At 71.4% G+C, this 57,671-nt stretch carries 34 protein-coding genes, 1 tRNA gene and 1 pseudogene (2 of these 36 cut by a window edge); 21 read left to right on the top strand and 15 right to left on the bottom strand.

From position 1 onward, the window contains the following. The 3 genes from OG734_RS05350 to OG734_RS05340 form a co-directional block, all read right to left on the bottom strand. Nucleotides 1–213: the start of an ABC transporter ATP-binding protein gene (locus OG734_RS05350; RefSeq protein WP_330293572.1), read on the bottom strand. Its footprint begins 642 nt before the window's first position; only the first 213 of its 855 coding nucleotides appear in the window; its start codon is at nucleotides 211–213; the stop codon falls past the left edge of the window. A gap of 103 nt (nucleotides 214–316) precedes the next feature. Next, entirely contained in the window at nucleotides 317–1,408 is a 1,092-nt protein-coding gene (locus tag OG734_RS05345) for a FecCD family ABC transporter permease (RefSeq protein WP_330286295.1), read from the bottom strand. Nucleotides 1,409–1,410: 2 nt separating this feature from the next. Further along, the gene (locus OG734_RS05340) at nucleotides 1,411–2,436 is read right to left on the bottom strand and encodes a FecCD family ABC transporter permease (RefSeq protein WP_330286294.1); all 1,026 of its coding nucleotides are present in this window, start codon (nucleotides 2,434–2,436) and stop codon (nucleotides 1,411–1,413) included. 166 nt (nucleotides 2,437–2,602) lie between these two features. On the opposite strand from OG734_RS05340, the gene OG734_RS05335 reads away from it, so the two are divergent. From OG734_RS05335 to OG734_RS05320, 4 genes are all read left to right on the top strand, one after another. Next, the gene (locus OG734_RS05335) at nucleotides 2,603–21,349 is read left to right on the top strand and encodes an amino acid adenylation domain-containing protein (RefSeq protein ID WP_330286293.1); all 18,747 of its coding nucleotides are present in this window, start codon (nucleotides 2,603–2,605) and stop codon (nucleotides 21,347–21,349) included. 39 nt (nucleotides 21,350–21,388) lie between these two features. Then, nucleotides 21,389–21,616 (top strand): MbtH family protein, encoded by a 228-nt coding sequence (locus OG734_RS05330; RefSeq protein ID WP_330286292.1) that lies wholly within the window; start codon nucleotides 21,389–21,391, stop codon nucleotides 21,614–21,616. A gap of 63 nt (nucleotides 21,617–21,679) precedes the next feature. After that, nucleotides 21,680–23,254 carry an amidohydrolase gene (locus tag OG734_RS05325; RefSeq protein WP_330286291.1) on the top strand — a complete coding sequence of 525 codons (1,575 nt, stop codon included), beginning with the start codon at nucleotides 21,680–21,682 and terminating at the stop codon, nucleotides 23,252–23,254. Further along, nucleotides 23,251–23,487: a hypothetical protein gene (locus OG734_RS05320; RefSeq protein ID WP_164313452.1), complete on the top strand. Its 237-nt coding sequence runs from the start codon at nucleotides 23,251–23,253 to the stop codon at nucleotides 23,485–23,487. The genes OG734_RS05325 and OG734_RS05320 overlap by 4 nt, the downstream gene beginning before the upstream one ends. Nucleotides 23,488–23,515: 28 nt before the next feature. Here the strand turns inward: OG734_RS05320 and OG734_RS05315 are convergent, their stop codons facing one another. The 5 genes from OG734_RS05315 to iolC all read right to left on the bottom strand — a co-directional run bounded on the left by OG734_RS05315 (nucleotide 23,516) and on the right by iolC (nucleotide 29,193). Continuing rightward, on the bottom strand, nucleotides 23,516–24,301 hold the full coding sequence (locus OG734_RS05315) for a GntR family transcriptional regulator (RefSeq protein WP_330286290.1): 786 nt from the start codon (nucleotides 24,299–24,301) through the stop codon (nucleotides 23,516–23,518). Nucleotides 24,302–24,381: 80 nt separating this feature from the next. Further along, on the bottom strand, nucleotides 24,382–26,262 hold the full coding sequence (iolD, locus tag OG734_RS05310; protein WP_330286289.1) for a 3D-(3,5/4)-trihydroxycyclohexane-1,2-dione acylhydrolase (decyclizing): 1,881 nt from the start codon (nucleotides 26,260–26,262) through the stop codon (nucleotides 24,382–24,384). Beyond that, on the bottom strand, nucleotides 26,262–27,158 hold the full coding sequence (gene iolB, locus OG734_RS05305; protein WP_330286288.1) for a 5-deoxy-glucuronate isomerase: 897 nt from the start codon (nucleotides 27,156–27,158) through the stop codon (nucleotides 26,262–26,264). The genes iolD and iolB overlap by 1 nt, the downstream gene beginning before the upstream one ends. A 96-nt stretch (nucleotides 27,159–27,254) precedes the next feature. After that, the gene (locus OG734_RS05300; RefSeq protein WP_330286287.1) at nucleotides 27,255–28,142 is read right to left on the bottom strand and encodes a Cgl0159 family (beta/alpha)8-fold protein; all 888 of its coding nucleotides are present in this window, start codon (nucleotides 28,140–28,142) and stop codon (nucleotides 27,255–27,257) included. A gap of 70 nt (nucleotides 28,143–28,212) precedes the next feature. After that, nucleotides 28,213–29,193: a 5-dehydro-2-deoxygluconokinase gene (gene iolC / locus OG734_RS05295; RefSeq protein WP_330286286.1), complete on the bottom strand. Its 981-nt coding sequence runs from the start codon at nucleotides 29,191–29,193 to the stop codon at nucleotides 28,213–28,215. A gap of 284 nt (nucleotides 29,194–29,477) precedes the next feature. On the opposite strand from iolC, the gene OG734_RS05290 reads away from it, so the two are divergent. The 5 genes from OG734_RS05290 to OG734_RS05270 all read left to right on the top strand — a co-directional run bounded on the left by OG734_RS05290 (nucleotide 29,478) and on the right by OG734_RS05270 (nucleotide 34,570). Then, nucleotides 29,478–30,491: a substrate-binding domain-containing protein gene (locus OG734_RS05290; protein WP_330286285.1), complete on the top strand. Its 1,014-nt coding sequence runs from the start codon at nucleotides 29,478–29,480 to the stop codon at nucleotides 30,489–30,491. Nucleotides 30,492–30,496: 5 nt separating this feature from the next. Further along, a complete protein-coding gene (locus OG734_RS05285; protein WP_330286284.1) occupies nucleotides 30,497–31,570 on the top strand; it encodes an ABC transporter permease in 1,074 nt (357 codons plus the stop codon). A gap of 4 nt (nucleotides 31,571–31,574) precedes the next feature. After that, nucleotides 31,575–32,504 (top strand): ATP-binding cassette domain-containing protein, encoded by a 930-nt coding sequence (locus tag OG734_RS05280; protein ID WP_330286283.1) that lies wholly within the window; start codon nucleotides 31,575–31,577, stop codon nucleotides 32,502–32,504. Beyond that, complete coding sequence (locus OG734_RS05275) at nucleotides 32,501–33,403, top strand: sugar phosphate isomerase/epimerase family protein (RefSeq protein ID WP_330286282.1); 903 nt, start codon at nucleotides 32,501–32,503, stop codon at nucleotides 33,401–33,403. Before OG734_RS05280 ends, OG734_RS05275 begins: the two co-directional genes overlap by 4 nt. Nucleotides 33,404–33,541: 138 nt before the next feature. After that, nucleotides 33,542–34,570 carry a Gfo/Idh/MocA family protein gene (locus OG734_RS05270; RefSeq protein WP_330286281.1) on the top strand — a complete coding sequence of 343 codons (1,029 nt, stop codon included), beginning with the start codon at nucleotides 33,542–33,544 and terminating at the stop codon, nucleotides 34,568–34,570. Nucleotides 34,571–34,598: 28 nt separating this feature from the next. Here OG734_RS05270 and OG734_RS05265 read toward each other — a convergent pair. Continuing rightward, nucleotides 34,599–35,583, bottom strand: a pseudogene (locus OG734_RS05265) (IS30 family transposase); the annotation flags it as partial. A gap of 28 nt (nucleotides 35,584–35,611) precedes the next feature. Here OG734_RS05265 and OG734_RS05260 point away from each other — a divergent pair. Next, nucleotides 35,612–35,740 (top strand): hypothetical protein, encoded by a 129-nt coding sequence (locus tag OG734_RS05260; RefSeq protein WP_330294037.1) that lies wholly within the window; start codon nucleotides 35,612–35,614, stop codon nucleotides 35,738–35,740. Nucleotides 35,741–35,900: 160 nt separating this feature from the next. Here OG734_RS05260 and OG734_RS05255 read toward each other — a convergent pair whose 3' ends face one another. The 3 genes from OG734_RS05255 to OG734_RS05245 all read right to left on the bottom strand — a co-directional run bounded on the left by OG734_RS05255 (nucleotide 35,901) and on the right by OG734_RS05245 (nucleotide 38,954). After that, the gene (locus tag OG734_RS05255) at nucleotides 35,901–36,905 is read right to left on the bottom strand and encodes a Gfo/Idh/MocA family protein (protein ID WP_330286280.1); all 1,005 of its coding nucleotides are present in this window, start codon (nucleotides 36,903–36,905) and stop codon (nucleotides 35,901–35,903) included. An 80-nt stretch (nucleotides 36,906–36,985) separates the two neighbouring features. After that, nucleotides 36,986–37,762 (bottom strand): SDR family oxidoreductase, encoded by a 777-nt coding sequence (locus tag OG734_RS05250; RefSeq protein WP_330286279.1) that lies wholly within the window; start codon nucleotides 37,760–37,762, stop codon nucleotides 36,986–36,988. A 13-nt stretch (nucleotides 37,763–37,775) separates the two neighbouring features. Further along, nucleotides 37,776–38,954 (bottom strand): phytanoyl-CoA dioxygenase family protein, encoded by a 1,179-nt coding sequence (locus OG734_RS05245; protein ID WP_330293571.1) that lies wholly within the window; start codon nucleotides 38,952–38,954, stop codon nucleotides 37,776–37,778. A 162-nt stretch (nucleotides 38,955–39,116) separates the two neighbouring features. Here OG734_RS05245 and OG734_RS05240 point away from each other — a divergent pair, with 162 nt between their 5' ends. Further along, entirely contained in the window at nucleotides 39,117–40,139 is a 1,023-nt protein-coding gene (locus OG734_RS05240) for a LacI family DNA-binding transcriptional regulator (RefSeq protein ID WP_330286278.1), read from the top strand. A gap of 109 nt (nucleotides 40,140–40,248) precedes the next feature. Here OG734_RS05240 and OG734_RS05235 read toward each other — a convergent pair whose 3' ends face one another. After that, nucleotides 40,249–41,406 carry a Gfo/Idh/MocA family protein gene (locus OG734_RS05235; protein ID WP_330286277.1) on the bottom strand — a complete coding sequence of 386 codons (1,158 nt, stop codon included), beginning with the start codon at nucleotides 41,404–41,406 and terminating at the stop codon, nucleotides 40,249–40,251. 132 nt (nucleotides 41,407–41,538) lie between these two features. On the opposite strand from OG734_RS05235, the gene OG734_RS05230 reads away from it, so the two are divergent. Next, nucleotides 41,539–42,549 (top strand): LacI family DNA-binding transcriptional regulator, encoded by a 1,011-nt coding sequence (locus OG734_RS05230; RefSeq protein ID WP_330286276.1) that lies wholly within the window; start codon nucleotides 41,539–41,541, stop codon nucleotides 42,547–42,549. A gap of 7 nt (nucleotides 42,550–42,556) precedes the next feature. Here the strand turns inward: OG734_RS05230 and OG734_RS05225 are convergent, their stop codons facing one another. After that, nucleotides 42,557–44,302, bottom strand: coding sequence for a helix-turn-helix domain-containing protein (locus OG734_RS05225; protein WP_330286275.1), 1,746 nt, complete (start codon nucleotides 44,300–44,302; stop codon nucleotides 42,557–42,559). A 166-nt stretch (nucleotides 44,303–44,468) separates the two neighbouring features. On the opposite strand from OG734_RS05225, the gene OG734_RS05220 reads away from it, so the two are divergent. The 5 genes from OG734_RS05220 to OG734_RS05200 all read left to right on the top strand — a co-directional run bounded on the left by OG734_RS05220 (nucleotide 44,469) and on the right by OG734_RS05200 (nucleotide 50,288). Continuing rightward, nucleotides 44,469–46,208, top strand: a complete 1,740-nt coding sequence (locus OG734_RS05220; protein ID WP_330286274.1) for an FAD-dependent oxidoreductase — start codon at nucleotides 44,469–44,471, stop codon at nucleotides 46,206–46,208. A gap of 30 nt (nucleotides 46,209–46,238) precedes the next feature. Further along, nucleotides 46,239–47,147 (top strand): intradiol ring-cleavage dioxygenase, encoded by a 909-nt coding sequence (locus tag OG734_RS05215; protein ID WP_330286273.1) that lies wholly within the window; start codon nucleotides 46,239–46,241, stop codon nucleotides 47,145–47,147. A gap of 35 nt (nucleotides 47,148–47,182) precedes the next feature. Then, nucleotides 47,183–48,226 (top strand): maleylacetate reductase, encoded by a 1,044-nt coding sequence (locus tag OG734_RS05210; RefSeq protein WP_443065065.1) that lies wholly within the window; start codon nucleotides 47,183–47,185, stop codon nucleotides 48,224–48,226. 241 nt (nucleotides 48,227–48,467) lie between these two features. Then, nucleotides 48,468–49,379, top strand: coding sequence for a YceI family protein (locus tag OG734_RS05205; protein ID WP_330286271.1), 912 nt, complete (start codon nucleotides 48,468–48,470; stop codon nucleotides 49,377–49,379). 141 nt (nucleotides 49,380–49,520) lie between these two features. Next, nucleotides 49,521–50,288, top strand: a complete 768-nt coding sequence (locus OG734_RS05200; RefSeq protein WP_330286270.1) for an NPP1 family protein — start codon at nucleotides 49,521–49,523, stop codon at nucleotides 50,286–50,288. 11 nt (nucleotides 50,289–50,299) lie between these two features. Here the strand turns inward: OG734_RS05200 and OG734_RS05195 are convergent, their stop codons facing one another. Further along, a complete protein-coding gene (locus OG734_RS05195; RefSeq protein ID WP_330286269.1) occupies nucleotides 50,300–50,812 on the bottom strand; it encodes an excalibur calcium-binding domain-containing protein in 513 nt (170 codons plus the stop codon). Between the two features lie 167 nt (nucleotides 50,813–50,979). Here OG734_RS05195 and OG734_RS05190 point away from each other — a divergent pair. From OG734_RS05190 to OG734_RS05175, 4 genes are all read left to right on the top strand, one after another. Then, nucleotides 50,980–51,053 (top strand) — tRNA-Pro (locus OG734_RS05190). Between the two features lie 110 nt (nucleotides 51,054–51,163). Continuing rightward, nucleotides 51,164–54,091, top strand: coding sequence for a helix-turn-helix transcriptional regulator (locus tag OG734_RS05185; RefSeq protein WP_330286268.1), 2,928 nt, complete (start codon nucleotides 51,164–51,166; stop codon nucleotides 54,089–54,091). Between the two features lie 120 nt (nucleotides 54,092–54,211). Further along, complete coding sequence (locus tag OG734_RS05180; protein WP_330286267.1) at nucleotides 54,212–55,840, top strand: S53 family peptidase; 1,629 nt, start codon at nucleotides 54,212–54,214, stop codon at nucleotides 55,838–55,840. A 258-nt stretch (nucleotides 55,841–56,098) separates the two neighbouring features. Continuing rightward, nucleotides 56,099–57,671: the 5' portion of a xanthine dehydrogenase family protein molybdopterin-binding subunit gene (locus tag OG734_RS05175; protein WP_330293570.1), read on the top strand. The gene runs 542 nt beyond the window's last position; 1,573 of the gene's 2,115 nt are visible here — the first part of the coding sequence; it begins with the start codon at nucleotides 56,099–56,101; the stop codon falls past the right edge of the window.

Below are 57,671 nucleotides of genomic sequence, written 5' to 3'. Positions count from 1 at the left end.
CTCGCGGGGCGCGAGCAGCCGGGCCAGGGCGCGCAACAGCGTCGACTTTCCGCAGGCGTTGGCGCCGACGATGGCCGTGATGCGGCCGGGCGGTATCGCCAGGTCGAGGCCGTCCACGACCACCCGGTTGTCGTACGAGAGCCGCAGCCCCTTCGCCCTCAGGTCCGGGTCGGCGGCCGGCTCCGGGGTGCTGGGCAGGGGATCGGCCGGCATGACGTCCTCGGTGGTCGTGGTCGTGGTCGTGGTCGTGGTCGTGGCGGGGGCCTCGGCCGTCGACAGGGCGTCAGCAGGCATCGTGGGGTCCGTCGACATGGGATCAGCCTCCTGAACCCGCGCGGTTGGCGCGGACGAGCAGCCAGAGCAGGACGGGCGCGCCGAGCACGCCGGTGACGATTCCGACCGGCAGTTCCGTGCCGGAGATGAGCGTACGGGCGATCAGGTCGCTGCCCAGGACCATCAGCGCCCCGGTCAGTCCCGAGGCGAGCGTGGGCGGCCAGGCGGTGCGCGCGAGGCGCTGGGCGATCTGCGGGGCGGCCAGCGCCACGAACGCGACCGGTCCGGCGGCGGCGGTCGCGAAGGCGATCAGTCCGACGCCGGAGAGCAGGATGGCGAGGCGCACGGGCTGTACGCGGGTGCCGAGGCCGGTGGCGACATCGTCGCCCAGTTGGAGCGTGCGCAGCAGTCGGCCGAGCAGCAGCGCCGTCGGCAGCAGGACGGCCAGGGCGATCGCGAGCGGCCCGACCTGCGACCACGTACGGCCGTTGAGGTTGCCGACCAGCCAGCCCAGCGCGGCCTGTGCCTGGAAGCGGCCGCCCTTGGCGACCAGGTAGTCGGTGGCGCTCGTACAGATCCAGGCGACGCCGATGCCGATCAGGATGATCCGGTAGCCGGTGGTGCCGCGCCGCCAGGCCAGCGCGTACACGAGGAGGGCCGTGGACAGCGCGCCGAGCAGACCGAGCGTCTGGGTACCGAGGCCGCCGTCCCAGCCCAGGACGATGCCCGCGACGACGAACGTGCCCGCGCCCTGGGTGAGGCCGATCATGTCGGGGCTGGCCAGCGGATTACGGGTCATCGTCTGGAACAGCCCGCCGGACACCCCGAACGCGATCCCGGCCAGCAGCCCCACCAGGGAGCGAGGCAGCCGCAGTTCCTGGACGACGAGCACGGTACCGGGGTCGCCGGAGCCGACCAGGGCGCGTACGACGTCGGTGAAGGCGATCGGGTAGTCGCCGATCGTCAGACTCCAGCAGAAGAGCAGGAACGTGCCCACGGCGAGCAGGGCGGCGACCGCCACCAGACGGGGCCGGAGGATCCCGGAGACCGGGGGGACGGCCAGGCGGTAGGTGCGGACGGGCGCGGAAAACGGCCTGGCCGAGGGGGGCGTGGCGGGAGACTTCGAGGTGGTCATCGTCACGCCTCCGCGAGTTTGCGCCGTCGGACCAGAGCGATGAAGAACGGCCCGCCGATGAAGGCGACGACGATCCCGGCCTGGACCTCGACAGGACGGGCGATCATCCGGCCGACGATGTCCGCCGCGAGCAGCAGACATGGTGCGAGCGCCGCCGACAGCGGCAGCAGCCAGCGTTGGTCCGGGCCGATCCCCGCCATCTGGGCCAGCACGCGGGCGACATGGGGCACCACGAGCCCGATGAAGACCACCGGGCCGATGACCGCTACCGCCGCCCCGGTGAGCAGGGTGATCGCGGTGACCCCGCTGAGCCGGACCAGGCCCAGTCGCCGCCCCAGTGAGGCCGCCACGTCCTCGCCGAGAGCCAGACTGTTGAGGGCGGGCGCGCAGCCCAGAGCCAGTACGGCTCCCACGGCGAGGAAGGGCAGGATCCGCAGCACGGTCGCCCCGTCCTGATCGGCCATCGAGCCGGCGGTGAAGAACCGGTAGCGGTCGAGCGCGTCAGGGTCGGTCAGTGCGATCGCGCTGGTCAGGGAGTTGAGCAGAGCGCTCACGGCGATTCCGGCGAGCGCCAGTTTGACCGGCGTGAGTCCGGACCTGCCGAGCCTGCCCAGCAGATAGACCAGAACGCTCGTCACGAGCGCGCCCGCGAACGCGAACCAGACGTAGCCGTAGAACGAGCCGAGCCCGAACACCCCTACGGCCAGCACGATGGCGAACGAGGCACCGGCGGTGACCCCCAGGATTCCCGGGTCCGCGAGCGGATTGCGCGTCAGCGCCTGCATCAGCGCGCCCGACAGTCCGAGTGCCGCCCCGGCCGCCAGCCCGAGCGCCGTACGAGGTACCCGCGCCGACCAGATGACGTTGTCCACGAACCGGCTGGGCGCGTCACCGAACAGCGCCCGCACCACCTGATCGGGCGGAATGCTGGCCGCGCCGAGGGCGAGTGACAGAAGGCACAGTCCGAGCAGGACGGCGCCCAGCACCGCCACCAGAAGAAGGGGGCGAACCCTTCTGCCCCGCGTCACCGTGCGGTCTCCAACGGATAACTCCCTTAGGTTAGGCAGGCCTTAATAGTAGTGGTGAGAAGAGGGCCCGCCGAGACTGGGTCTTTTGGTTAGGTAATGCTTACCTTAGTATGGCCTGCGGTCCTCCGGCTGAGCCGGTCCGTACACCCTGGAGGCACGGTCGCCTGTGTCCGGTTTCGAAGTACGTGTGCCCGGTGTCGACGACGCGGAAGGCGCGCTCGCAGCCTTCTGGCGGCGGCGCCTCGAACCGCTCCCGCAGGAGACCGCTCTCCCGGTCGACTTCCCGTACCCACTGCGCCCCACCGGTGAACGGCAGACTCTTCGCCGTCCGTTGACGACTTCGGCCGACGAATCGACTCTCCTGGCCGCGTACGCGGTGCTGCTGCACCGTTACAGCGGCGCCCACGACATCACCCTCGGGTACGACGGTCTGCCGCTCCGGATCGCTGTCGACGGCGGCGCGGCCTTCACGGACCTCGTACGACAGGTGACCGAGGCACGCGAAGAGGTCCGGGTCCACCAGGTCGAACACGCCACGCTGGTCGGCTGGTTGAGCCCGCAACCCACCCGGGGTGGTGGACTGCTGTTCAACACCGCGTTCGGTGACGTGCCGGGTGACGGAAACCGGCTGGACCTCGCCCTCGAAGTCCGCGCCGAAGACGTGTACGTGACCTACCGCCAGGACCTCTTCGAGACCGCCACCGTCGAGCGAGTCGCCGACCACTACACGACCCTGCTCGCCGACGCTCTCGCCCACCCCCACACCCCCGTCGGCGAGTTGGAGCTGCTGGGCGCCGAAGAGCGCCACCGCGTTCTGCTCGAGTGGAACGACACCGACCACGACATCCCGCTGCGCACCTGGCCCGAGATGTTCGCCGACCAGGTACGACAGCGCCCGGACGACATCGCGCTGGTCTTCGAGGACACCTCGCTCACCTACGCCGAACTGGACGACCGCGCGGGCCGGTTGGCAGCCACCCTGATCGCACGGGGTGCCGGACCCGAGCGCGTGGTGGCCCTCGCGGTGCCCCGGTCGGCGGAGCTGATCGTCGCGGAGGTCGCGGTACTGAAGTCCGGCGCCGCCTACCTTCCGGTGGACACCGACTACCCGGCCGACCGCATCTCCTACATGCTCGCCGACGCCCACCCCGTCTGCCTGGTCACCACCGCCGAGGTCGCCGCGGACATCCCGGCGAACGACGGCACGGCTGTCGTCGTCCTCGACTCGCCCGACGCCATACGGGAGTTGGCGGAACAGCAGCCGACGAGTGCGGCGCCGAGCGCGCTGACCGTCACCAACGCCGCCTACGTCATCTACACCTCCGGCTCCACCGGCCGGCCCAAGGGCGTCGTCCTCACCCACGCGGGCGTGGCCAAGCTGGTCGCCACGCAGACCGAGCGGTTCGGGATCGGCCCGCACAGCCGGGTGCTCCAGTTCGCCTCGCCCAGCTTCGACGTGGCGTTCTGGGACCTGTGCCTCGGCCTGCTGTCCGGCGGCCGGCTCGTCGTCGTACCGTCCGAGCGCAGGGTGCCCGGACCGGCGTTGGCCGACTACGCCCACGCGCACGGCATCACGTTCATGATCCTGCCGCCCGCGCTGCTCGCCGCGATGCCCGAGGACGTCGAACTCCCGCCCGCCACCCTGCTCGCGGGCACCGAACGTGTCTCGCCGGAGCTGGTCGGACGGTATGCGCGCGGCAGGATGATGTTCAACGCGTACGGGCCCACCGAGGCGACCACCAACTCCACCCTCGGTTTGTGCGACCCCGACATCCCGTCAGGCTCCGTCGTCCCCATCGGCATCCCGGACCCGGGCACCCGCGCCTACGTCCTCGACGCCCGCCTGAAGCCCGTCCCGGCCGGTATTCCGGGGGAGCTGTACCTCGGCGGCGCCGGCCTCGCCCGCGGCTACCTCGGGCGGCCCGACCTGACCGCTGAGCGGTTCGTCGCCGACCCGTTCGGCGCTCCCGGCGAACGGCTCTACCGCGCGGGCGACCTGGTGCGTTGGCAGGCTGACGGCAGGCTGGTGTTCCTGGGCCGGGCCGACTCGCAGGTGAAGATCCGCGGCTTCCGTATCGAGCCGGGCGAGATCGAGTCCGTACTGCGCGGCCACCCGGCCGTGGAGCAGGCGGCGGTCGTCGTGCGCGAGGACCGGCCCGGGGACCGGCGGCTCGCCGCCTACCTCGTCCCGGCCCTGGACGGCGAGACGGTCCCGGACGCCACCGAGCAGGTCCGCGAGTGGAAGGACCTCCACGAACTCCTCTACTCGGCAGCCGGATCAGAGGGCAGCCAGGAGCAACTGGCGGGCTTCCGCGAGAACTTCGCGGGCTGGAACAGCATGTACGACGGGCTGCCCATTCCCGTCGAGGAGATGCGCGAGTGGCGCGCGGCGACCGTCACCCGCATCGAGGAACTCGCGCCCCGCCGGGTGCTGGAGATCGGCGTCGGCAGCGGGCTGATCCTCTCCCGTATCGCCCCCGACCGCGCGGAGTACTGGGGCACCGACCTCTCCGAGGAGGCCGTACGCGCCCTGCGCACCCAGGTCGACGCGGTACCGGAACTCGCCGACCGGGTCCGGCTGTCCGCCCAACCCGCCCACGACACCACGGGGTTGCCGAGCGGCCACTTCGACACCGTCGTCATCAACTCCGTCGCCCAGTACTTCCCGAGCGCCGACTATCTGACCGAGGTCGTCCGGGCGGTCGGCACGCTCCTCGCCCCCGGGGGCCGGCTGTTCATCGGCGACGTGCGCAACGCCCGGCTGCTGCGCTGCCTGCGCGCGGCCGTCGAGAGCCGCCGCACCGGCGATGCGGAGGACAAGCAGGCCCTGCGGGCCGCCGTCGACCGGTCGGTCGCCTGGGAGGGCGAACTCCTCCTGGACCCCGACTACTTTGCTGCCCTGGACGGCTTCGACGCCGAGATCCACGTCAAGCGCGGCGCCCACCACAACGAACTGACGCGCTACCGGTACGACGTGGTGCTCAGCAAGCAAGCTGTTGCCCAGGAGCCTGTCAACGGTGAGGAGATCGTCTGGAGCGGGCCGGAGGAACTCGAAGCCCGTCTGGCCGAACGACCCGCACTGCTCCGGGTCACCGGTGTGCCCAACGCCCGTCTCGCCGAGGACCTGGCCGCGCTGTCCGCCCTGGACGACAGCAGCCGTACGGCGGACGCCCCGGACCCCGAGGTCTTCCACGCGCTCGGCGCCCGGTACGGCCACCGGACCGCCGTCACCTGGAACGGCACCGCCGACGACGGCAGCCTCGACGTCCTCTTCGCCCTCGGCGACACACCCCTCACCGGCCTCTACCGGCCGTCCGGGACCGCCCCGCTCGCCAACCGCCCGGCACCCTTCCGGGACGTCAACGCCCTGATGCGGGTGCTGCGTTCGTACGCGGCCGACCAACTGCCCGAGTACATGGTCCCCGCGGCCGTCGTCCCCCTCGACCGCCTCCCCGTCACCCCCAGCGGCAAGCTCGACTCCGCCGCACTGCCGACGCCCGACTACGGCGCCCTCAGCGCCGGCCGCGCGCCCCGCGACGCCCGCGAGGAACTGCTGTGTGCGGCCTACGCCGACGTCCTCGGCCTGCGCTCGGCGACCATCGACGACGACTTCTTCGCTCTCGGCGGCGACAGCATCACCGCCATCCAACTCCTCGTCCACGCCCGCCGCGCCGGCCTGCGCCTCAGCTCCCGGGACGTCTTCAAGCACCGCACGGTCGCCGCGCTCGCGGCAGCGGCAGCTGAAGTGGTCAGGGAGGACGCGGAGCCGGCCGCCCCGCTGGTCGTTCTCACCGAGGCCGAACTCGCCGAGATCCAGGGCGAGTTCCCGGTCACCATCGAGGAGTCGCTGCCGCTGAGCCCCCTCCAGGAGGGCTTCTGCTTCCACTCCCTCGTCGACGGTGCGGACCTCGACGCGTACGTCGTGCAGCAGGCCCTCGACCTGACCGGACCGGTCGACGGCGAAGCCCTGCGCCGGGCCGCCCAGCGTGTCCTGGACCGGCACGCCCCGCTGCGCGCCTGCTTCCGTCGCCGACCGGACGGGCAGCCCGTGCAACTCGTCGCCGCAGGCCTGGAACTGCCCTGGCGCGAAGTCGACCTGACCGTCCACGACGGCCCCGCCCGCGCCCCGCTGGCCGACGCGGTGGCCGCCGCCGAACGCGCCCGCCGCTTCGACCTCGCCAACCCGCCCCTCATGCGCTGCGCGCTGATCCGCCTCGACGAGCACCGCAGCCGCCTGCTCCTGACGTTCCATCACATCATCGCCGACGGCTGGTCGTTGCCCGTCCTGCACCGCGAGTTGATGGCCTCCTACGGGGACACCCCGGCCGCACTGCCGCAGCCGGCGCCCTACAGCGCCTACCTGCGCCGTCTGGCGACCGCCGACCGGGAGGCGGCGCGCACGGCCTGGCGTACGGCCCTCGCCGGGGTCGAGGAGCCCACCCGGCTCGTCGAGACGCCCGCCGACGGTACGCCCGTCGAGCCCGCGCAGATCCGCCTCGAACTGTCCGAGCAGGTGACCGCCCGGCTTGCCGCGCGGGCGCGTGAACACGGAGTGACCCTGGGCACGGTCGTCCAGGGCGCCTGGGGACTGCTCATCGGCAGGCTCACGGCACGTCAGGACGTGGTGTTCGGCACGACCGTCTCGGGGCGTGACGCCGAGGTCGAGGGCATCGAGTCCATGATCGGCCTGTTCATCAACACCCTCCCGACACGGTTCCGTTGGGCACCCTCCGACACCCTCGCCGCCCTCCTCGGCCGCCTCCAGGACGAACAGGCCCAGCTGCTCGACCACCAGCGCCTCGGCCTCGCCGAACTCCAGCGCGTCGCGGGACTGGCGGGCGCGGGTGAACTCTTCGACACCCTCGTCGTCTTCGAGAACTACCCGGCCGCGACCGACCTCGCCGACCCGACCGGCACGCTCCGGCTGACGGGCCACGAGTTCCACGACGCCGTCCACTATCCGCTCGCCCTGATCGTCAAGCCCGGCCGACGTCTGGACCTGCGGCTCAAACACCACGCCCAGCGGCTCGACGCCGAGGCCGTACGCCGGATCGCGGAGCGTCTCTCCCGCATCCTGCACGCCCTGGCCGCCGACCCGGCCCAGTCCGTCGCCGACGTGGACCTGCTGTCGGCCGAGGAACTCCTCGCCGCCCACCCGACCGGTGAACATCGTGACATCCCCGGCACGACCCTCGCCGCGGCCTTCGAGGCGCAGGTGGCCCGCAGCCCGAAGGCAACGGCGGTCGTGTACGAGGGGGATACCCTCACCTACTCCGAACTCGACGCCAGAGCAGGGAAGTTGGCGGATCGACTGACCGCCCGGGGCGCGGGCCCCGGCACGGTCGTCGCCGTCGCCGTACCGCGCTCCGCCGAGCTGATGGTCGCGCTGCTCGGCGTACTGAAGTCGGGCGCCGCCTACCTCCCGGTCGACGTGGACTATCCCGCCGACCGGGTGGCCCACATGCTCGCCGACTCCGGTGCCGCCACCGTGGTGACCACCTCGGCGACCGCCCCTCAACTGCCCCCGGGGCACGCCCTCCTGCTGCTCGACACCCCGTCCGAGGAGGGCCCGGAGCAGCGCCCTGCCCACCTCGCGCACCCCGACGACCCGGCCTACCTGATCTACACCTCCGGCTCCACCGGCCGTCCCAAGGGTGTCGTCGTCACCCACCGGGCCATCCTCAACCGGCTGGCCTGGATGCAGGGTGAGTACCGACTGACCGCCGACGACCGGGTCCTGCAGAAGACCCCGGCCAGCTTCGACGTCAGCGTCTGGGAGTTCTTCTGGGCGCTGTGCGAGGGCGCCGCCGTGGTCCTCGCCCGCCCGGACGGCCACCGCGATCCCGCCTACCTCGCCGGGCTGATCCGCGAACAGGGCGTCACCGCACTGCACTTCGTGCCGTCGATGCTGGAGGCCTTCCTCCAGACCGACGAGATCACCGCCGACCCGACCTGGGCCGCGTCCCTGCGCAACGTCTTCAGCAGCGGCGAGGCGCTGCCAGGCGCCGCCGCCGCACACTGGCGCGAGCTGACCGGCGTAGCGCTGCACAACTTGTACGGCCCCACCGAGGCGGCCGTCGACGTGACGTACCACCCCTACGACGGCGCGCCCGGCACCACCGTGCCCATCGGGCGGCCGGTGTGGAACACGGGCCTGCGCGTCCTGGACTCCTGCCTGCGCCCCGCGCCCGAAGGGACCCCTGGCGAGCTGTACTTGACGGGTGTTCAGCTGGCGCGCGGCTATCACGCCCGGCCGGACCTGACCGCCGAGCGGTTCGTCGCCGACCCGTACGGGGAGCCCGGCGCGCGCATGTACCGCACCGGTGACCTCGTGCGCCGCCGCGCCGACGGTGTGATCGAGTATCTCGGCCGCACCGACCGACAGGTGAAGGTCCGGGGCAACCGCATCGAACTCGGCGAGATCGAGGCCGCGTTGAGCCGTCAGTCGGCGGTCGCTCTGGCCGCCGTCACCGTGAACGGCGGCCAGTTGGTCGCGTACGTCGTGCCGGCCCGCGACGCGGATGTTCCGCCGCCCGCCGAACTCCAGGCCGCGCTCGCCCAGGAACTGCCCGCCGCCGTCATCCCGGCCGCCTACGTCGTCCTCGACGCCCTCCCGCTCACCCCGAGCGGCAAGCTGGACCGGGGCGCGCTGCCCGCCGCGCAGGCGGTACGAGCGGAGACGCGCGCCCCGCGCAACGAGCGGGAACACGCCCTCACCGGGATCTTCGCCGCCGTACTGAAGCTCGAAGACGTCGGCATCGACGACGACTTCTTCATGCTCGGCGGCGACAGCATCACCTCCATCGGTGTCTCCAGCCGCGCCCGCCGGGCCGGCCTCGACCTCAACCCGCGTGACGTCTTCGAACACCGCACCCCGGCCGCCCTCTCCGCGGCGGCGGCACCAGTCGCCGAAGTGGCCGCCCTGCGCTCCTCGTTCGCCCTCACCGCCGAGGAGACCGATCGCGTCCACCGGCTCAGTCCCGCCCCCGTCGAGGACATCTGGCCGCTGGCCCCGCTCCAGGAAGGCCTGTTCTTCCACTCCACCTACGACGACAGCGCTCTGGACGTCTACACCGTCCACGAGTCCTTCGACCTCGCCGAACCCCTCGACACCGAGCGACTCCGCACCGCCGTAAGGGTGTTGCTCGCACGCAACCCAAGCCTGCGCGCCGGGTTCACCAGCGAAGGTCTGCGCCAGCCGGTGCAGTTCATCGTGCGCGACCCCGAGATCCCGCTCGAAGAGGTCGACCTCTCCGGGCTGTCGGCAGCCGAACAGGACATCAGGCTGCGGGAGTTGACGGACGCCGAGCGCTCCCGGCGCTTCGACCTCACCCGGCCGCTGCTCTTCCGCATGCTCCTCGTCCGCCTCGGCGCGGACCGGGGCGACCGGCTGATCGTGGGGCGCCATCTGCTCCTCTGGGACGGCTGGTCCGCCTGGATCTTCCTCGACCAGCTCTTCGCCCTGTACGCGAACGGCGGCGACGCGAGCACCCTGCCCGCCCCCGGCAACTACCGCGACTACCTGACCTGGCTGGAGGTCCAGGACACGGCCGTCGCAACCGGCGCCTGGCGCCGCGCCCTCGCCGGACTCGACGAACCCACCCTGCTCGCCGCCGCCGACCAGGGCCTGGAACCGGACATCCCGGAGAGCCTCGACGTCCTCGTCCCGGACGAGGTGGGAGAGCGACTGCGTGCCATCGGGCGGCTTCACGGGCTGACCCTCAACACGGTGCTCAACGCGGCCTGGGGGCTCACCCTGGCGAGCGCGACCGGCCGCACCGACGTCGTCTTCGGCACGACCGTCGCCGGCCGGCCGAGCGAGGTGCCGGACATCGAGAACGTCATCGGCATGTTCCTCAACACCGTCCCCGCCCGCATCGCCTACGACCCGGCCGAGCCGGTGCTCGGACTGCTGCGCCGCGTCCAGGACGAGCGGCTCGCCGTGATGCCGTACGAGTACCTCGGTCTGGGCGTGCTGCAGGCCGAGACCGGGCACCGACGGCTGTTCGACACGCTGTTCGTGCTGCGCAACAACGACACCGAGGAGCGCCTCGCCGAACTGAGCGACCGGCACGGCGCGACCGCCGTCGCCAACGTCGACGCGACCCACTACCCGGTCAACCTCGTCGTCACCCCGGGCCGCTCCATCCAGGTCACCCTGACCCACCGGGCCGACGTCGTCGCCCGCCCCCAGGCACAGGACCTGCTCGACCGCTTCACCCTCCTCCTGGACCGCCTCACCCACGACCTCGACGCCCCGGTGGGCGGCCTCGACCCACTACTCCCGTCCGAACAGGCAGAGTTGGCGCACGAGCGGGCCGCCGGACGGGTCCCCGACCCCACGGACACGATCGCCGACCTACTGGCCGCCCAGGCCGCCGCCACCCCCGACGCCACGGCCGTCGTCTTCGGCGACCGCACCCTGACCTATGCCGAACTCGACCTCCGCATCAACCAGATGGCCCGGCTGCTGATCGCGCGGGGCGCCGCCCCCGAGCGGGTCGTCGCCCTCGGACTGCCCCGCTCCCTCGACATGGTCGTCGCCCTGTTCGCCGTACTGCGCACGGGCGCCGCCTATCTGCCGCTGGAGCTGGACTACCCGGACGACCGGCTCGCCGCGATGCTCGACGACGCCCGGCCGACGATGCTGCTCTCCACCGCCGCGGTGTCGGCGCGGCTCGTCGGCGAGACGCCCCGCGTGCTGCTCGACGACCCGGAAATCGCCGCCGAACTCACCGCGCTACCAGGTGACTTGGTCTCCGTCGCCTTCAGCCTGGAACACCCGGCGTACGTCATCTACACCTCCGGTTCCACCGGCCGACCCAAGGGCGTCGTCACGCCGTACCGGGGTCTGACCAACATGCAGCTCAACCACCAGAAGGAGATCTTCGAACCGGCGATCGCGTCGGCGGGCGGACGACGGCTGCGCATCGCGCACACCGTGTCCTTCGCCTTCGACATGTCGTGGGAGGAGCTGCTGTGGCTGGTCGAGGGGCATGAAGTCCACATCTGCGACGAGGAGTTGAGGCGCGACGCCGAAGCCCTGGTCGCGTACTGCGAGCGCCATCGCGTCGACGTCGTCAACGTGACCCCCACCTACGCCCATCTCCTCATCGAGGAGGGTCTGTTGGAGGGCCACCGCCCGCCGCTGGTACTGCTCGGCGGCGAGGCCGTGTCGGAGACGGTGTGGAACCGGCTGCGCGACACCGAGGGTACGTACGGCTACAACCTCTACGGGCCGACCGAGTACACCATCAACACCCTGGGCGGCGGCACGCTCGACAGCGCGACGCCGACCGTCGGCCGTCCGATCCGTGGCACCCGCGCCCACATCCTGGACGCCTGGCTGCGTCCGGTCCCCGAGGGCGTGCCGGGGGAGCTGTACATCGCCGGTATCGGTCTGGCCCGTGGCTACCTGAACCGGCCGTCTCTCAGCGCCGAACGGTTCGTCGCCGACCCGTTCGGCGAATCCGGCGAGCGCATGTACCGCACCGGTGACCTGGTCCGCCGCAACCCCGACGGCAACCTCGACTTCCTCGGCCGCACCGACGACCAGGTGAAGATCCGCGGCTACCGCGTCGAGCTGGGCGAGATCGAGACCGCCCTCGCCCAGCACGACCGGGTCGCCCACGCCGCCGTGATCGTCCGCGACGAACGCCTCGTCGGATACGTCGTCCCCGCTCAACTCACCGATGCCGACCGGGACTTCGCCGAACGCGACCAGGTCGGCGAGTGGCAGGAGATCTACTCCGACGAGTACGAGGAGATCAGCACCGCCGTCTTCACCGAGGACTACGCCGGCTGGGACTCCTCCTACGACGGACAGCCCATCCCCTTCGACCACATGCGGGAGTGGCGCGAGGCCACTGTGGAACGCGTCCGATCACTGGGACCGCGCCGGATTCTTGAGATCGGGGTCGGCTCGGGCCTGCTCCTGTCCAAGCTCGCCCCCGACGCCGAGGCCTACTGGGCCACCGACTTCGCCGCCCCCGTCATCCGCAAGATCGGACAGGAGCTGCTCCAGGAACCGGAGCTGGCCGCCAGGGTCACCCTCCGCGCCCAGCCCGCCGACGACCTCACCGGCCTGCCCGGCGACGGCTACTTCGACACCGTCGTCATCAACTCCGTCATCCAGTACTTCCCCAGCATCGACTACCTGACCTCGGTGATCCGGGGCGCGATGAAGCTGCTGGCCCCCGGCGGCGCGCTGTTCGTGGGCGACGTCCGCAACCTGCGCCTCGCCCGCGCCTTCCAGACCGAGATCCAGGAGGCGAAGGGCGCCAGTGGCGACGCGCCGGCCCGGGCCGTCGAACGCGGCCTGCGCCTGGAGAAGGAACTCCTCGTCGACCCCGACTACTTCACCACCCTCGGCTACGGAGTCGACCTGCGCACCAAGCGGGCCCGCCACCACAACGAACTCACCCGCTACCGCTACGACGCCGTGCTGTACGCCGACGAGCCCGGCCTGCGGTTGGCGGATGCTCCTGCCGTTCCCTTCGATGCCCAGCAGTTCGGCACCGACGGCGGTGACCTGGCGGACCTGCTGACCGCGGCCCCGGTACGCCTCACCGGCATCCCCGACGCCCGTATCGGCACCGCCGGGGGAGTCGACCCGGAGACGCTGCGCGACCGTGCCGCCGAACTCGGGCACCGCGTCCTGACCACCTGGTCCGGCCGACCCGGCACCTACGACGCCGTGTTCGTCACCGGCGAGGTACCTCCACTGACCGCCGGGCTCTACCTCCCCGGCGGCGGGTCGGCCCCGTACGCCAACTCCCCGACGGCCGCCCGCGACGCCAACAGCCTGATCCGGCAGCTCCGCGACGACCTCAAGCAGCGGCTGCCCGACTACATGGTCCCGGCCGCGTTCGTCACCCTCGACCGGCTGCCCATGAACGACAACGGCAAGCTGGATGTGCGCGCCCTGCCCGACGCCGAACCGGCCGTCGCCCTCGGCACCGGCCGGGGGCCGCGCACCCCGCAGGAAGAGGTGCTCTGCCGGCTCTTCGCCGAGGTGCTCGGCCTGCCCGAAGTCGGCGCCGAGGACGGCTTCTTCGACCTCGGCGGCCACTCCCTGCTCGCCACCCGCCTGATCAGCCGGGCCCGCACCGAACTGGGCGCCGAACTGGCGATCCGCGACCTGTTCGAGGCGCCCACGCCCGAGCAGCTCGCGGCCCGCGCCGACACCTCACGCCCGGCCCGCCCGGCCGTCACCCCCGCCGCCCGGCCCGAGCGCATCCCGCTCTCGGCCGCCCAGCGCCGCCTGTGGCTGGTCGAACGGATCACCGGCAGCGGGGTCGCCTACAACTTCCCGCTGGTCTTCCGCCTCCGCGGTGACCTGGACCTCGACGCACTCCGGGCGGCCCTTCGGGACGTGGCGGGACGCCATGAATCGCTGCGGACCTTGTTCCCCGAGCAGGACGGGGAGCCGTACCAGCTGATCGTTCCGGCGGCCGAGGCCGACCCCGAGTTCACCGTGACGGACTGCGGGGAAGGGGAGTTGGCCGACCGCATCGAGTCGGCACAGCGCCGTCCCTTCGACCTCACCGGCGAACTCCCGTTGCGATGTGAGGTGTTGCGGGTCGGCCCGGCCGACCATGTCGTGGCCGTCGTGCTCCACCACATCACCACCGACGAGTGGTCCGACCGCCCGTTCCTGGCCGACCTCACCACCGCCTACCGGACGCGGCGCGCGGGCCGCGCCCCCGAGTGGGCGCCGCTGCCGGTCCAGTACGCCGACTACACCCTCTGGCAGGACGAGCTGCTCGGTCAGGTCGGTGCGAGCCAACTCGCGCACTGGGCCGAGACTCTGCGCGACCTCCCGGAGGAGCTGCAGCTGCCCCTGGACAGGCCCCGCCCGGTCGAGCCCACCGGGCGAGGTGGCAAGGTCCGGCTGGAACTGCCGGCCGACACCGGTCTTGCCCTGCGCGGCCTGTCCGGCACCACCGGCACCAGCATGTTCATGCTGTTCCAGGCCGCCACGGCCGCGCTGCTGCACCGCCTCGGCGCCGGGGACGACATCCCCCTCGGCGCCCCCATCGCGGGGCGCACGGACGACGCCCTCGACGACCTCGTCGGCTTCTTCGTCAACACGCTCGTACTGCGGACCGACGTGTCGGGCGGTGACCTGACCTTCCGTCAACTGATGGCACGGGTGCGGGAATCGTCCCTGGCCGCGTTCGAGCACCAGGACCTGCCCTTCGACCAGGTCGTCGAGGCCCTCAACCCGGCCCGCGTGCCCGGCCGCAACCCGCTCTTCCAGGTCATGCTGGGCTACCACTACCGCCCGGACGGTGACTCCGACGTGCTCGGCATGCCGACCGAGTGGTTCGACATGGACACCGGCATGGCCAAGTTCGACCTCCACTTCACCTTCGTGGACGAGTCGGACCGTCTGACCCTTCTCCTGGAGTACGCGACCGACCTCTGCGACGAACCGACGGCCACCCGGACGGCGGGGCGGCTGGTGCGGCTGCTGGAGCAGGTGGCCGGCCGACCTGATGTGCTGGTGCGGGACTTGGAGGTGCTGGAGGAGTCGGAGCGGCGGGCCGTTCTGGGTGACTGGAACGACACCGCCCGTGCCGTGCCGTCCACGAGCCTGCCCGAGTTGTTCCGGGCCCAGGTGGCCCGTACGCCGGACGCCCTGGCGCTGGTGTTCGGCGAACAACGGCTGACCTACGCCGAGTTGGACGAGCGCGTCGAGCGGACGGCCCGCGTGCTGGCCGGCATGGGCGTGGGACCGGAGCGGACTGTCGCCGTCGCGCTGCCCCGGTCGGTGGAGCTGGTGGTCGCGCTGCTGGCGGTGCATCGGGCGGGCGGAGCGTATCTGCCGCTGGACGCCGACTATCCGGAGGATCGGCTGGCGTTCATGCTGGCGGACGCCCGTCCGGTGGCCGTGATCCGGGATGCGCTTCCGGAGGGGACGGCGGAGAGTGAACTCCCGGAGTCCTACGACCCGTTGAGTCCCGCGTACGTCATCTACACCTCCGGTTCGACCGGCACCCCCAAGGGCGTTGTCGTGCCGCACGAGGGCATCGTGAACCGTCTGCTGTGGATGCAGGGGGAGTACGGGCTGGGCGCGGACGATCGTGTTCTGCAGAAGACGCCGTCCAGTTTCGACGTGTCGGTGTGGGAGTTCTTCTGGCCCCTCATCACCGGCGCGGCCCTCGTGGTCGCCGAGCCGGAGGGGCACAAGGACCCCGTCTACCTGGCCGGGCTGATCCAGGAGCAGGGCATCACGACCGTGCACTTCGTGCCGTCGATGCTCCAGTTGTTCCTGGAGGAACCCTCGGCGGCGGGCTGCCTGGGGCTGCGGCGGGTGATGTGCAGTGGGGAGGCGCTGCCCGACGAGCTGGCCCAGCGGTTCCGTGCCGTACTGCCGGCCGAGTTGCACAACCTGTACGGACCGACGGAGGCCTCGGTCGACGTCACCGCTGCTCAGGTGACGGAGACGACCGGCCGGGTGTCGATCGGTCGGCCGGTGTGGAACACACGTGCGTATGTTCTGGATGGCGCGCTGCGGCCCGTTCCGCCGGGTTTGGCAGGGGAGCTGTATCTGGCCGGGGTGCAACTGGCCCGTGGCTATCTCGGCCGCCCGGGGCTGACGGCCGAGCGGTTCACAGCCGACCCCTTTGGTGAACTCGGTTCACGCATGTACCGCACCGGTGACCTGGCACGCTGGACAACAGAGGGAACACTCGAATACCTGGGCCGGACCGACGGCCAGGTGAAGATCCGCGGCTTCCGTATCGAGCTGGGCGAGATCGAGTCCGTCCTCGCTCGCCACGACAGCGTCGCCCACGTCAGCGTGGTCGCCCGCGACCAGCGGCTCGTCGCCTACGTCGTACCGGCCGCCCCCGCATCCGCCCCCGCCTCCATCGACACCTCCGCACTCCGCCGGCACACGGCCGCCGCGCTCCCCGAGCACATGGTTCCCGCGGCCTTCGTCGTCCTCGACGCGCTGCCCCTCACCCCCAACGGCAAGCTCGACCGCAGGGCCCTCCCCGCCCCCGACTTCACGGCGGCGACCGGGACGGGCGAGGGCCTGCCGCGCACCCCGCGCGAGGAGATCCTCTGCGGCCTGTTCGCGGACGTCCTGGGCGTCGAACGCGTCGGCGTCCACGACGACTTCTTCGCCCTCGGCGGACACTCCCTCGTCGCGATGCGCCTCGCCGCCCGCATCCGGGCCACGCTCGCCGCCGAGGTCTCGCTGCGTACGGTGTTCGAGGCGCCCACGGTCGCCCGGCTCGGCGAGCACCTCCGGGAGGGCAACGAAGGGACCGGTGCCCGCCTGCCCGTTCTCGCCCCGGTCGAGCGGCCGGAGCGGCTGCCGCTCTCCTTCGCCCAGCAGCGTCTGTGGGTGCTGTACCGGGTGGAGGGCGCCAGCCCCACGTACAACATCCCGCTCGCTTTGAGGCTCACCGGACGGCTCGACACCGACGCGCTGCGACTGGCCGTCAACGACCTGGTGGCCCGGCACGAGCCGCTGCGCACTGTCTTCCCCGAGGAGGACGGGCGGGCCTACCAGTTGATCCTGGAGCCGCGACAGGCCGGCGTCGAGGTGGCGCCCGAGGCCGTCCGTAACGAGGAGGAACTCGCCGAACGGCTCGCCGAGGCCGCCGGTCACGGATTCGAGCTGGACCGGGAGGCTCCGCTGCGCGTGCACCTCTTCCGCACCGCCGAGGACGAGCACGTACTGCTGCTTCTGCTCCACCACATCGCGGGCGACGAGTGGTCCGACGCACCGCTCACCCGCGACCTGGCCGCCGCCTACGAGGCGCGTGCGGCGGGCCGGGCGCCGGAAAGGGCGCCGCTGCCGGTGCAGTACGCCGACTACAGCCTGTGGCAGCGGGCGATGCTCGGCGACGAGAAGGACCCGGAGAGCCTGGCCTTCCGTCAACTCTCCTTCTGGCAGCGGACCTTGGGCGGTCTCCCCGAGGAACTCGCGCTGCCCACCGACCGGCCGCGCCCGCTGGAGGCCACCTACCGCGGTGGCGTGGCGGACATCGCCCTGGACGCGGAACTGACAGCCGGGCTGCGTGAGTTGGCCCGGTCGAGCAACGTCAGTATGTTCATGATCGTCCAGGCGGCGGTGGCGGCACTGCTGACCCGGCTGGGCGCCGGTACCGACATCCCGCTCGGCAGCCCGATCGCCGGACGCACCGAAGAGGCGCTGGAGGATCTGGTCGGGTTCTTCCTCAACACGCTGGTGCTGCGCACCGACACCTCAGGCGACCCCGCGTTCCGCGAACTGCTCGCCCGGGTACGGGAGACCGACCTGGCCGCTTTCGACCACCAGGACGTGCCGTTCGAGCGAGTGGTGGACGCCCTCAACCCCGCCCGCTCGCTGTCCCGGCATCCGCTCTTCCAGGTCATGGTCGTGTACCTGGCCGCGGGCGTGGACGGCGGAGGCTTCGCGGGGCTTCAGGCGCGGCGGGAGGAACTCGGTGCGACCGGCGCCAAGTTCGACCTCTCCTTCGACTTCGTGGAACGTGCCGGCGGAGACGGCGTCGACGGTGTGCTGGAGTACAGCGCCGACCTCTTCGACCCCGCGACCGCGGAGGCGATAGGCGAGCGCCTGGTCCGCCTCCTGCGGGCGGTGGTCGTTGCCCCCGACGCCCCGATCGGCCGGATCGACATCCTCGGCACCGCCGAACGCCACCGGATCCTGACCGAGTGGAACGCCCGGCCGCTGCTCGCCGACCCGACAACAGTGCCGGCCCTCTTCGAGCGGCAGACCGCACTCTCCCCGGACGCTCCTGCCGTGGCCTCCGACGGCATCGAGCTGACGTACGCGCAGCTCAACGCCGAGGCCAACCGGCTCGCCCGACTGCTGGTCGCGCGGGGCGCAGGACCGGAGCGGCTCGTGGCGCTCGCCCTGCCCCGAACCGCCCGCACACTGCTGGCCATCCTCGCCGTACAGAAGGCCGGCGCCGCCTATCTCCCGCTCGACCCGGACGCACCGGCCGGCCACCTCCGCGACACGCTCGACGACGCCCGCCCGGTACTGACGCTCACCACGCGGAACATCGCACGGCTGCTGCCCGCTGACGGCCCACCGATGCTGGAGCTGGACGCCCCGGCGGCCGCCGACCTGCTGGCCGCCCAGGACGCGACCGACCTCCTCGACGGCGACCGCCTCGCACCCCTCACCCCGCGCCACCCGGCGTACGTCATCTACACCTCCGGCTCCACCGGCCGTCCCAAGGGCGTGGTCATCACCCACGAGACCGTCGGCAACCTCTTCCACAGCCACCGCGAGACGCTGTACGCACCGGCGAAGGCCGCCACCGGCCGCCGTCACCTGCGGGCCGGACATGCCTGGGCGTTCTCCTTCGACGCCTCCTGGCAGCCGCAGCTGTGGCTGCTGGACGGGCACTGCGTGCACGTGGTGTCGGACGAGACCCGCCGTGACCCGGAGCTGCTCGCGGCGGCCGTCGTCGAGCACGGCTTCGACTTCCTGGAGGTCACACCGTCGTTCTTCGGGCAGATGGCCGAGACGGGCCTCGTCCGTGACGACGGGAGCTGTCCGCTCGCCGTCGTCGGCGTCGGCGGCGAGGCCGTACCGGTCGCGCTGTGGGAGCGGCTCGGGCGGCTGACCGGCACCGAGGCGTTCAACCTGTACGGCCCCACCGAATCCACCGTCGACGCCCTCGTGGCACGGGTGCGCGACAGCGACCGGCCGCTCGTCGGCAGCCCCGTGGCCGGCACCCGGGCGTACGTCCTCGACGACCTGCTGCAACCCGTACCGCCCGGCGTGACGGGCGAGCTCTACCTGTCCGGCGGCGGTCTCGCCCGCGGCTATCTGGGCCGCCCGGCGCTGACCGCCGAGCGGTTCGTCGCCGACCCGTTCGGGGAGCCGGGCTCCCGGCTCTACCGGACCGGTGACCTGGCCCGCTGGACCGCCGACGGACACCTCGACTACCTCGGCCGGGCCGACGACCAGGTCAAGATCCGCGGGTTCCGTATCGAACCCGGCGAGATCGAGTCCGCACTCGCCGCCGAACCGGACGTCGCCCAGGCTGTAGTGACGGTACGTCAGGAAGGTGCGCGGAAGCTGCTGGTGGCGTACGTGGTCCCCGTCCCGGGTCAACTGCCCGACCCGGGACGGCTGCGCGGCCACGTCGGCCGGCAACTGCCCGACCACATGGTGCCGGCGGCCGTCGTCCTCCTGGACCGGCTGCCCCAACTCGCCAACGGCAAGCTGGACCGATCCGCCCTGCCCGCCCCGGACTTCGCCGCCCTTTCCACGGGCCGGGCTCCCGGCTCCGAGCTGGAGAAAGCCCTGTGCGGTGTCTTCGCCGAGGTGCTCGGCCTGGACGAGATCGGCGTCGACGACGACTTCTTCGCTCTCGGCGGAGACAGCATCATGGCGATGCAACTGGTCAGCAGGGCACGGGCCGTGGGCGTGCGGATCACCCCGCGACTCGTGCTGCGCCACCGTACGGTGGCCGCTCTCGCCGAAGTGGCGACCACCACCGGCTCCGCCGCCGCCCGCCCCGCGGACGACGGGACCGGCAGTGTGCCGCTCACGCCGGTCATGCACTGGCTGCGCGAACTGGGCGGCCCGTTCAAGGGCTACCACCAGTCGGCCCTCGTCCAGACGCCCGCCGCCTTGGACCGGCCGAAGCTCGCCGCCGTGCTCCGGGCGCTCGCCGACCGGCACGCCATGCTGCGAGGCACCCTCGTCCGTACGGAAGCCGGTCAGTGGAGCCTGGAGGTGCCGGCGGCCGGATCGGTGGACACCGGGACGTGGATCGAGCGGGTCGACGTCGCCGGACTGGACGGCGAGGAGCTGCGGACGGTGGTCGGGGACCGTGCCCACGCCGCCCGTGCGGCACTGGACCCGGACACGGGCGCCATGGTGCGGGCCGTGTGGTTCGACGCGGGCACGGAACCCGGCAGGCTCCTCCTGATGGCCCACCACCTCGTCACCGACGGCGTGTCCTGGCGCATCCTGCTGCCCGACCTGGCCGCCGCCTGGACCGACGTCGAGGCCGGACGCCCGGCGGAACTCGCGCCCGTCGACACGTCCTTCCGCACCTGGTCCCGCAGGCTCGAAGAGCTGGCCCAGGACCCGGCCCGCGAGGCGGAACTGCCGTTCTGGACCGGCGTACTCGAAGGAGCCGCGCCCCTGCCGCTCGACAGGCCCTTCGACCCGGTCCGCGACACGACCGGCACGGTACGGCGACTGGAACTGCGGCTGCCCGCCCGGATCACCGGCCCGCTGCTGTCCGCCGTGCCGTCCGCCTTCACCGCGAACGTCAACGACGTGCTCCTCACCGGCCTCGGCCTCGCCGTCGCCGACTGGCGCCGGCGCCACGGGGACGGCGAGGGCGGCCCGGCCCTGGTCGACCTCGAAAGCCACGGCCGCGACGAGGAGTTGGCGGGCGACGCCGATCTGTCCCGTACGGTCGGCTGGTTCACCAGCGTCTTCCCGGTCCTGATCGATCCCGGTCCCGTCGACCTGGACGCGGCCCTGGCGGGCGGGCCGGAGATCGAGGAGGCGCTCACCCGGGTGCGCGCCCACCTCGGCTCGCTGCCCGCGAACGGCGCCGGGTACGGCATGCTCCGCCACCTCAACCCCCGCACCGCGCCCGTCCTGGCCGGCTTCGCGGCACCGCCGATCGAGTTCAACTACCTCGGCCGTTTCGGCATCCCCGAGGCGACGGACTGGTCGTACGCCCCGGAGGAGGACGTCTCGGACATCGGCGCCGAGCCGGAGATGCGGGAGGGCCACGCCCTCGGCATCAACGTCGTGACCGAGGACCGCGCCGACGGCCCCGTCCTGGCCGCCCACTGGTCCTGGCCCGCCGCCGTCCTGTCCGAGGAGGCGGTCCGGGACCTGGCGGAGACCTGGTTCCGGGCCCTCAGGGCCCTGGTCGCCCGCGCCGAAACCCTTGACCAGCACTGACCCGACCCCACTCGTCCACCCCAACCCAGGAGGACCCGCATGAGCGGCAGCAACACCAACCCCTTCGAGAACCCCGACGGCGTCTACTGCGTGCTCGTCAACGACGAGGGCCAGCACAGCCTGTGGCCCGACTTCGTCGACGTACCGGCCGGCTGGACCGCCGTCCACGGCCCGGCGCCCCGGCAGGAGTGCCTGGACCACATCGAGACCAACTGGACGGACATGCGGCCCAGGAGCCTGGCGGAACGCATGGAACGGACCGCCTGAGCCACGATCGGACGAGATCCGACCAGATCGGCTTCGGCCCCGGAACGAGGAACTGCTCCCGCCATGCTCACCACGCGACTGACCAATGCCCGCGTCCTCACCATGGACCCCGACCACCCCGTCGCCCACGACGTGGGCATCTGGCGGGGCCGGATCGTGGGCCTGGACGAGGCGGTGACCGGGCTGCCCGCGCAGCGGGTGGTCGACCTCCAGGGGGCGACCGTGCTGCCCGGGTTCATCGACAGCCATGTGCACCTGGCCTGGACGGGGTTCAAGGCGACCACGCCCACGGTGGCGCCCTGCGTCCGGGTCGAGGACGTGCTCGCGGTCGTGGCGGAGGCCGCGGCGCAGGTGCCGCCGGGCGGCTGGGTGGACGTCGCGGGGTACGACCAGCGGGGGCTCGGTCGGCATCTGACCCTCCCCGAATTGGACAAGGCCGCCGACGGCCGCAAGGTGCTCCTGATGCACGACTCCGGACACGGCTGCGCGGTCAGCAGCCCGGTGCTGGAACTGCTGCCCGGCGTGGTCCCGCACGAGGGTGCCTTCCTCGCCGAAGGAGCGATGGGCGCGGCCCGCGCGCTTCGACTGCCGCACTCCCAGGAGGAGTTGGCCCAGGCGATCGGACGCGCCGCCCGCGCCTGTCTGGCCGAGGGAGTCACCGCGTGCGCCGAGGCGGGCATCGGCGGCGCCCTGCTCGGCAACAGCTCGGTCGAGCTGGGCGCCTACCAACTCGCCCGGGAACTCGGCCTGTTGCCACTGCGGGTCCAGCTGATGGTGGCCGCCGACCGGCTGCACTCCGTCACCGCCCACGAGGCTGACGGCATCCCCCGCGCCCTCGACCTCGGGCTGCGTACCGGCTTCGGTGACGACTGGCTGTCCGTCGGCGCGCTGAAGGTGTACACCGACGGCGGCATGATGGCCCGTACCGCTGCCCTCAGCAGCCCCTATCAAGGGCTCGACACCGCAGGGCAGTTGCAGGAGGACCCCGAACTCCTCAAGCGGACCATCGTGGACGGGCATCTCGCGGGCTGGCAGCTCGCCGTGCACGCCATCGGCGACCGCGCCGCCGATGTCGCGCTGGACGCGCTGGAGGAGGCGCAGCGGCTGCGGCCCCGGCCGGACGCCCGGCACCGGATCGAGCACGCCGGGCTGATCCGGCCCGATCAGCTGCCCCGGCTGGGACGACTCGGTGCGACGGCCGTCGTACAGCCCAACTTCCTGCGGTACTTCGGTGACGACTACGCGTCGATCATGGGGGAGCAGCGGGCGCCCTGGCTGTACCGAGGGCGGGCGTTCCTGGCGCACGGCATCCGGCTGGTGGGGAGTTCCGATCGGCCGGTGGCGGACGGATCGCCGCTGCGGGCCGTCCAGTTCATGGTCGAACGGGCTTCGCTGTCAGGGCAGTTGATCGGGCCGGACGAGGGCATCACCGTCGACGAGGCGCTGCGCGCGTACACCGTCGACGGGGCCTACGCCTGTCACTGGGAGGACAGCGCGGGCAGCGTCACGCCCGGCAAGCGGGCCGATCTGGTCGTGCTGGGAGACGACCCCCGAAGCGTCGACAGTTCGCGCATCGGGGACATCGAGGTCGTGGCGACACTCGTCGACGGCCAGGAGAACGAGGAGGGAACACTGTGAGCGCTCCGACGACGGACGTCATCGGCGAGTACACCCAGCTGTGGCAGGACTCGCCCCACGCACCCCGCTGGGTGCTCTGGGACACCGCCGGGGACGTTTTGGTGTTCGACCGGGACGTCAACTGCCCCCTCTACATCGACGACGAGGCGATCCGGGGCGAGGTGCTGCGCCGGATGCGTGCGGCGGGCGTACCGGAGAGCGCGGAGTACCCGGGACGGCCCTGTTCCCGATAGCCGTACGGATGACGGGAACAGGGGCGGCTCACGGGCGCATCAGCAACTGGAAGTCGAAGGCGTAGCGCGACGCCCGGTAGATGTGCGTGCCGAACTCCACGGCCCGTCCGGTGTCGTCGTACGCCGTGCGCTGCATGGTGAGCAGGGCGGCGCCCTCCGGCTCCTGCAGGCGCTTGGCCTCCGCCGCCGTGGCCGAGCGGGCGCCGACGGTCTGGCGGGCGCTGTGCAGGGTGATGCCCGCGGCGCGCAGCATCCGGTACAGGCCCGTCGACTCCAGCCGGGCGGCGTCGAGTTCGAGGAGTCCCGAGGGCAGGTAGTTGCAGAGGAACGCCACCGGCTCGCCGTGCGTGCAGCGCAGCCGCTCCAGCACGATGACCTCGCTGCCCTCCTTCACCCCGAGGGCGGCGGCGACCTCGGCGGACGCCGGCTGCCCCTCGTTGCGCAGGACCTGGGTGGTGGGCCCCTGTCCGGCCGTCTCCAGGTCGTCGTACAGGCTGCTCAGTTCGAGCGGGCGCTTGACCTGGCTGTGCACCACCTGCGTACCGACGCCTCGCCGGCGTACCAGCAGGCCCTTGTCCACCAGGGACTGGATCGCCTGGCGGACCGTGGGTCTGGACAGGCCCAGACGGACCGACAGGTCGATCTCGTTGCCCAGGAGATTGCCCGGCGCCAGGACGCCGTGCTCGATCGCCGCCTCCAGCTGCTGGGCCAACTGGTAGTAGAGCGGGACCGGGCTGGAGCGGTCCAGTGTGAAGTCCAGGGTGCCGAGCGGGGAGCCGGACACCGCACGGGCACGATCACCGGGTGTCGCCACGGGGGCACCTCCCTTCAGATAATGACGATGCGTCAGAAGTGGCTGGGGGAACCGAGGTTGATACGGCCTCCATAGGGGAGTCAGAGGTGCCGACGGCGGTCGGCCACCTGGCGGTCGTACTCCTCGCGGGCCTGTACGGCGGACTCGCGAGTGGCGGTCTCGGCGACCGGTACGTCCCACCAGGCCTCCGCCGGGGGAGCGGTCGGCGTCGGGTCGGTCTCGACGTACACACAGGTCGGCCGGTCCGAGGCGCGGGCCGTCGCCAGAGCCGTACGCAGCTCGCCCACGGTCTTGGCGCGCAGGACGTCCATGCCGAGGCTGGCCGCGTTGGCCGCGAGGTCGACCGGCAGCGGGTCGCCGGTGAAGGTGCCGTCGGCGGCCCGGTAGCGATAGGGGGTGCCGAAACGCTCGCCGCCGACCGACTCGGAGAGGCCGCCGATCGAGGCGTACCCGTGGTTCTGGATGAGGAGCAGGTTGACCGGCAGACCTTCCTGGACGGCGGTGACGATCTCGGTCGGCATCATCAGATAGGTGCCGTCGCCGACCAGCGACCAGACCGGGGTGTCCGGGGCGGCCTGCTGGACGCCGATCCCCGCCGGGATCTCGTAGCCCATGCAGGAGTAGCCGTACTCCAGGTGGTACTGGCGGGGGCTGCGGGCCCGCCACAGCTTGTGCAGGTCACCGGGGAGCGAACCGGCCGCGTTGATGATCACGTCGTCGTCGCCGACGACCGAGTCCAGGGCGCCGAGCACCTGCGTCTGGGTGGGCACGGCCGAGTCGTCGCCCCGGAAGGCGGCCTCGACGACCGCGTCCCAGCGCTCCCGGCCCGCCCGGTACTCGCCCTCGTACACCTGTCCGACCCGGTGCCCGGTCTCCGCCAGCGCATCGGTGAGCGCTGTGAGGCCCGCACGGGCGTCGCAGACGAGGGTCCGCGCCGCCAGCTTGTGGGCGTCGAAGGCGGCGATGTTGAGGTTCAGGAACCGCACACCGGGGTTCTGGAACAGCGTGTTCGAGGCGGTCGTGAAGTCGGTGTAGCGCGTCCCGACGCCGATGATCAGGTCGGCGGTGCGGGCCAGGTCGTCGCTGACCGCCGTACCGGTGTGGCCGATGCCGCCCAGGTCGGCGGGGTGGTCGTAGCGCAGGGAGCCCTTGCCGGCCTGTGTGGAGGCCACGGGGATGCCGGTGGCGTCCACCAGGGCCTTCAGCGCCTCCTCGGCCTGGCTGTGGTGGATCCCGCCGCCCGCGACGATCAGCGGGCGCTCGGCGGACCGGATCGCCTGGACCGCCTCGGCCAGCTCGTACGGGTCGGGCGCGGGACGCCGGACGTGCCAGACGCGCTCGGCGAAGAACTCCTCCGGCCAGTCGTACGCCTCCGCCTGCACGTCCTGCGGCAGGGAGAGGGTGACGGCACCGGTCTCCACCGGGTCCGTGAGGACGCGTACGGCGTTCAGCGCGGACGGGATCAGTGCCTCGGGGCGCGTCACCCGGTCGAAGTAACGTGAGACCGGGCGCAGGGTGTCGTTGACGGAAAGATCGGCCTCGACCGGGTGCTCCAGCTGCTGGAGCAGCGGGTCCGCGGTGCGCGTCGCGAAGTAGTCGCCGGGGAGCAGCAGCACCGGGAGACGGTTGATCGTCGCGAGGGCGGCGCCGGTGACGAGGTTGGTGGCGCCGGGGCCGATGGACGTGGTGACGGCCTGGGTGGAGAGCCGGTTCAGCTGGCGGGCGTAACCGACGGCAGCGTGGACCATCGCCTGCTCGTTGCGGCCCTGGTGGAACGGCATCGCGTCCTCACCGGCCTCCAGAAGCGCCTGACCGAGGCCCGCCACATTGCCATGGCCGAAAATGCCCCAGGTGCCGGCGATCAGCCTCTGACGCACGCCGTCGCGCTCGGTGTACTGGACGGACAGGAACCGCACCAGCGCCTGGGCGACGGTCAGACGGCGGGTAGGGGTGGTGCTCATCAGGACTTCTCCGGGGCCGTGTAGAGGGGCAGACGGGCGTCGACGGGCTGCTCGGGCCAGGTGCCGCGGACCCAGGCGTGATCGGGGTGGTCGCAGATCAGCCAGGCGCGGTCGGCCTCGGGGCCCGCCATGACGTTGAGGTAGTACATGTGGTGGCCGGGCACGGCCATGGAGGGCCCGTGCCAGCCGTCGGGGATGAGGACGACGTCGCCGCCGCGCACCTCGGCCAGCACATCCGTGTTCCGGCCCTGGCCGGACGGGGACACCCGCTGGTAGCCGAGGCCGGGTGTGCCCTCGTGGTCCGCGAACTCGAAGTAGTAGATCTCCTCCAGGACCGACTCCTCGCCGGGCCGGTGCTCGTCGTGCTTGTGCGGCGGGAAGGACGACCAGTTGCCGCCTGGTGTGATCACCTCGACGGCGATCAGCTTGTCGCACTCGAAGACGCCAGCCGCGCCGAAGTTGTTGACCTGCCGGGAGGAGTTCCCGGTGCCGCGCAGCTCCACCGGTACGGAGGACGCGGGCCCGTAGCGGGCGGGCAGGCGGCGGGTACAGCGCGCGCCGGTGAGCGCGAAGCGCCCGCCCTCGGGGGAGGTGATCGTCGTACGGGCGTCGCGTGGCACGTACACGAAGTCGCTGACGCCACTGAACACGCTGTCGCGGCCCTGCACGTCGAAGGTGGAGTGGCCGAAGTCGTCCGTCGTGTCGACCGTGCAGGCGCCGCTCAGGGACAGCACGATCCACTCGCTGTCGCCGCTGGAGAGCGTGTGGGAGCCGCCCGGGGGCAGCTCCAGCACCCGGAGGCTGGAGTAGCCCCAACCGGCCTTCTCGGGGTTGACGTCGACGACATAGGGGCCACCGAGGGCCTTGCCTGCCGGGAGATGGTAGGCGGTGGTCATGGTCTGTCACTCCTGTTCACAGCGGGTCCCGTGTTGACCCTGTTCACGGCCGTGCCCTTGTCGTTTCGGTTCACAGCAGTGCCTAGTTGATTCGGTTCACAGCAGCCCCACCGCCGTGTCCACGGCGGTCTCCACACTGCCCGAAGACGGGTAGAGCAGCGACCTGCCCACGACCAGCCCCTGCACGGTCGGCAGCCGCAGCGCCTTGCGCCAGCGCTCGTACGCGCCGTCCTGTTCCTCGGGGGAGCCGCCGACCTCGCCGCCCAGCAGCACGGCGGGCAGTGTCGACGTCTCCAGCACCTCGGCCATGTCGTCCGGGTCGTCGGTGACGGGGAGTTTCAGCCAGGTGTAGGCGGAGGTGCCGCCGAGGCCCGAGGCTATGGCGATCGAGCGGGTGACCGCCTCGGCGGACAGATCGCTGCGCACCCGGCCGTCGACCCGGCGCGAGATGAACGGCTCGACGAACAACGGCAGTTGGCGCGCCGCCATCTCGTCCACTGCGCGGGCGGTGGACTCCAGGGTGGTGAGCGAGCCAGGGTCGTCGTAGTTGATGCGCAGCAGCAGCTTGCCCGCGTCGAAGCGCAGCCGGGCGATGTCCTGCGCGCGGTGCCCGGTGAAGCGGTCGTCCATCTCGAAGACCGCGCCGGCCAGCCCGCCGCGGTTCATCGACCCCATGACGACCTTGCCGTCCAGCACCCCGAGCAGCAGCAGGTCGTCCAGGATGTCGGCGGTGGCCAGCACCCCGTCCACCCCGGGCCGCGACAGCGCCGCGCACAGGCGTTCCAGCAGGTCGGCTCGGTTGGCCATGGCGAGCCGGCGGTCGCCGACGCCCAGGGCGCCGCGCGCCGGATGGTCGGCGGCCACGATCATGAGCCGTCCGCTGTCGCCGATCAGCGGTCGCCGGACCCGGCGGGCGGCGGCCTCCGCGACGGCCTCCGGGTGCCGGGCCCTGACCGTGGCGAGGTCGGCGATGCTGATGGTCAAGAGAAGCTCCGTTCAGGGGTGTGGGGCGCCCGCTCGGGCGCCCCTGGGATCGTCGCGGTCGGATGCTCGCTCATCGGCGCGACCCGCTCGCGAGGAGGTCGTCGACCTCGGACGGGGTCGGCATCGCGGACGAGCAGGCGAGGCGGGAGGCGACGAGGGCGCCGGCGGTGTTGGCGTACCGCATGGTCCGCTCCAGGTCCCAGCCGGACAGCAGCCCGTGGCACAGGGCGCCGCCGAACGCGTCACCCGCGCCCAGGCCGTTGACCACCTCGACGGACACCGGCGGGACCTCGGCGGTGGTGCCGTCGCGGTGCAGCGCCAGCACGCCCTTGGGGCCCTGCTTGACGACGGCCAGCTCGGCCCCGGCCGCCAGCAGAGCCTCGGCACAGGCGCGCGGTTCGCGTACGCCGGTGGCGATCTCGCACTCGTCGAGGTTGCCCACCGCCACGGTCGCGTGGCGAAGGGCCTCGGCGTAGTACGGGCGGGCTTCCTCCGGGTCGCTCCAGGCCGCGTTGCTCCAAAGCGCCGGGCGCCAGTCCAGGTCGAAGACCGTGATGCCCGCCCGGTCGCGGGCCTTGAGGGCGGCGAGCGTGGCGGAGCGGCTCGGTTCCTCGCTCAGACCGGTGCCGGTGATCCAGAAGACGCGGGCGGCCCGGATGCCGAAGAAATCCAGCTCATCGGTGCGTATCTGCAGGTCAGGGGCGGTCGGTCGGCGGTAGAAGTGCAGCGGGAAGTCGTCCGGCGGGAAGAGCTCGCAGAACGTGACCGGCGTCGCCAGCCCGGCCACCGGCGTCACCCAGCGGTCGTCGACCCCGAACTCCCGTAGCGCCTGGTGCAGATAGTCGCCGAAGGGGTCCGCGCCGGTGCGGGTGACGACGGCCGAGGAGCGGCCCAGACGGGCCGCCGCGACCGCGACGTTGGCAGCCGACCCACCGAGAAATTTTCCGAACGTCTGCACTAGGGTCAGCGGTACACCGGACTGCAGCGGATAGAGATCAACTCCGATGCGGCCCATGGTGACCAGGTCGAAGGGCGGGGCTGACTCGGTCATGCGATGCTCCTTCGAGCTGCGGAGGATGCGGGTCCCGAGGGGCCTGTCGTCCCCCCAGGTGTAGGACTCGGAGGGCGACGCTGTCAAGAGTTTGTTCTTACATTCTGACCTGCTAGTGAAATAATGTCTTAACAAAGTATTGACAGCGGACACTTCCAAGCAATTGGATTCGGTCCCAACACCACTGCCGTGTTTGCGGCACACGGCCCGGACCTCCGGGACCCGGGCCCGGGATCGCTAAGATCCCCACCCTCTCCCCGGTCGCACAGTGAGGTGCAGGAAAGATGGCTCGCTCTTCTCGCTCCCGCAGAATCGCCCCCGTTGTTGCCGCTGCCGCGGTGACGGCCCTGGTCCTGGCGGGTTGCTCCAGCAGTTCCGGCGGCAAGAAGTCCGAGGATGAAGGGGCTGACGCCTCGGCGGGCAAGGCCACCACTCCTCAGATGACCGTTGCCCTGGTCACCCACCAGGCGCCCGGTGACACCTTCTGGGACATCGTCCGCAAGGGTGCCCAGGCCGCCGCCGACAAGGACAACATCAAGCTCGTCTACTCGGCCGACCCGAACGCGGGCCAGCAGGCCACCCTCGTCCAGAACGCGATCGACCAGAAAGTCGACGGCATCGCCATCACGCTGGCCAAGCCGGACGCCATGAAGGACGTCGTCGCCAAGGCCACGGCGGCCGGCATCCCCGTCGTCGGCCTCAACTCGGGCCTGAGCGACTGGAAGAAGCTGGGTCTCCAGCAGTTCTTCGGCCAGGACGAGTCCGTCGCGGGCGAGGCGTTCGGCAAGAGGCTGAACGAGCTCGGCTCCAAGAAGGCCGTCTGTGTGGTCCAGGAGCAGGGCAACGTCGGCCTCACCCAGCGCTGTGACGGTGTGAAGAAGACGTTCACCGGCACGCTGGAGGTCCTCAACGTCAACGGCACCGACATGCCGTCCGTGAAGTCGACGATCACCGCGAAGCTCAACCAGGACAAGGCCATTGACTACGTGGTCGCGCTCGGCGCCAGCTACGCGCTGACCGCGGTGCAGTCGGTGGGCGACGCCAACAGCAAGGCCAAGGTCGCGACCTTCGACCTCAACAAGGAGATGACCGACGCCATCACGAAGGGCGACATCCAGTTCGCGGTGGACCAGCAGCCTTACCTGCAGGGCTACTTGGCCGTTGACTCGATGTGGCTGTTCAAGAACAACGGCAACTACAGCGGTGGCGGTGAGCAGCCCGTGCTGACCGGCCCGGCGTTCGTCGACAAGTCCAACGTCGAGAAGATCGCCGCGTTCGCCGCGAAGGGCACTCGGTGATGTCGATGAGTCAGACAACGGCACCGGCGGCGAGTTCCTCGCCGCCGGCTCCGCCGGTCACTCACAAGGACGGCCGCACCAACCAGCGGTCCCTGGGGCGCAGGCTGCTCGCCCGCCCCGAGGTCGGCGCTCTCATCGCCGCGATCGGCGTGTACCTGTTCTTCTTCGCGGCGGCGCCTTCCTTCCGGGAGACCAGCGCGCTGGCCACCGTGCTCTACCAGGCGTCCGTGATGGGCATCATGGCGCTGCCGGTGGCCCTGCTGATGATCGGCGGGGAGTTCGACCTGTCCGCCGGCGTCGCGGTCACCACCTCCGCGCTGACCGCCGCGATCCTCAGCTTCCAGCTGTCCATGAACGTGTGGACCGGCATCTTCGTCGCCCTGATCGTGTCGCTGGCGGTGGGCGCGTTCAACGGCTGGCTGCTGATCAAGACCGGGCTGCCGAGCTTCCTGGTCACCCTGGCCTCGTTCCTGATCCTGCAGGGCGCCAACCTCGCCGTCACGAAGATCTTCACCGGGAACGTGGCGTCCGACTCGATCGCCGACATGGACGGCTTCGACCAGGCCAAGAAGGTCTTCGCGTCCGAGTTCAGCATCGGCGGCGTCAACTTCAAGATCACCATCGTGTACTGGCTGGTGTTCGCCGCGATCGCGACCTGGATCCTGCTGCGCACCAAGTTCGGCAACTGGATCTTCGCCGTCGGCGGCAGCAAGGACTCCGCCCGCGCGGTCGGTGTCCCGGTCAACTTCACGAAGATCGCCCTGTTCATGGGGGTGGGCGCGTGTGCCTGGTTCGTGGGCATGCACCTGCTGTTCTCGTTCAACACCGTGCAGTCCGGCGAGGGCGTCGGCAGCGAGTTCCTCTACATCATCGCCGCGGTCATCGGCGGCTGCCTGCTGACCGGCGGCTACGGCTCCGCCATCGGTTCGGTCATCGGTGCCTTCATCTTCGGCATGGTCTCCCAGGGCATCGTCTACGCCAACTGGAACCCGGACTGGTTCAAGGCGTTCCTCGGCGTGATGCTCCTGGTCGCCGCCCTCGTCAATCTGTGGGTCCGCCGCCAGGCGACCCGGAGGTGAACTGATGACAACCAACGAAACCTCCCCCGCCGAGTCTTCCCCCAACGGCACCCTCACCCAGGACAGTTCGCCCCAGGACGCCGCGCCGATCGTCGAGCTGCGCGCCACCGGCAAGGCCTACGGCAACGTCCGGGCCCTGCACGGCGTGAACCTCACCGTGCGCTCCGGCCAGGTCACCTGCGTCCTGGGCGACAACGGCGCCGGCAAGTCCACGCTGATCAAAATCATCTCCGGACTGCACCAGCACACCGAGGGCGAACTCCTCATCGACGGCGAGCCGGTCCACTTCAGCACGCCCCGCCAGGCGCTGGACGCCGGGATCGCCACCGTCTACCAGGACCTGGCCACCGTCCCGCTGATGCCGGTGTGGCGCAACTTCTTCCTCGGCTCCGAGATGACCAAGGGCCCCTGGCCCGTGCGCCGTCTCGACATCGAGAAGATGAAGCAGACCGCGGACACCGAACTGCGCGCCATGGGCATCGTCCTGGACGACCTCGACCAGGCCATCGGCACCCTCTCCGGCGGCCAGCGCCAGTCCGTGGCCATCGCCCGCGCCGTCTACTTCGGCGCCCGCGTCCTCATCCTCGACGAGCCCACCGCCGCCCTCGGCGTCAAACAGTCCGGCGTCGTCCTCAAATACATCGCCGCCGCCCGCGACAAGGGCCTGGGCGTCATCTTCATCACCCACAACCCCCACCACGCCTACATGGTCGGCGACCACTTCAGCGTCCTGCGCCTGGGCACCATGGAGTTGAGTGCGGCCCGCAGCGACGTCACCCTCGAAGAACTCACCAACCACATGGCCGGCGGCGCCGAACTCGCAGCCCTCAAACACGAACTGGCCCAAGTACGCGGCGTCGACGTCGAAAAGCTCCCCGAAGCCGAAGACCTCCAGACACCCGTCACCACCACCCCGGAAGGGAAGACGGCATGACGACGCCGCTCGACCGCATCCGGGTCGGCTCGGCGCCGGACTCCTGGGGCGTCTGGTTCCCCGACGACCCGGTACAGGTGCCGTGGGAACGCTTCCTGGACGAGGTCTCCGAGGCCGGCTACCGCTGGATCGAACTGGGCCCGTACGGCTATCTGCCGACCGACCCGGCCCGTCTGACGGACGAGATCGTCAAGCGTGACCTCAAGGTGTCGGCCGGTACGGTCTTCACCGGCCTGCACCGGGGTCCGTCAGAGTGGGAGTCGACCTGGGAGCACGTCAGCCAGGTCGCCGCGCTCACGCAGGCGATGGACGCGAAGCACCTGGTCGTCATCCCCTCGTTCTGGCGGGACGACAAGACCGCCGAGATCCTGGAACCGCCGGAGCTGACCGCCGAGCAGTGGGGTCACCTCGCCCGGGGCATGGAGCGGCTCGGGCGCGAGGTCAAGGAGACGTACGGGCTCGACATCGTCGTCCATCCGCACGCGGACACCCACATCGACACCGAGACGCACGTGGAGCGGTTCCTCGACGCCACGGACTCCGACGTGGTCAACCTGTGCCTTGACACTGGGCACTACGCCTACTGCGGTGGGGACAGCGTCAAGCTGATCGAGACGTACGGTGAGCGGATCGGGTATCTGCACCTCAAGCAGGTGGATCCGGCGATCCTGGCTGATGTTGTCGCTAATGAGGTGCCCTTCGGGCCTGCTGTGCAGCGGGGGGTTATGTGTGAACCTCCTTCTGGGGTGCCGGAGTTGGGGCCTGTGCTGACTGCGGCGCAGAAGCTCGGCGTGGATCTGTTCGCGATTGTCGAGCAGGACATGTATCCCTGTGAACCGGACAAGCCGTTGCCGATTGCTGTGCGGACTCGGCAGTTCCTTCGGTCCTGCGGCGCATAGGTTTGGGGACCTGAGGTTGATCGGCGGCTGCGGGTGGGTTGTGGCTGGTCGCGCCCCGCGGCGGAGCCGCAGATCAGATACAGCCCCGCGCCCCTACGTGGGACGGCCCACTCCCAGCCGAAGGGGGCACCCTTCTCCATGAGAAACCATGACCCGCTCGGCGTTCTCGTGATCGGTACCGGCAAGATGGGTGCCGATCACGTTCGTCGTATTGAGGAAGTCACCAGTGGAGCCCGGGTAGTTGCCGTCGTGGACGTCGATCCCGCGCGGGCCGAGCAGGTCGCTGCCGGGATCGACGGCTGCAAGACGTACACGGACCCGGTCGTCGCCATGGCATCCACCGATGTCGACGCCGTGCTCATCGCCTCGCCCGGGGCCGCTCACGAGGCGGCCCTGCTCGCGGCCTTCTCCTATGACCTGCCGGTGTTGTGCGAGAAGCCGCTCACGCCGGACGCGGCTTCCGCGCTGCGGGTACTGGAGGCCGAGCAGGGGCTGGGGCGTCGCCGGGTCCAGGTCGGGTTCATGCGGCGGTACGACGCCGAGTACCTGAAGCTCAAGTCGCTGCTCGACACGGGGCAGTTGGGCCGTCCGCTCATGCTGCACAACCGGCATCGCAATCTGGCCTCCCCGCCCTGGTGGACCAGCGCGATGCACATCAACGACTCCGTGGTGCACGAGATGGACGTGACCCGGTGGCTTCTCGGACAGGAGATCACCGCGGTCACCGTGCTGTGTCCGAGGCCGTCCCAGAACGCGCCTGAAGGCCTTCAGGACCCGCAGTTCGTCGTGATGGAGACCGACGGCGGCGCGATCGTCGACGTCGAGATCAACGTCAACTGCGGCTTCGGGTACCAGGTGCAGGCCGAGGTGGTCTGCGAGCGCGGGACCGCGCGGATCGGCGACGGTCATGGCATGGTCGTCAACTCGGCCGGCCGCTGGGGCGGGACCATCGCCCAGGACTTCATCGAGCGGTTCGAGGACGCCTACGACCGCGAGGTCCAGGCCTGGGTCGACGCCACCCGGCGCGGCGAGGTCACCGGGCCCAGTGTCTGGGACGGTTACGCGGTGGCCGCGGTCTGCGAGGCCGGCGTACGCGCGCGGACCGAGGGCGGGCGCGTCGAGGTGGAACTCGTCGAACGGCCCGCGCTGTACCACGGCGGTTTCTAGGGGTCGTTGCAACACGTGGTCGTGTTGATCAGGCCGTGAGTAGTTTATGCAGGCGCTCGGCTGGGGTTTCCCAGCCGAGCGTTTTGCGTGGGCGGCCGTTCAGCTCGGTGGCGACGGCGTCGAGGTGTTCGCGGGTGTGGGCCGCCAGGTCGGTGCTTTTGGGGAAGTATTGCCGGAGCAGACCGTTGGTGTTCTCGTTCGATCCGCGCTGCCAGGGGCTGGCCGGGTCGCAGAAGTAGACCGGGACGTCCGTGGTGACGGTGAAGGAGCCGTGGGCGGCCATCTCTGATCCCTGGTCCCAGGTCAGGGACCGTCGGAGGTGGGTGGGCAGAGTCTGGACGGTTGTGACCAGTGCGTCCCGGACGCTTTCGGCGCCATGGTCTGCCGGCAGGTGCAGCAGCATGACGTAGCGGGTGGCGCGCTCGACCAGGGTGCCGATGGCCGACTTCCCGTCCTTGCCGATGATCAGGTCGCCCTCCCAGTGACCGGGCACGGCCCCGGTCCTCCGCTTCGGCGGGGCGTTCGCTGATCATGACCATGGGGGTGGCGTATCGGGGTTGGCGCCGCTGGGCCTGGCGGCGGGGTTTGCGGTGGGCGCGGCCGGTGCGCAGGGCGCGGGCCAGTTCGCGGCGCAGCTCACCCCGGCCCTGGACGTAGAGGGCCTGGTAGACCGTTTCGTGGACCACGTGCATCTCCGGCCGCTGCGGGAACTGGGCCCTCAGAGCCTGGCAGATCTGCTCAGGGCTCCACCGTATGGCCAGGTGGTCCTGGATGAAGTCCCGCAGCTGGGGGTTCTGGCCGATCTTCCCGGGTTTGGGTCGGGGTCGGCGGGCATCGGCACGGGCCTGCGCGGCGTGCGGCCGGTAGTGGCCGCTGACCGGGTGGCGGTTGCGGCGGATCTCCCGGCTGACCGTGGACGGGCTGCGGCCCAGCTCGACGGCTATCGCACGGACCGTGGCCTTCTCCCGCAGCCGGTCGGCGATGTAAATGCGGTCGCTCTCGCGCAGATACCGCGAGGGACCGGGAGGAGGCGCCACCACGGTGACCGGTGACGCCCCGACGTTCCTGCCGGACGGCGCCCGGCCGTTACGCCAGCGCCGCCCGGTCTTCTCGTTGATGCCGACGATCCGGCATGCCTCGGTGTTGCTGTACCCCTGCTGCATGAGCTGAAGGTAGAGGCGCCGTTCCTCGGACAAGGGACGGCGCCCCTGGACAACGGACCGGTCCCGGACCTTGAAGTCCATCGCATCCCCTGAACTGGGGTGTTGCGACAACCACTAGAACCCAAGCACACTGACAGCGCGGGCCGTTCACGTTCGACTGGACGTGCTCAGACCGTGCGTACGTCCGCGATGCGCACCGGGCGGTGCTCCTGGAGGGACAGCGTGCACGCGTCCGCGATCCACCCCGCCTCCAGCGCCTCGGCGACCGTGCACGGGGACGTACGGGTACCCGCGACGACCTCCGTGAACGCCGTCAGTTCGGCGCGGTAGGCGGGGATGAAGCGGTCCATGAAGAAGTCGTGCGGGACGCCCGCCGGGAAGGTGACGCCCGGCTCCACGGAACGCAGCGGGAGCTTGTCCTCCAGGCCGACGGCGATGCTGTCCTGGAAGCCGTGGATCTCCATGCGGACGTCGTAACCACGGGCGTTGTGGCGGGAGTTGGAGACAACGGCGATCGTGCCGTCGTCCAGGGTGAGGATCGCGCCGGTGGTGTCGGCGTCACCCGCGGCCTTGATGAAGTCGGCACCCTTGTTGGCGCCCACCGCGTACACCTCGGTGACCTCACGGCCCGTCACCCAGCGGATGATGTCGAAGTCGTGCACCGAGCAGTCCCGGAAGATGCCACCGGAGGCGGCGATGTACGCGGCCGGCGGCGGCGCCGGGTCCAGGGTGGTCGACCGGACGGTGTGCAGCGGGCCCAGCTCACCGCTCTGCACAGCGGCCCGCGCGGCGACGAAGCCCGCGTCGAAACGCCGGTTGTAGCCGATCTGGATCTCGACGCCGCTGTCCTTGACCGCGTTGAGCACCGCGACACCCTCGGCCATCGTGCGGGCCACCGGCTTCTCACAGAACACCGGCACCCCCGCCTCGACGGCGGCGAGGATCAGGGCCGGGTGGGCGTCCGTCGCGGCGGCGATCACGATGCCGTCGACACCGGCGGCCAGGAGGGCCTCGGGGGAGTCCGCGACCTGGGCGCCGAAGCGCTCCGCGGCGGTCTTGGCGGCGTCCGTGAACGGGTCGCTGACGACGAGGGAGTCGACGGCGTCGAGACCGGAGAGGGTCTCGGCGTGGAAGGCGCCGATGCGGCCGAGGCCGAGGATTCCGATACGCATGGGCTGTGGTGCTCCTTGGGTGTGGTGCGGGTGTCTTGCGAGGAGAGGGAAGCAGGGAGGAAGCGGGGGAAGTGAGCGGGTCAGTCCAGGCCGCCCAGGACGTTCTGGTCCCAGTCGATCACCGAACCGGTGACCACGCCCGACCGGTCGGACAGCAGGAGGACCACGAAGTCGGCGATCTCGTCCGGCTGGCCGAGCTTGCCCATCGGCAGGCGTTCCGCGGCCTGGTCGAGCCAGTCGTCGCCCGCTCCGTGGAAGGCTCGCTGGGTGGCGTCCTCGCCCTCGGTCGCGGTCCAGCCGATGTTCAGGCCGTTGATCCGGACCCGGTCCCAGCGGTGTGCGTGCGCCGCGTTGCGGGTCAGACCGATGAGACCGGCCTTCGCGGCGACGTACGGGGCCAGGAAGGGCTGGCCGCCGTGCGCCGAGGACGTGATGATGTTGACGACCGTGCCGGGCGCCTTGCGTGCCACCATGTCCGCCACCGCCGCCTGCATGGCGAAGAACGGGCCCTTGAGGTTGATCGCGATGTGCGCGTCGAACAGCTCGGGCGTGGTGTCGAGCAGGGTGCCGCGCGAGGTCAGGCCCGCCGAGTTGACCAGGCAGTCGATCCGGCCGTGGGCGGCGATCACCTCGGCGACGGACGCCTTCGCCTGCTCGGCGTCCGAGAGGTCTGCGCGTACGTACATGGCCTTGCCGCCCGCCGCCGTCAGCTCCGCGACCAGTGCCTCGCCCGGTTCCGGGCGCCGCCCGGTCACCGCGACGACGGCGCCCTCGCGGACGGCGGCCCGGGCGATGGCCGCGCCGACGCCCTGGCTGCCGCCGTTGACGAGGAGGACCTTGTCCTGAAGAAGTCCCATGCTGTTCCGTTCCTCAGCTTTCACGTCGTTCGGCGCCGGTCCGCAGTGCCTCGCGGAGCGCCTCGGGGGTCCACTCCTCGCGCAGCGCACGCCGCACGAGGTCCGCCTGCGAGGGCGGGGCCAGCCCGTCGACCGGCGGATCCCGGTCGAGGTTTGTGGGAAAGGGGTAGCCCTCGGCCGAGGCCGCGACGACCGCCTCCAGCCATGCGTCGCTCGCCCCCTCGGCCTTGCGGGCGAGCAGTACCGGGTAGACCGCGTTCACCATCGCCTCCCGGTCCACGCTCTCCATGGCCCGCCCGAACGCGGAGGACACCTGGAGGAGGTTCGCCATCCGGCGGATGTCCGCGGAGCGGTTGGTGCCGGCCGCGTGGAAGAGCGCCGGGTTGAAGAACGCCGCGTCGCCCTTGGCCAGCGGGAGTTGCACATGGTGGGCGTCGAAGTACGTCTTGAACTCCGGGAGACGCCACGCCAGGTAGCCGGGCTCGTACGAGTGCGAGTACGGCAGGTACAGCGTCGGTCCTGACTCGACCGGCATGTCGCAGTGGGCGACCGCGCCCTGCAGCGTCAGCACGGGGGACAGCCGGTGGACGTGCGCCGGGTAGGCGGCTGCAGTCTCGTTGGACAGGAAGCCGAGGTGGAAGTCGCGATGCGGGCTCTGCGCAGCGCCACCGGGGTTGACCACGTTGATCTGGGAGGTGACCTGGTAGCCGGGGCCGAGCCAGGCGGTCGAGACGAGGGCGACCATGTCGTTGGCGTAGTAGTCGGCGAACGCCTCGGGCGCGCGCAGCGCCGTCTTCTCCAGGGCGTTCCACACCCGGTCGTTGGCCCCCGGCTTGGCGAAGTGGTCGCCCGCGACCGTCCCGGCAGCGCGCTGGTCGGCGATGAGCGCCTCGAAGGCGGCGGTTGCCCGGTCCACGACCGGCAGATCGGCGAAGGCCCGTTGGAGGACCACGACGCCGGGTCCGTCGGTGAGCGCCCGGACGAGTTCCGCCAGGACCTCCCGGCGTCCCTCGGGCGTGGTGACGGCGGTGCGCAGCCGCTCACTGTCGTAGACGAGGACGTTCTCGCGGACGGCGGTCGCGTACGGGTAGTCGGCGGCGTCGGTCGTCCGCTCGGCCTCGGCGCGGAAGGCGTCGAGATCGCAGTCCTGTTCGGACAGCCACGCGCGGCGTTGTGCGGCGGTGAGGGACATCGTCGTCCTTCTCTCGATCATCAACATCGAACATCAACATCATCAACGGCGACGGCGCCTCAAGGCCGTCATTGTTGCTGTCATTGTTGTCATGACAAACTCGTCAAACAACCAGCAGACAGCCATCAAAAACCCCTCAAGCAGAAGCCGAGGAACCTCTCCATGGGCCACCCCTATCCGATCCGGGAGATCGCGCGTCAGGCGGGCCTCAGCGAGGCCACCGTCGACCGCGTCCTGAACGGCCGGGGCGGCGTGCGCGAGAGCACCCAGCGGGAGGTACGGCAGGCCATCGCGGACCTGGACCGGCAGCGCACCCAGGTCCGGCTGGTCGGCCGTACGTTCATGATCGACATCGTGATGCAGGCGCCCGAGCGGTTCACCACCGCCGTCCGGGCCGCCCTGGAGGCCGAGCTGCCGGTCCTGCACCCCGCCGTCGTTCGCTCCCGCTTCCACTTCCGCGAGACCGGCCCGGTCGCCGAACTGGCGGCGACCCTCGACCGCATCGCCCGCCGCGGCTCACAGGGCGTCATCGTCAAGGCTCCGGACGTGCCCGAGATCTCGGCGGCCGTCGGCCGGCTGGTGGCCGCGGGCATCCCGGTCGTCACCCTGGTGACCGACCTGCCCACCAGCGCCCGCCTCGCCTATGTCGGCATCGACAACCGGGCCGCCGGCGCCACCGCCGCCTACCTCATGGGCCAGTGGCTCGGCGAGCGCCCCGGCAACGTTCTCACCAGCCTCAGCAGCGGCTTCTTCCGCAACGAGGAGGAGCGCGAGATGGGTTTCCGGGGCGCGATGAGGGCCAGGCATCCCGAGCGAGCCCTCGTCGAGATCACCGAGGGGCAGGGCCTGGACGCCACCCAGTACGACCTGGTCCGGGACGCCCTGAAGCGCGACCCCGACATCCGGGCGGTCTACTCGATCGGCGGCGGCAACATCGCGACGCTACGGGCCTTCGAGGATCTGGGTCGCGAGTGCGCCGTGTTCGTCGCCCACGACCTGGACCACGACAACACCCGCCTGCTGCGCGAACACCGCCTGTCCTGCGTCCTCCACCACGACCTCCGCCAGGACATGCAAGAGGCCTGCCGCACGATCATGCGCACCCACGGCGCCCTGCCTCCCGCCGGCCCGACCCTGCCGTCCGCGATCCAGGTGGTGACGCCATACAACATGCCGCCACGCTGACCGCCATCCAGGGGGTCCGGGGGAACTCGGGGGCGGACTCGCGCCCCCGAAAGGGGCGCGGGGAACTGCGCGACCAGCCCCCACCGGCCCGCAGCCGACGAAAAGACCGCTACGCCCCCACCTTCACCCACGCCCCCGACTCCACAGACCGACTCATCGCATCCAGCGCGGCAGCGCTCCGCACCGCATCCGTCAACGTGGCCCCGTACGGCGTTCCTTCGGCCACCGACCGCACAAAACGGTGAGCCTCGATGACCTTCAGGTCGTCGTACCCCATCGCGTTCGCCGCCCCCGGCTGGAACGCCCCGAACTCCCCGTCACCCGGCCCGACGAACACCGTACTGACCGGCTGATCCTGGTACGACGTACCGGTGCTCACGCCCAGCTCGTTCATCCGGCGGAAGTCCCAGAACACCGCGCCCTTCGTGCCGTGCACCTCGAAGCCGTAGTTGTTCTGCTCGCCGACCGACACCCGGCACGCCTCCAGCACACCCCGGGCGCCGGAGGCGAAACGCAGCAGGCAGGAGACGTAGTCCTCGTTCTCCACCGGGCCCAGCTCACCGCCCGACGCACGGGTGTGCCCGGCCGTGGCGCCCGTCGGGCGGGACCGCTCGGGCACGAAGACGGCCGTGTCGGCGGTGAGCGAGGCGATGTCGCCGAGGAGGAAACGGGCCAGGTCCGCGCCGTGTGAGGCGAGGTCGCCCAGCACTCCGCTGCCGCCGCGCTCCCGCTCGTACCGCCAGGTCAGAGCGCCGTCCGGGTGGGCCGCGTAGTCGCTGAACAGGCGGACGCGGACATGCGTGACCGTGCCGATCTCGCCGGAGGCGATCAGCTGGCGGGCCCGCTCCACGGCGGGCGCGTTGCGGTAGTTGAAGCCGACCGTGCCCTGGACGCCGGCCTTGGCGACCGCGTCGGCGACCGCGCTCGCGTCGGCCGCGGTGAGGCCGACCGGCTTCTCGATCCAGATGTGCTTGCCCGCCTCGGCCATCGCGACGCCGATCTCCCGGTGCAGGAAGTTCGGCGCGGTGATGCTCACGGCCTGCACGCGCGGGTCGGCGGCGATGTCACGCCAGTCACGGGTCGTCGAGGCGAACCCGAACTGCGCGGCGGCCTCCTCGGCCCGGCCCGGCACCTCCTCGGCGACCATGACCAGTTCGGGCCGCAGCCCCAGCTGGGGGAAGTGGTGTGCCAGGCGGACGTATGCCTGCGTGTGCACCCGTCCCATCCAGCCGAACCCCACGACGGCGACACCGAGCGTACTTGCCATGACAGCCCCTCTTTGGACCGGTCCAGAACATTTCCCACTCACCCTCGGGGCGCTCGGCCGGTGCTGTCAACCCTTTCTGCCTGTGACGGAAGCCTTTGACAGGGCCTAGGGGGCTGTGGAACGGTCCAACACATGAGGCCACCGACCATCCGAGACGTCGCCGAACGAGCCGGTGTGTCGAAATCCCTGGTCTCGCTGGTGCTGCGCGGCTCCGAACAGGTACGCCCCGCGAAACGGGAGGCCGTCCTGCTCGCCGTGCGGGAGCTCGGCTACCGGCCGAACGCCGCCGCGCGCAGCCTCAGCGAACAGCGCACCCGGACTGTCGGCGTCCTCCTCAACGACCTGCGCAACCCCTGGTTCGTCGACCTGCTCGACGGCCTGGGCTCCCTCCTCCACGACAACGGCCTCCACATGCTGCTCGCCGACGCCCGCCTCAACCGGCGCAGCGGCCAGGACCTCACCGGCCCCTTCCGCGACCTCGGCGTCGACGGCCTGGTCGTGGTGGGCACCCTGCCCGACCCGGCGGTCCTCGGCGCCCTCGCCGAGCGCATCCCGGTCGTCGTCGCCGGCGCCCGTGAGCCCGTGCTGCCCGGCGTCGACGTGGTCGCCAACGACGACGAGCACGGCGCCCGGATCGCCACCGAGTACCTCATCGGGCTCGGTCACCGCCGTATCGCCCACATCGCCGGTTACGGCGCCGTCGGGGAACTGCGCCGACGCAGCTTCGAGGCGACCATGCGTGCGCACGGCCTGGCGGACAGCGCGCTCGTCGAGGCCGGCGACCTGACCGAGGAAGGCGGCTACCGCAGCACCGTCCGGCTGCTCGGCGGCCCCGCCGACCGGCCCACCGCCCTCTTCGCCGTCAACGACATGACGTCCGTCGGCGCCCTCTCCGCCGCCGAGGAACTTGGGCTGAGCGTCCCGCGAGACCTGTCCGTCATCGGCTACGACAACACGAACATCTCCCGGCTGCGCCACGTCTGGCTGACCACCGTGAACCCCGCCAGCCACGAGGTCGGCCGCCGCGCCGCCCGTTGTCTCCTCGACCGATTCGACCCGCCCCGAGCCCCGGGCAGCGTCCATCTCGCCGCACCCACACTGGAGATCCGGGGGACGACGGCCCCACCGGCCGAAGGTTGCTGAAGCCGTCTCAGGCCCGGTACTCGCGCAGCTTCCGGTAGAGCGTCGCGCGGGCGATGCCCAGGTCCGCCGCTGTACGGGCCTTGTTGCCACCGTTGCGGCGCAGCGCCTCCAGGATCGCGGTGCGCTCGGCGTGCTCCATCGGGCTGAGTGGGCGCGCGGCCGGCCCTTCCCGTACCGAGTCCGGGAGTTCGGCCCGCCCGACCGGCCCCGCCGCCCGTCGATTCTCCGCCAACGTCCGCACCAGCCGGGCGAGTTCGGTGAGGTTGCCGGGCCACTGATAGCGCTCCAGCGCCCGCAGCGCGTCCAGCGTCCAGGTGAGCGGCGGCGTACCGCTGGCCGGCCTCGGAGTCAGCGCCGGGAGCAACTCGCGGATGTCCTCCGGGCGTTCACGCAACGCGGGCAGGGCGACCGAGCGGGCGGCCAGCTTGTCCAGGAGCCGCTGGAGACAGGGGCCCGGGGGAGTGCCGGGTGTGTACGTGGCCAGCAGACGCACGTCCGGACGCTCGTCGAGGAGACCGTTCAGCGCGGCGACATCGGACTGGGCGAGCCGCTCGGCGTGCCGGAGGAGGAGCGGACGGTGGCCCATCAACTCGCTGCCTCGCAGGCAGAGTTCGGGTGACTCGGCGGCGTCCAGGACCAGTGGCTCGGTGCCGTTCAGTAGTTCGCGGGCCAGCGTGGTCTTGCCGGACCCGCGCTCCCCGGTCAGCAGGAGCGGTTCGGTGCCGCGGGCCAACTCCGTTGCCCGGCCCACCGCGTGGAGCCACGGCACCGAACTCCCGGTCGGCCGCCCCGCCACCGGGCGCGGCACCACCCGTACCGGCGCCCCCTCCGTGACCGGCTCCAGCAGGGCGACGATCCCGAGCACCCGACCGCCGACCTGTTCTTGCACCGGACGGAACTCGGCGGTACAGCCCGCCCCTTCGGGCAGCGCGATGTCGTACGACTCGACAGGCACCGCCGACCGCAACAGTGCCCGCGCGCCCCGCTCCAGCGACTCCAGCACCTGCGGCGACACCAGCCGCACCGCCGCCTCGCTGACCAGCCGGTTGCGCCCGTCCAGGGCCACCACCGCACGCTCCTGCCCGTCTCCCGGCCCACCGCCCGGACCGTGCGCCGCACGTGTGTACGCGTCGAGGAGTGTCCGCTCGGCCGAGCGGGAGCGGGCCTGCAACTCCGCCTCGACCGCCGCCGCTGCCGCCTCCGCGAGGGCTGCGCCGGGATGCGGACCCTCGCCGGTGCACAGTCCGGCGGCGACCGTGATCGTGCCGAGGGGGCGGCCGGACCCCGGGGCGAACACCGGAACGCTGACCGCCGACACGTCCTGCCACACGTCGAGGAAGTGCTCGGGGCCGTGCACCTCGGCGCGCCGCCGGGTGCGCAGGGCGAGCGCCGCGCTGTTGTGCCCGACCTCCCGCTCGGCCAGATCGCGGCGGAACCCGTCCCCGGGCGCGTCGCCCGCTGTCCACAGCACCCGCAGCCGGTCGTCGGTGAGCAACAGCGCAGACCGGCTGCCGAGCGCCGGGGCGAGTCGTTCGAGGACCGGCCGGGCCGCCGCCAGCAGTGCCGACCCGGCGGTCCGCGCGTCCACGGAGTCGGCCCGGCGCACGTCGTGCCGTACGCCGAGGAAGCGGGCACGGCGCCAGGCGGCGACCGTCTCGGCGGGGACGTCGGCGGGCAGCGGATGCCCGGTCAGGAAGCGCTGTCGTGCCTGGCTGAGCATGAGGTGGGCGGGAGATTCTTCGGCTGTGGTCATGGCACCACTCACGGTATCGGGCCGAGTCCGGCGACCGTGGAAGAGGTACCGGGAGGTGGTGGGTGTCTCGTATTGAGACACCCACGAACGACCGGGCCGCTCCACGATCACGGATGGCCGCCCGTTGTTCCCGCGCGCGGCCCGCCCAGCGTTTGGAGTGCTCGCCGTGCATACCGTTGTCGACACCGACGTGCTGATCGTGGGCAGCGGCCCGGCCGGGGCGTCGGCCGCGCTCGCGCTGAGCACCTACGGCGTACCCAACATCGTCGTCACCCGGTACGCGAGCCTCGCCGACACGCCCCGCGCGCACATCACCAACCAGCGCACGATGGAGGTCCTGCGCGACCTCGGCGTGGAGCAGGACGTGGTCGCCAGGGCCACGCCCCAGCACCTGATGGGCAACACCACCTTCTGCACCAGTCTGGCCGGCGAGGAACTGGGCCGGGTCCGCTCCTGGGGCAACGACCCGCTCGTCCAGGCCGCGCACGAACTGGCCAGCCCCACGCGTATGTGCGACCTGCCGCAGCATCTGATGGAACCGGTCCTCGTCGACGCGGCCGTCGCACGCGGCACCCAACTCCGCTTCCAGACCGAGTATCTGACGCACACTCAGGACGCGTCCGGCGTCACGGCCACCGTCCGTGACCGGCTGCGCGGCGACACGTACGAGATCCGCGCCCGCTATCTGATCGGCGCCGACGGCGGCCGTTCCAAGGTCGCCGAGGACGCCGGACTGCCCATGGGCGGCCAGATGGGCGTCGCGGGCAGCATCAACATCGTCTTCGACGCCGACCTCACCAAGTACACGGCCCACCGCCCCTCGACCCTCTACTGGGTCCTCGCCCCCGGCGCCACCGTCGGCGGTATCGGCGCGGGCCTCGTGCGCAACGTCCGCCCCTGGAACGAGTGGATGATCGTCTGGGGCTACGACGTGACCGCCGGCGCCCCCGACCTCACCACCGAGTACGCCGAGGGAGTCGTCCGCAGGCTGGTCGGCGACGACGACATCCCCGTGACCATCAGGTCGTCCTCCGCCTGGACGGTCAACGAGATGTATGCCGAGACCTATGCGAACGGGCGTGTCTTCTGCGCCGGCGACGCCGTCCACCGGCACCCGCCGTCCAACGGGCTCGGCTCGAACACCTCCATCCAGGACGCCTACAACCTGGCCTGGAAACTGAAGCTGGTCCTCGACGGCGTCGCCGCCCCAGGCCTGCTCGACAGCTACACCGCCGAACGCGCCCCCGTCGGCAGACAGATCGTCACCCGCGCCAACAAGTCCATCGGCGAGACCGCCCCGATCTTCGAGGCGCTCGACGGGCTCTCCCCGCAGACCCCCGAGGAGCTGTGGGCCAACATCGCCGCCCGCAAGGACGCCACCGAGGCCGCCGCCGACCAGCGCGCCCGGCTGCGCGAGGCGATCGCCGCCAAGGTGTACGAGTTCAACGCCCACGGAGTCGACCTCAACCAGCGCTACGAGTCCGCCGCGATCGTCCCCGACGGCACCCCCGACCCCGGCTTCGCCCGCGACCCCGAGCTGCACCACCAGCCCTCCACCCGCCCCGGCGCCAGACTCCCGCACGCCTGGCTCACCTCGGGCACCCGCACCCTGTCCACTCTCGACACCGTGGGCCGGGGCCGCTTCACCCTCCTCACCGGCATCGGCGGCGACGGCTGGATCCGCGCGGCGAAGGCACAGCCCCTCGACATCGCCACCGTCGTCGTCGGCCCCGGCCAGGAGTACGAGGACCCGTACGGCGACTGGGCCGGCCTCAGCGAGGTGTCCGACGCGGGAGTGCTCCTCGTACGCCCGGACGGGTTCGTCGCCTTCCGACACGCCGAAGCGGCCGAGAACGCCGAACAGTTGCTGACGGACGCGCTGCGACAGATCCTCGGACATGCCTGACGGGACGGTACGGGACGAGGAGCGCACGGAATGACCACTGAACCGAAGACAAGTGACGGCGGTGAGGGCGCGGCATTCACGACCGCCGTCACCGAGGCCGTCGTCGACAGCATGAGCGGGACGGCCGACCCGCGCCTGCGCGAGCTGCTCACCGCCCTCACCCGGCACCTCCACGCCTTCGTACGCGAGACCGAGCCGACGATCGAGGAGTGGGAGCGGGCCATCGGCTTCCTCACGGCGACCGGGCAGACCTGCACCGACACCCGGCAGGAGTTCATCCTCCTGTCGGACGTCCTCGGCGTCTCCATGCTCGTGGAGACCCTCAACGGCCACCGCGACCCGGGCGCCACCGAGTCGACCGTGCTCGGGCCCTTCCACATGACCGAGTCTCCGGTACGGGAACTCGGCGCCGACATCGATCTGGTGGGCGCCGGCGAGCCGTGCGTGGTCAGCGGCCGGGTGCTCGACCGGGACGGAACTCCGTTGCCCGGAGCGGTACTCGACGTCTGGCAGGCCGACACCGAGGGCTACTACGACGTGCAGCAGCCGGACGTGCAGCCGCCGGGCAACGGCCGCGGGCTGTTCACCGCGGACGCGGAGGGCCGCTTCTGGTTCCGCACCTGTGTCCCGAGCCCGTACCCGATCCCGACGGACGGCCCGGTCGGCGACCTGCTCCACGCCACCGCCCGGCACCCGTACCGTCCCGCACACATCCACTTCATCGCCACGGCCGAGGGCCACGAGCCCGTCACCACCCATATCTTCGTGGCGGGCAGCGACTATCTTGACTCGGACGCCGTGTTCGCGGTGAAGGAGAGCCTGGTCCAGGACTTCACCGAGACCGACGACCCGTCCCTGGCAGCCGAGTTCGGCGTGCCGAACCCCTTCCGCCACGCACGCTTCGACCTCGTGCTGGAGAAGGCGGAGAAGAAGTCGTGAGCGGCGCACCGGACTTCGTGTACGAGGCCCAGCCGATGCGGGTCGTGCTGCGGGCCGGGGCCGCCGTGACCGCGACCGCGGGGGAGGCCGAACGACTCGGCCTGCGACGGCTGTTGGTGGTGTGCGGTGCGCGCGGGAAGGACACCGCGCAGGCGGTCGCCGACTCGCTCGGACCGGCCCTCGCGGGTCTGCACGACGAGGCGCGGATGCACGTACCCGTCGAAGTCGCCGACCGGGCCGTCGAGGTGGCGCTCGCCGCCGGCGCCGACGGCTGTGTGGCGGTCGGCGGCGGCTCCGCGATCGGCCTCGGGAAGGCCATCGCGCTGCGCACCGGGCTGCCGCTGATCGCCGTACCGTCCACCTACTCCGGCTCGGAGATGACCCCCGTCTGGGGCCTGACCGAGCACGGCGCGAAACGTACCGGCCGCGACCGGTCCGTCCTCCCGCGCAGTGTGGTGTACGACCCCGAGCTGACCCTCTCCCTGCCGGTCCCGCTCTCGGTCACCAGCGGTATCAACGCGATCGCACACGCCGTCGAGGCCCTCTACGCCCCCGACGCCTCACCGCTCGTCTCCCTGATGGCGCAGGAGGGCGTACGGGCGATGGCCGAGGCGCTCCCGGACGTGGCCGCCCATCCCGCGTCCCTCGACGCGCGCGGCCGGGCCCTGTACGGGGCGTGGCTGTGCGGCTCCTGTCTCGGCGCCACCACCATGGGCCTGCACCACAAGCTGTGCCATGTCCTCGGCGGCACCTTCGGCCTGCCGCACGCCGAGACCCACACGGTCGTCCTGCCACACGCCCTGGCGTACAACGCGCCCGCCGCACCGGACGCGGCCGACGCCGTCGCCCGTGCACTGGGCGGCACGGTCGATGCCCCAACTGCCCTGTGGGAGCTGGCCGGACGCCTCGGCGCCCCGCGCTCCCTCGCCGAACTGGGCCTCACGGAGGCCGATGTGGCAGTGGCGGCGGCCCAGGTCACCGGGCAGCAGCCGTACGCCAACCCGCGCGAGGTCACGCCCGAGGGCGTGCTCAGGGTGCTGCGGGCGGCGTACGAGGGCGTGGCACCCCGGACGATCTGAGCCCGTCGGCGCTCCCGCGATGTCGCCGGGGCCGTGCGGCCAACTCGGTGTCTCAACTCGGTGTCTCAATACGAGACACCCGCACGGCTGTCGGCCGGTCCAAGATCGCACATGGGCCATGGCCTCGTGCCGGGCGCCGGGCCGTGCCCGCTCTTACGCCGGCCGAACCGGGGGCTGGGCCCTGTCGGCTCCGCGTTCCGCGGAGTCCGCCTTTGACGGTACGTGAGGAAAGGTGAGCCGTATGGCTTTCGCGCTGCTCAGGCGCCGGTGGTCCAAGGGGACCGGGGCCGGCGAAGGTCTGACGCTCCCTCTGCCGACGGGCGCGGGGGCCCTGAGCTGCGAGGTCCTCGACCCGCTGGGCCAGCCGATGGGCGGCGCCGAGGTGACGGTGAGCGCGACCGACGCCCACCAGGTGATGGCACGCGGTACGACGGACCCGTACGGCTACTTCCTCGCCGTGCTGCCGGCGGGGCGCTACAGCCTCATGATCATCGCCGAGGGGCTGACGCCGTACCGTGAGACGGTCGATCTCCTCGACGGTGTGATGCTCCCGGTGCAGCGCGTCCAACTGGAGCCGGCCCGGCCGCTGGACCTGCCGGTGCCCGGCACCTGGCTCTTCGATCCGCCGCACACCGCGATCCGGTTCATCGCCAAGCATGTCGGCATGGGGCATGTGCACGGCCGTTTCGAGCGGTTCGAGGGCGGTATCCAGGTGGCGCGGTCGATGATCGAGTCCCGCGTCCAGGTCCGTATCGACGCGTCGAGCATCACGACCGGAAACCGGACCCGGGACAACCACCTGCGGTCGGCGGACTTCCTGGACGTCGAGCGCTTTCCGTACATCGACTTCGTGAGCTCGCGTTTCTCCTACCGGGCCGGTGCGAAGTGGGTGGTGCAGGGCTCGCTGTCGATGCACGGGGTGAGCCGTTCGATGTCGCTGGAGACGACCTACCTGGGGTCGGTCAACGGCGGCTACGGCGAGGAGTTGCGCTGCGCGGCCCTCGCCCGGGCGGAACTGCACCGGGAGGACTACACGCTCAACTGGCGGTCCATGCTGGCCCGGGGTATCGCGGTGGTCGGCCCGACGGTCCAACTGGAGCTGGACATACAGGCGATGTACAGGACGCATGACACGCCTACGCCGCCGGAATAGCCGGCCGGAGCATGCCGACCGGAACAGCCAAGTTGTCTGCCGGGGGCCCCTGAAGCTTTCCTTCCGAGTGACCCATCCGTGATATGGGCATGCCAATCTGGCCGAGCCCGTTCCCCGGACGTCATCGATCAGGAGGCCCCCGTGAAGAGACGTGTGCGCACCCGAAGAGCCTCGCTCGTCCTCGGCAGCGCGGTCGCGCTGGTCGTCGCCTTTCCCGGTACCGCCCTCGCCGCCCCGCCCGGCGCCCTGCCGGCCAACGCGGACGGCACCGAGCAGACGTACCAGCCGGCCTACGACTACGACACGGACGGCTGCTACTCCACCCCCGCCATCGGCCCCACGGGCACCCTCAACGGCGGCCTCAAGCCGACCGGTTCCCTCAACGGCCAGTGCCGGGACGCCTCCGACCTCGACAACACCAACGGCTACTCCCGCTACAAGTGCAACAACGGCTGGTGCGCGATCATCTACGGCCTCTACTTCGAGAAGGACCAGGCCCTCGCGGGCAGCAGCATCGGCGGGCACCGGCACGACTGGGAGCACGTGGTGGTGTGGGTGCGGGACGGCGTGGCGCAGTACGTCTCGACGTCCGACCACGGCGGCTTCAGCATCTACCCCCGGGACCAGGTCCGCTGGGACGGCACGCATCCCAAGATCGTCTACCACAAGGACGGCATCAGGACGCACTGCTTCCGCCTCGCGGGCACCAACCACGAACCGCCGGAGAACCACAAGGGAACCTGGCAGTTCCCGGCGCTGGTCGGCTGGAACGGCTATCCGTCAGGCATCCGCGACAAGTTGACCGCCGCCGACTGGGGCAGCGCCAACTTCGGCCTCAAGGACGGCAACTTCAACTCCCACCTGGCGAAGGCCATGCCGGCGGGCATCACGTTCGACCCGAACGCCTGACGCCGTACCTGTCACTCGCAGCCGACCCCGTCGCCGTCCCGGTCGAGGTGCCGTCCATAGCCGGGATCGCCGACCCGTACCGGGGCGGCACCGGCCGCGCGGGCTGCCGTGCAGTTCTCGTAGTACACGTCGTCGCCGCCGGAGCCGGAGCCCCCGTCTGATCCAGTGTCTGATCCGGTGTCGGATCCGGTGTCGGTGTCGACCGCCGGTTCGGCCGTCACCGTCCTCGTCGCCAGCACGGTGACGGTGGCCGCGGGTTCGGGCGTGGCCGTCTCGGTGGCGGTGACCGTGGCGGTCGCCGTCGCCGTGGCGGTGACCGTCGCGGTGGGCTGCGGGTCGGCGGACACCGGGTCCTTCCCGTCCGCCTGACCGCCGTCGCCGATGGCGAGACCAAGGATGAACGCCAGCCCGATGGCGGGCAGTACGAATCTCTTGCGGGCCCATCTCGGGCCCTGCCGGTCCGGTGCGGGACCCGGTATCGGAGCAGACGGCACATTTCCGGACGTGTTGTATGGGTTGCTCATGATCGTCCCCCTGTTGTGTTTCGGGTGGGACGACGGTAGTGCGGCGGATGAGGCGGAAAGTGGTCTTTGATGTCCCGGTGACCGTTCCGTGACCGCTCGGAGGCATGGGCGGGTGTGCGGTAAGGTCTGTCTGTGCGATCACGCGGGGCAACCGCGGGTCGACGCACCGGGACGTGGCGCAGCTTGGTAGCGCACTTGACTGGGGGTCAAGGGGTCGCAGGTTCAAATCCTGTCGTCCCGACGGTGTGATGCGAAGGGTCTTCGCGGGCGAGAGCCCGCGAGGGCCCTTTTCGTATGGGCCGTTGGCCGGCTTTCGTTGACAACCGAATCCACCAAGGTTGTCATGGGCACATGATCCAGTGGCCGCGTCACCCCATGGGCGTACCGTCCGTGACCGGTCGCCGAGAGCTGCTCGACCTCGCCGGGACCGAGTTGGCGGCCCGTCATGGGGTCCTCTTCCACGGCGCCGCGGGGATCGGGAAGTCCACTCTCGTGGCCTCCCTCATGGCGTCCTTGGCCGTGCCCGCCCAGCCGCCCGGAACGGTGCTGCACTGCTCGCCCGCTCCGGAGGATGCCCGGCTTCCGTTCGTCGGCCTCGTCGACCTGTTCGCGCGGGTGCCGGAGAGCTGCCTGGAGGCGCTGGCGTCCGAACCCCGCGCGGCACTGAGCGCGGCACTGCTGCGCGACCGTGAACCGGCCGGCGACCGGAGCCGTCTCGCGGTGCGCGTCGCCGTCCTCGACGTGCTGCGCGTTCTCGCCGCCGCAGGCCCCGTTCTGCTGGTCGTCGACGGTCTCCAGTGGCTCGACGAGCCGACCGCCGAGGTGCTCGCCTTCGCCGTACGCCGTGTAGAGGGCCTCGACATACGGATGGTGACCGCCGAGCGGGTGGCCGACGGGGAGCAGCCCGAACGGCTGCGCTGCTGCCCGCCGGACACCGTCGAACTCCCCGTGCCACCTCTCGACGACGGTGAGGTGGCCCACCTCGTGCGCACCGTCATCGGCGCCGACCCGCCGCCGGGTGTGCTGCGGGCGATCCAGGACACCGCAGCCGGAAACCCGTCGTACGCACTCGAGTTGGCGCGGGAGGCCCCGCGCGACGCGGCGGCCCTCGGCCGGCCGCTGCCGGTGCCCCGAAGACTGCGCGGCCGGCTCCTCGACCCGATGCGCTCGCTGCCGCGACCGGCTCAGCACACCCTCCTTGTCGCCAGCGCCGCCGCCCACCCCACCCTCACTCTCCTGCGCGCCGCCGGGCTCCCCGATCCCGCCGCCGACCTCGCGGACGCCGAACGGCTCGGCGTCGCGACGGCCGATGCCCACGGAACCGTACGTTTTTGGCATCCGCTGATCCGGGCCGCCGTCTACGCCGACGCACCGGAGTACGGACGCCGTGAGGTGCACGCCCTGCTCGCCCGCGCGGTCACCGAACCCGTGGAGCAGGCCCGCCACCTCGCCCTCGCCCACCCGCACGAGGACGAGACCACCGCCCGCACACTGATGTCCGCGGCCGAGACCGCGCGCCGCGACGGCACACCCGACGCCGCCTTCGAGCTCGCCGGGCTCGCCGCCCTGCGTACCCCCGCCGACCGCCCCGCGGACCGCGCCGACCGGCTGCTCGCCGCAGCCGAATACGCCTGCGACGGCGGTCAGTTGGAGGAGGCCGGCCAGGCGGCCGGAACCGTCCTCGCCGGGTCGGGTTCCGCGCGGCAGCGGGCGCGCGCCCGAGTGATCCTGCTGCGCAACGCCGGACAGGCGCTGGAGGGCACCCGTGACCTGATCGAGGAGGGCCTCAGGGACGCCGCCGGCGATCCGGAGGCGGAGGCCTGGCTGCACTACTGGGCGGCCGTACGAGGCCTGCTGTGCGGGGAGCTGGAGGACGCGGCCCGGCATGCCCGCCGCGCTGCCCGGCAGGCGGACCGGGCCGGTGACACGGACACCAGGATCGGGGCCCTCGCCACCCTCGCCCGGGTGCGGTCCCTGGCCGGCGAACCGGTCGCCGCCGACACCGCCCTCGAGGAGGCGCTCGCGCTGGCAGGCGGCGCCGACGCCGGCCCGGAGAGCTGGGGACTGATCCGGATGCGGGCGATTCTCGCCCTGGACTCCGACAGGGTCACCGAGGCCGGGGAGCGGGTCACCCGACTCCTGGCGGAGATCGGCGAGTTCGCGGGGATCGAGGAGGTCGTGGCGACCCTGGTCGCGCTGACCCGTATCCAGGTGCGCGCCGGGCACTGCCGGGAGGCACTGCGCACCGCCGCCCACTGCTCACGCACCCTGGCCGAGACGGGCGTACAGACCGCCCCGGCACTCTATGCGGCGGCACTCGCGGCGACCGTCGGCGGCAGTGCCGACGAGGCCCGGCGCCTCGCCGAGCAGGCGGTACGGGCCTCGGAGGCCGACGGTGACCGGCTGTTCCTGCTCCGCGCCCTGGCGGTGCTGGGCCAGGCCGAGCTGCTCGCCGGCGACCCACAGGGTGCCGCGGCCGCGGTCGAGGTCCTGCAGCGCGTCAAGCAGCTGGGCGAGGCGATGTGCGCGGCCGACCCGCCGTTGCTGCACTGGTACGCGGACCTGGCCGAAGCCCTGGTCGTCCTGGGCGAGACGGACGCGGCCGGGGCCGTGCTGCACGATGCCCGCACGCGGGTGTCCGGCGAGGCGCCCGGCAGCGTACTGGCGGCCCTGGAGCGGGCGGAGGGACTGCGTGAGGCGGCGCTCGGCCGGGCGAAGGAGGGGGCCCTGCGGCTGCGTACCGCCGTGGACCGCCTACGCCGGCTGCCGTTGCCCGTCGAGCTGGTGCGCACCCTGATCGCACTAGGCACGGTCGAACGCCGGTCACGTCGCAGGAGCGCGGCGCGGACTGTCCTCCGCGAGGCCCTGGAGACAGCGAAACGGATCGGCGCCGCTCCACTCGCGGCACGGGCCTGGGACGAGCTGGCGCGACTTGACGCCAGAGACCGCAGCGGTGAGACAGGCGCGGGCGAATCCGAACTCACCCCCACGGAGGCCAGGATCGCGGAACTGGTCGGCGGCGGCGCCACCAACCGGGAAGTCGCCGCGAAGCTGTTCATCAGCGTCAAGACGGTGGAGGGCGCCCTCTCACGGGTCTACCGCAAGCTCGGGGTCCGCTCGCGCACCGCGCTCGCCCACGCGATGGCGGTCGCCGTCCTCGCCTCCGGAGCTGCCGTCGCGTACGGCGACGACGACCAAGTGGGTCCCGTGCCACAGGGAGTGACGGTAAGTCAGCCGGGCCGGGTACGGACGCCCCGCGCGCCCGACACTCGCCGTTGACACGACATGCGCCGTTAACACGTAGAGCAAGGGTTCCCCCGCTTACGGGGGAGGGGTCGCCGTTCCTACGGTGAAGTCGTTCCGCTTCCGGGACACGCCCCCACTCTCCGGAGGACCTCAGTGAAGTCACGCCTGAAACTGCTCGGCCTGGTCGCCGCACCGGCTCTGCTCGCCGCCGCGGTCCCCGCCGCCTACGCGGCCAACGCCGTCCAGCCGCACTCGACTCGCGCGGCTGTCACCGGAGATGTCCTCAAGGGCCTCAACAAGGACGCGACCCGCACCGGCAAGGTCGCCGCAGGCAAGCGGATATCGGTGGCGATCAGCCTGACCCCCAGAAACGACAAGGCACTCGACACCTTCGTCGCCAAGGTCAGCGACCCGCGGTCGAGTTCCTACGGCCACTACCTGACGAAGGGTCAGTTTGCCGCCCGCTTCGGCCGGACCGACGCCGAGGTCAAGCAGCTCAAGGACTACCTCCGCGCGCAGGGCCTCACCGTCGGCAAGGTCCACTCGGGCAACCTGCTCGTCGACGCGAGCGGCACCGCCGCCCAGCTGGAGAAGGCCTTCGGCACCAAGCTGTCGACCTGGAAGGACGCGTCGTCGGGGCGCTCGTTCTACGCCAACGAGGCCGCACCGACCCTGCCGTCCGCCGTCGCCTCCCTCGTGAGCGACGTGGCCGGCCTCAACAACCGCACCCAACTGCACCACCAGTCGGCCTCCAGGGTGGCCCCCCGCAACGGTCCGGGCGGCGGCTACACCCCGGCCCAGCTCAAGGGCGGCTACAACGTCTCCGGCACCTACACCGGCAGCGGCCAGAAGATCGCGCTGCTGGAGTTCGACGGCTTCCAGCAGTCCAACATCACGAAGTACGACACCAACTACAGCCTGGGTTCGCCCACTCCGACCGTGTCCAAGGTGGACGGCGGTTCGGGCGCGCTCGGTGACGGTCAGGTCGAGGTCGAGCTGGACATCGAGGTCCTGCACGCGATCGCCCCCAAGGCGAACGTCACCGTCTTCGAGGGACCCAACTCCGACGCCGGTGAGGTCGACACCTACCAGGCCATCGTCGACAGCGGCATCCCGACCACGTCGATCAGCTGGGGCGCCTCCGAGAGCGCGCGCACCACCTCCAACATCAACGCCGTGGACGCCGTCTTCAAGGCGGGCGCCGCCCAGGGCCTCGGCTTCTACGCGGCCTCCGGCGACGACGGCTCCGACGACGCGGGCGACGGCACCACCACCGTCGACTACCCGGCCAGCGACCCGTACGTCACCGGCGTCGGCGGCACCAAGCTGACCGTCACCTCGGCCAACGCCTTCAGCAAGGAGGTGGCCTGGTCCGGCGGCGGGGGCGGCAAGTCCTCCGTCTTCAAGATCCCCAGCTGGCAGACCGCGGTGCAGAAGAGCGCCGGCGGCGGCTTCCGCCAGGTCCCGGACGTCTCGGCGCACGCCAACCCCAGTCCCGGCGTCTCGATCTACTCCCAGGGTTCGTGGGGCACGGTCGGCGGCACCAGCGCCGCGGCGCCCGAGTGGGCGGCGTTCGCCGCGCTCTACAACCAGCAGGCCGCGGCGGCCGGCGAGGCCAACCTGGGCTTCGCCAACCCCGCCCTCTACACGGCGAGCGGCACCGGCTTCCACGACATCACCAGTGGCAGCAACGGCGACTACTCCGCTGCCACCGGCTGGGACTTCACCACCGGCTGGGGCTCGTACAACGCCGCGACCCTGGCGAGCAAGCTGCTCGGCTGACCCCACCGACCGATAATCGACGACCGTAGCGCGGGCCGGGACCACTCCCGGCCCGCGCTCGTCGGCTGTACCCGCCGGGTCGCCCGGTCGCCCGGGGCGTGTTCACGGGCGAAAGCCCTGCCGGAACACGCAACCACGAAGCCGCCTGGCCCCTCCTACACAGGAGAAGCACAGGCAGCGGTGAAGCGACGGGCCGTCGGAAACCGACGGGAAGCGACAGGGGTGGCGATGGAACGGCACTGGTCCCGCCGGAGGTTCATGGTCTACTCGCTGGCCGCGACCACCCTGACCGTGGCCGCGCCGATCGGCTGCGACACGTCCTCGGCGGAGGGCGCCGAGCCCCGGGCGGCCGACGGGAGCACCCGGGCCGGCGTCGTGGTGACCGGCAACGACGACGAGATGCTCGTCCTGGAGGTCACCGCGGCGAACCGGGTGGTCGTCCGGCTGCCGCGCGTCGAGGTCGGCCAGGGTGTCACCACCGCGGTCGCCATGATGATCGCCGAGGAACTGGACGCCCGCCTCGCCGACGTAGACATCCCGCTCGCCGACGCCCGCACCAAGGGAAGCCAGTACACCGGCGGTTCGAGCTCGGTCAGCTCGCTGTACGGACCGGCCCGGGCGCTGGCCGCCACCGCGCGCGCCCGACTGGTGACCGCCGCCGCCCACCACTGGCGCCTGCCCGCACGCACACTGCGGACCCGGAACACCATGGTGATCGCTCCGGACGGGCGTACGGCCACCTTCGGATCGCTGACCGCGACGGCCGCGAAGGTCACCCGGCCGGCCGTGTCCAGCAAGCCCAAACCCCCCTCCCGGCACAAGGTGATCGGGAAGCCGACGACCCGGATCGACGCGCGGGACATCATCACCGGCAAGGCGCAGTACGCCGGTGACCTGCGGGTGCCCGGCGCGAAACCGACCGTGGTGGCCCGGCCGCCGACGCTCGGCGGGAAGATCCGCGCGGTCGACGACCGCGCGGCCCGCGCGATGCCGGGCGTCCGCGCGGTAGTACGGGTCGCGGGCGGAGTCGCCGTGGTCGCGGACACCTTCCACCACGCCTTCCAGGCCCGCGACGCCCTGCGGATCACCTGGGCGCCGGGCCCGCTGGCGGGGCTGTCCGACGCGGCCATCAGATCCCGGCTGCGCGCCGCCGTCCCTCGACTGGGCGCCGCGCCGAGCGGATCGACGCAGGTGACGGGCGAGTTCGAGTTCGCATTCGTCGGCCATGCCCCGATGGAGGTGCTGACCGTGGTGGCGGACGTCCGCGCGGACCGCGCCGAGCTCTGGTTCTCCACCCAGACGCCGATGGACGCCCGGGACGGCATCGCCTCGGCGGTCGGGCTCCCGGCGTCGAAGGTCAAGGTCCATGTCATACGGGGCGGCGGCTCGTTCGGGCGGCGGCTGAACCACGACTTCGCGATCGAGGCCGCCCTTGTCTCCAAGGCGGCCCGCCGGCCGGTCAAGCTGATGTGGAGCCGCGGCGACGACCTGCGGCACGGCAGGATGCGCCCGGCCACCCAGCACCGGATCAGAGCCAGCCACAAGAGTGGCCGGGTGGTGGCCTTCGTCCACGCGACGGCTTCGGTGAGCGAGTCGTGGGAGGGGCAGAGCCTCGCCGCGCAGGGCGGGGTGACATCCGTGGTCGCGCAGGCGGGGCGTGCCCGGGAGGCCGGACCGCTGCCCAGCGACAGCGGGCTCTACAACTTCGGGCGGCTGTCCGGGGATTCGGGCGGCGTGGAGCTGGCGGCGATACCGCTGGGTGCCTGGCGCTCGGTGGACTCCGGGACGACCAGGACCGCCGAGGAGATCATGGTCGACGAGATCGCCCGCA

Origin of the sequence: Streptomyces sp. NBC_00576, assembly GCF_036345175.1 — a bacterium.
In the GTDB taxonomy this organism is placed as follows: Bacteria; Actinomycetota; Actinomycetes; order Streptomycetales; family Streptomycetaceae; genus Streptomyces.
The sequence above is the reverse complement of the archived record's forward strand: the minus strand, read 5'-3'. Positions and strand labels throughout refer to the sequence as shown.

What these genes read in the sequence shown, in the direction of transcription:
- OG734_RS05195 (WP_330286269.1), bottom strand. Translation starts at nt 50,812, where the DNA reads ATGAGCAACCCATACAACACGTCCGGAAATGTGCCGTCTGCTCCGATA.
- OG734_RS05270 (WP_330286281.1), top strand. Translation starts at nt 33,542, where the DNA reads ATGAGAAACCATGACCCGCTCGGCGTTCTCGTGATCGGTACCGGCAAG.
- OG734_RS05235 (WP_330286277.1), bottom strand. Translation starts at nt 41,406, where the DNA reads ATGGCAAGTACGCTCGGTGTCGCCGTCGTGGGGTTCGGCTGGATGGGA.
- OG734_RS05225 (WP_330286275.1), bottom strand. Translation starts at nt 44,302, where the DNA reads ATGACCACAGCCGAAGAATCTCCCGCCCACCTCATGCTCAGCCAGGCA.
- OG734_RS05290 (WP_330286285.1), top strand. Translation starts at nt 29,478, where the DNA reads ATGGCTCGCTCTTCTCGCTCCCGCAGAATCGCCCCCGTTGTTGCCGCT.
- OG734_RS05325 (WP_330286291.1), top strand. Translation starts at nt 21,680, where the DNA reads ATGCTCACCACGCGACTGACCAATGCCCGCGTCCTCACCATGGACCCC.
- OG734_RS05230 (WP_330286276.1), top strand. Translation starts at nt 41,539, where the DNA reads ATGAGGCCACCGACCATCCGAGACGTCGCCGAACGAGCCGGTGTGTCG.
- OG734_RS05185 (WP_330286268.1), top strand. Translation starts at nt 51,164, where the DNA reads ATGATCCAGTGGCCGCGTCACCCCATGGGCGTACCGTCCGTGACCGGT.
- OG734_RS05255 (WP_330286280.1), bottom strand. Translation starts at nt 36,905, where the DNA reads ATGCGTATCGGAATCCTCGGCCTCGGCCGCATCGGCGCCTTCCACGCC.
- OG734_RS05280 (WP_330286283.1), top strand. Translation starts at nt 31,575, where the DNA reads ATGACAACCAACGAAACCTCCCCCGCCGAGTCTTCCCCCAACGGCACC.
- OG734_RS05210 (WP_443065065.1), top strand. Translation starts at nt 47,183, where the DNA reads ATGCGGGTCGTGCTGCGGGCCGGGGCCGCCGTGACCGCGACCGCGGGG.
- OG734_RS05275 (WP_330286282.1), top strand. Translation starts at nt 32,501, where the DNA reads ATGACGACGCCGCTCGACCGCATCCGGGTCGGCTCGGCGCCGGACTCC.
- OG734_RS05285 (WP_330286284.1), top strand. Translation starts at nt 30,497, where the DNA reads ATGAGTCAGACAACGGCACCGGCGGCGAGTTCCTCGCCGCCGGCTCCG.
- iolC (WP_330286286.1), bottom strand. Translation starts at nt 29,193, where the DNA reads ATGACCGAGTCAGCCCCGCCCTTCGACCTGGTCACCATGGGCCGCATC.
- OG734_RS05345 (WP_330286295.1), bottom strand. Translation starts at nt 1,408, where the DNA reads ATGACCACCTCGAAGTCTCCCGCCACGCCCCCCTCGGCCAGGCCGTTT.
- OG734_RS05330 (WP_330286292.1), top strand. Translation starts at nt 21,389, where the DNA reads ATGAGCGGCAGCAACACCAACCCCTTCGAGAACCCCGACGGCGTCTAC.
- iolB (WP_330286288.1), bottom strand. Translation starts at nt 27,158, where the DNA reads ATGACCACCGCCTACCATCTCCCGGCAGGCAAGGCCCTCGGTGGCCCC.
- OG734_RS05215 (WP_330286273.1), top strand. Translation starts at nt 46,239, where the DNA reads ATGACCACTGAACCGAAGACAAGTGACGGCGGTGAGGGCGCGGCATTC.
- OG734_RS05250 (WP_330286279.1), bottom strand. Translation starts at nt 37,762, where the DNA reads ATGGGACTTCTTCAGGACAAGGTCCTCCTCGTCAACGGCGGCAGCCAG.
- OG734_RS05240 (WP_330286278.1), top strand. Translation starts at nt 39,117, where the DNA reads ATGGGCCACCCCTATCCGATCCGGGAGATCGCGCGTCAGGCGGGCCTC.
- OG734_RS05205 (WP_330286271.1), top strand. Translation starts at nt 48,468, where the DNA reads ATGGCTTTCGCGCTGCTCAGGCGCCGGTGGTCCAAGGGGACCGGGGCC.
- iolD (WP_330286289.1), bottom strand. Translation starts at nt 26,262, where the DNA reads ATGAGCACCACCCCTACCCGCCGTCTGACCGTCGCCCAGGCGCTGGTG.
- OG734_RS05245 (WP_330293571.1), bottom strand. Translation starts at nt 38,954, where the DNA reads ATGTCCCTCACCGCCGCACAACGCCGCGCGTGGCTGTCCGAACAGGAC.